The organism is Algoriphagus boseongensis, assembly GCF_004362805.1.
GTDB classification, from domain to species: Bacteria; Bacteroidota; Bacteroidia; order Cytophagales; family Cyclobacteriaceae; genus Algoriphagus; species Algoriphagus boseongensis.
The window spans coordinates 1-57,428 of the sequence record NZ_SNYF01000010.1 but is presented as its reverse complement, the minus strand read 5'-3'; the positions used below and the strand labels follow the sequence as shown (position 1 = coordinate 57,428).

At 41.3% G+C, this 57,428-nt stretch carries 55 protein-coding genes (1 of these 55 running past the window's edge); 39 read left to right on the top strand and 16 right to left on the bottom strand.

Features of this window, described 5'->3' with window-relative positions:
- The 8 genes from DFQ04_RS16995 to porN form a co-directional block, all read left to right on the top strand.
- Positions 1-1,116: the 3' portion of a BamA/TamA family outer membrane protein gene (locus DFQ04_RS16995; protein ID WP_133558085.1), read on the top strand. It extends 573 nt beyond the left edge of the window; the window shows 1,116 of its 1,689 coding nt (coding positions 574-1,689); its start codon lies beyond the left edge, outside the window; the stop codon is at positions 1,114-1,116.
- A gap of 13 nt (positions 1,117-1,129) precedes the next feature.
- Entirely contained in the window at positions 1,130-2,245 is a 1,116-nt protein-coding gene (locus tag DFQ04_RS16990; RefSeq protein ID WP_133558083.1) for a DUF4271 domain-containing protein, read from the top strand.
- Between the two features lie 33 nt (positions 2,246-2,278).
- Positions 2,279-3,052, top strand: coding sequence for a uroporphyrinogen-III synthase (locus tag DFQ04_RS16985; protein ID WP_133558081.1), 774 nt, complete (start codon positions 2,279-2,281; stop codon positions 3,050-3,052).
- Between the two features lie 74 nt (positions 3,053-3,126).
- On the top strand, positions 3,127-4,110 hold the full coding sequence (locus DFQ04_RS16980; protein ID WP_133558079.1) for a PorP/SprF family type IX secretion system membrane protein: 984 nt from the start codon (positions 3,127-3,129) through the stop codon (positions 4,108-4,110).
- 156 nt (positions 4,111-4,266) lie between these two features.
- Complete coding sequence (gene porK / locus DFQ04_RS16975) at positions 4,267-5,361, top strand: T9SS ring complex lipoprotein PorK/GldK (RefSeq protein WP_133558077.1); 1,095 nt, start codon at positions 4,267-4,269, stop codon at positions 5,359-5,361.
- 42 nt (positions 5,362-5,403) lie between these two features.
- A complete protein-coding gene (gene porL, locus DFQ04_RS16970) occupies positions 5,404-6,174 on the top strand; it encodes a type IX secretion system motor protein PorL/GldL (RefSeq protein ID WP_133558075.1) in 771 nt (256 codons plus the stop codon).
- A gap of 37 nt (positions 6,175-6,211) precedes the next feature.
- Positions 6,212-7,810 carry a type IX secretion system motor protein PorM/GldM gene (gene porM, locus DFQ04_RS16965; RefSeq protein ID WP_133558073.1) on the top strand — a complete coding sequence of 533 codons (1,599 nt, stop codon included), beginning with the start codon at positions 6,212-6,214 and terminating at the stop codon, positions 7,808-7,810.
- Positions 7,811-7,834: 24 nt separating this feature from the next.
- Positions 7,835-8,650, top strand: coding sequence for a type IX secretion system ring subunit PorN/GldN (gene porN / locus DFQ04_RS16960; RefSeq protein WP_133558071.1), 816 nt, complete (start codon positions 7,835-7,837; stop codon positions 8,648-8,650).
- 15 nt (positions 8,651-8,665) lie between these two features.
- On the opposite strand, the gene uvrC is transcribed toward porN, so the two are convergent.
- The 3 genes from uvrC to porW all read right to left on the bottom strand — a co-directional run bounded on the left by uvrC (position 8,666) and on the right by porW (position 15,467).
- Complete coding sequence (gene uvrC, locus DFQ04_RS16955; protein ID WP_133558069.1) at positions 8,666-10,471, bottom strand: excinuclease ABC subunit UvrC; 1,806 nt, start codon at positions 10,469-10,471, stop codon at positions 8,666-8,668.
- A gap of 64 nt (positions 10,472-10,535) precedes the next feature.
- Complete coding sequence (locus DFQ04_RS16950; RefSeq protein WP_133558067.1) at positions 10,536-12,842, bottom strand: penicillin-binding protein 1A; 2,307 nt, start codon at positions 12,840-12,842, stop codon at positions 10,536-10,538.
- A 3-nt stretch (positions 12,843-12,845) separates the two neighbouring features.
- Positions 12,846-15,467 carry a type IX secretion system periplasmic lipoprotein PorW/SprE gene (porW, locus tag DFQ04_RS16945; protein ID WP_133558065.1) on the bottom strand — a complete coding sequence of 874 codons (2,622 nt, stop codon included), beginning with the start codon at positions 15,465-15,467 and terminating at the stop codon, positions 12,846-12,848.
- A 132-nt stretch (positions 15,468-15,599) separates the two neighbouring features.
- On the opposite strand from porW, the gene DFQ04_RS16940 reads away from it, so the two are divergent.
- The 8 genes from DFQ04_RS16940 to DFQ04_RS16905 all read left to right on the top strand — a co-directional run bounded on the left by DFQ04_RS16940 (position 15,600) and on the right by DFQ04_RS16905 (position 22,978).
- Positions 15,600-15,836: an AtpZ/AtpI family protein gene (locus tag DFQ04_RS16940; RefSeq protein WP_133558063.1), complete on the top strand. Its 237-nt coding sequence runs from the start codon at positions 15,600-15,602 to the stop codon at positions 15,834-15,836.
- Between the two features lie 452 nt (positions 15,837-16,288).
- Positions 16,289-17,317 carry a F0F1 ATP synthase subunit A gene (gene atpB / locus DFQ04_RS16935; RefSeq protein ID WP_133558061.1) on the top strand — a complete coding sequence of 343 codons (1,029 nt, stop codon included), beginning with the start codon at positions 16,289-16,291 and terminating at the stop codon, positions 17,315-17,317.
- Positions 17,318-17,356: 39 nt separating this feature from the next.
- Complete coding sequence (gene atpE, locus DFQ04_RS16930; RefSeq protein ID WP_026947636.1) at positions 17,357-17,614, top strand: ATP synthase F0 subunit C; 258 nt, start codon at positions 17,357-17,359, stop codon at positions 17,612-17,614.
- Between the two features lie 81 nt (positions 17,615-17,695).
- The gene (atpF, locus tag DFQ04_RS16925) at positions 17,696-18,190 is read left to right on the top strand and encodes a F0F1 ATP synthase subunit B (protein ID WP_133558059.1); all 495 of its coding nucleotides are present in this window, start codon (positions 17,696-17,698) and stop codon (positions 18,188-18,190) included.
- Between the two features lie 6 nt (positions 18,191-18,196).
- Positions 18,197-18,757: an ATP synthase F1 subunit delta gene (atpH, locus tag DFQ04_RS16920; RefSeq protein WP_133558057.1), complete on the top strand. Its 561-nt coding sequence runs from the start codon at positions 18,197-18,199 to the stop codon at positions 18,755-18,757.
- 25 nt (positions 18,758-18,782) lie between these two features.
- Positions 18,783-20,360 carry a F0F1 ATP synthase subunit alpha gene (gene atpA / locus DFQ04_RS16915; protein WP_133558055.1) on the top strand — a complete coding sequence of 526 codons (1,578 nt, stop codon included), beginning with the start codon at positions 18,783-18,785 and terminating at the stop codon, positions 20,358-20,360.
- A 62-nt stretch (positions 20,361-20,422) separates the two neighbouring features.
- Complete coding sequence (atpG, locus tag DFQ04_RS16910; RefSeq protein WP_133558053.1) at positions 20,423-21,295, top strand: ATP synthase F1 subunit gamma; 873 nt, start codon at positions 20,423-20,425, stop codon at positions 21,293-21,295.
- Positions 21,296-21,409: 114 nt separating this feature from the next.
- On the top strand, positions 21,410-22,978 hold the full coding sequence (locus tag DFQ04_RS16905) for a sulfatase family protein (protein ID WP_133558051.1): 1,569 nt from the start codon (positions 21,410-21,412) through the stop codon (positions 22,976-22,978).
- A gap of 55 nt (positions 22,979-23,033) precedes the next feature.
- Here the strand turns inward: DFQ04_RS16905 and DFQ04_RS16900 are convergent, their stop codons facing one another.
- Positions 23,034-23,672 carry a GDSL-type esterase/lipase family protein gene (locus DFQ04_RS16900; protein WP_133558049.1) on the bottom strand — a complete coding sequence of 213 codons (639 nt, stop codon included), beginning with the start codon at positions 23,670-23,672 and terminating at the stop codon, positions 23,034-23,036.
- A gap of 126 nt (positions 23,673-23,798) precedes the next feature.
- On the opposite strand from DFQ04_RS16900, the gene DFQ04_RS16895 reads away from it, so the two are divergent.
- Together DFQ04_RS16895 and DFQ04_RS16890 are read left to right on the top strand one after the other, a co-directional pair.
- Complete coding sequence (locus DFQ04_RS16895; protein WP_133558047.1) at positions 23,799-24,635, top strand: hypothetical protein; 837 nt, start codon at positions 23,799-23,801, stop codon at positions 24,633-24,635.
- Positions 24,632-25,231 (top strand): class I SAM-dependent methyltransferase, encoded by a 600-nt coding sequence (locus tag DFQ04_RS16890; RefSeq protein ID WP_133558045.1) that lies wholly within the window; start codon positions 24,632-24,634, stop codon positions 25,229-25,231. Before DFQ04_RS16895 ends, DFQ04_RS16890 begins: the two co-directional genes overlap by 4 nt.
- Here the strand turns inward: DFQ04_RS16890 and DFQ04_RS16885 are convergent.
- From DFQ04_RS16885 to DFQ04_RS16870, 4 genes are all read right to left on the bottom strand, one after another.
- The gene (locus DFQ04_RS16885; protein ID WP_133558043.1) at positions 25,228-25,500 is read right to left on the bottom strand and encodes a DUF983 domain-containing protein; all 273 of its coding nucleotides are present in this window, start codon (positions 25,498-25,500) and stop codon (positions 25,228-25,230) included. The genes DFQ04_RS16890 and DFQ04_RS16885 overlap by 4 nt on opposite strands.
- 124 nt (positions 25,501-25,624) lie before the next feature.
- Entirely contained in the window at positions 25,625-26,977 is a 1,353-nt protein-coding gene (locus DFQ04_RS16880; protein WP_133558040.1) for a neutral/alkaline non-lysosomal ceramidase N-terminal domain-containing protein, read from the bottom strand.
- 70 nt (positions 26,978-27,047) lie between these two features.
- Positions 27,048-28,214, bottom strand: a complete 1,167-nt coding sequence (locus DFQ04_RS16875) for an AIR synthase related protein (RefSeq protein ID WP_133558038.1) — start codon at positions 28,212-28,214, stop codon at positions 27,048-27,050.
- A 79-nt stretch (positions 28,215-28,293) separates the two neighbouring features.
- Entirely contained in the window at positions 28,294-29,064 is a 771-nt protein-coding gene (locus DFQ04_RS16870) for a type III pantothenate kinase (protein ID WP_133558036.1), read from the bottom strand.
- 70 nt (positions 29,065-29,134) lie between these two features.
- On the opposite strand from DFQ04_RS16870, the gene DFQ04_RS16865 reads away from it, so the two are divergent.
- Genes DFQ04_RS16865 through DFQ04_RS16840 form a run of 6 tightly spaced genes read left to right on the top strand, consistent with a single transcriptional unit; the run spans position 29,135 to position 34,816 of the window.
- Positions 29,135-29,617, top strand: coding sequence for a GNAT family N-acetyltransferase (locus DFQ04_RS16865; RefSeq protein ID WP_133558034.1), 483 nt, complete (start codon positions 29,135-29,137; stop codon positions 29,615-29,617).
- 56 nt (positions 29,618-29,673) lie between these two features.
- Positions 29,674-30,408, top strand: coding sequence for an RluA family pseudouridine synthase (locus DFQ04_RS16860; RefSeq protein ID WP_133558032.1), 735 nt, complete (start codon positions 29,674-29,676; stop codon positions 30,406-30,408).
- Between the two features lie 36 nt (positions 30,409-30,444).
- On the top strand, positions 30,445-30,942 hold the full coding sequence (locus DFQ04_RS16855; protein WP_133558030.1) for a SixA phosphatase family protein: 498 nt from the start codon (positions 30,445-30,447) through the stop codon (positions 30,940-30,942).
- Positions 30,943-31,000: 58 nt separating this feature from the next.
- Complete coding sequence (locus DFQ04_RS16850; protein ID WP_133558028.1) at positions 31,001-32,566, top strand: glycerol-3-phosphate dehydrogenase/oxidase; 1,566 nt, start codon at positions 31,001-31,003, stop codon at positions 32,564-32,566.
- A gap of 16 nt (positions 32,567-32,582) precedes the next feature.
- The gene (gene glpK / locus DFQ04_RS16845) at positions 32,583-34,082 is read left to right on the top strand and encodes a glycerol kinase GlpK (RefSeq protein WP_133558026.1); all 1,500 of its coding nucleotides are present in this window, start codon (positions 32,583-32,585) and stop codon (positions 34,080-34,082) included.
- The gene (locus DFQ04_RS16840) at positions 34,082-34,816 is read left to right on the top strand and encodes an MIP/aquaporin family protein (RefSeq protein ID WP_133558024.1); all 735 of its coding nucleotides are present in this window, start codon (positions 34,082-34,084) and stop codon (positions 34,814-34,816) included. The genes glpK and DFQ04_RS16840 overlap by 1 nt, the downstream gene beginning before the upstream one ends.
- Here DFQ04_RS16840 and DFQ04_RS16835 read toward each other — a convergent pair.
- The 3 genes from DFQ04_RS16835 to rlmN all read right to left on the bottom strand — a co-directional run bounded on the left by DFQ04_RS16835 (position 34,813) and on the right by rlmN (position 39,146).
- On the bottom strand, positions 34,813-35,283 hold the full coding sequence (locus DFQ04_RS16835) for an outer membrane beta-barrel protein (RefSeq protein WP_133558022.1): 471 nt from the start codon (positions 35,281-35,283) through the stop codon (positions 34,813-34,815). The genes DFQ04_RS16840 and DFQ04_RS16835 overlap by 4 nt on opposite strands.
- 50 nt (positions 35,284-35,333) lie before the next feature.
- Positions 35,334-38,009 (bottom strand): TonB-dependent receptor plug domain-containing protein, encoded by a 2,676-nt coding sequence (locus DFQ04_RS16830; protein WP_133558020.1) that lies wholly within the window; start codon positions 38,007-38,009, stop codon positions 35,334-35,336.
- Between the two features lie 69 nt (positions 38,010-38,078).
- A complete protein-coding gene (rlmN, locus tag DFQ04_RS16825; RefSeq protein ID WP_133558234.1) occupies positions 38,079-39,146 on the bottom strand; it encodes a 23S rRNA (adenine(2503)-C(2))-methyltransferase RlmN in 1,068 nt (355 codons plus the stop codon).
- 236 nt (positions 39,147-39,382) lie between these two features.
- On the opposite strand from rlmN, the gene DFQ04_RS16820 reads away from it, so the two are divergent.
- The 6 genes from DFQ04_RS16820 to rnhA all read left to right on the top strand — a co-directional run bounded on the left by DFQ04_RS16820 (position 39,383) and on the right by rnhA (position 44,488).
- The gene (locus DFQ04_RS16820) at positions 39,383-40,084 is read left to right on the top strand and encodes a cytochrome c biogenesis protein (protein WP_262709447.1); all 702 of its coding nucleotides are present in this window, start codon (positions 39,383-39,385) and stop codon (positions 40,082-40,084) included.
- Between the two features lie 3 nt (positions 40,085-40,087).
- Entirely contained in the window at positions 40,088-40,330 is a 243-nt protein-coding gene (locus DFQ04_RS16815; protein WP_208110549.1) for a CcmD family protein, read from the top strand.
- Positions 40,331-40,342: 12 nt separating this feature from the next.
- The gene (locus tag DFQ04_RS16810) at positions 40,343-40,759 is read left to right on the top strand and encodes a cytochrome c maturation protein CcmE domain-containing protein (protein ID WP_133558016.1); all 417 of its coding nucleotides are present in this window, start codon (positions 40,343-40,345) and stop codon (positions 40,757-40,759) included.
- Positions 40,760-40,787: 28 nt separating this feature from the next.
- Positions 40,788-43,307: a cytochrome c biogenesis protein CcsA gene (gene ccsA, locus DFQ04_RS16805; protein ID WP_133558014.1), complete on the top strand. Its 2,520-nt coding sequence runs from the start codon at positions 40,788-40,790 to the stop codon at positions 43,305-43,307.
- Between the two features lie 94 nt (positions 43,308-43,401).
- A complete protein-coding gene (locus DFQ04_RS16800; protein ID WP_133558012.1) occupies positions 43,402-43,983 on the top strand; it encodes a MarC family protein in 582 nt (193 codons plus the stop codon).
- Between the two features lie 43 nt (positions 43,984-44,026).
- Positions 44,027-44,488, top strand: a complete 462-nt coding sequence (gene rnhA, locus DFQ04_RS16795) for a ribonuclease HI (protein ID WP_133558010.1) — start codon at positions 44,027-44,029, stop codon at positions 44,486-44,488.
- A gap of 13 nt (positions 44,489-44,501) precedes the next feature.
- On the opposite strand, the gene DFQ04_RS16790 is transcribed toward rnhA, so the two are convergent.
- The 5 genes from DFQ04_RS16790 to yihA all read right to left on the bottom strand — a co-directional run bounded on the left by DFQ04_RS16790 (position 44,502) and on the right by yihA (position 48,245).
- Positions 44,502-45,503 (bottom strand): glycosyltransferase, encoded by a 1,002-nt coding sequence (locus DFQ04_RS16790; RefSeq protein WP_133558008.1) that lies wholly within the window; start codon positions 45,501-45,503, stop codon positions 44,502-44,504.
- A 121-nt stretch (positions 45,504-45,624) separates the two neighbouring features.
- A complete protein-coding gene (locus DFQ04_RS16785; RefSeq protein WP_133558006.1) occupies positions 45,625-46,749 on the bottom strand; it encodes a sugar phosphate isomerase/epimerase family protein in 1,125 nt (374 codons plus the stop codon).
- A 77-nt stretch (positions 46,750-46,826) separates the two neighbouring features.
- A complete protein-coding gene (locus DFQ04_RS16780) occupies positions 46,827-47,132 on the bottom strand; it encodes a hypothetical protein (RefSeq protein ID WP_133558004.1) in 306 nt (101 codons plus the stop codon).
- Positions 47,133-47,171: 39 nt separating this feature from the next.
- On the bottom strand, positions 47,172-47,594 hold the full coding sequence (locus DFQ04_RS16775; protein ID WP_133558002.1) for a DUF5606 family protein: 423 nt from the start codon (positions 47,592-47,594) through the stop codon (positions 47,172-47,174).
- Positions 47,595-47,633: 39 nt separating this feature from the next.
- On the bottom strand, positions 47,634-48,245 hold the full coding sequence (yihA, locus tag DFQ04_RS16770) for a ribosome biogenesis GTP-binding protein YihA/YsxC (RefSeq protein WP_133558000.1): 612 nt from the start codon (positions 48,243-48,245) through the stop codon (positions 47,634-47,636).
- 119 nt (positions 48,246-48,364) lie between these two features.
- Between yihA and ubiE the strand changes: the two genes are divergently transcribed.
- The 9 genes from ubiE to DFQ04_RS16725 all read left to right on the top strand — a co-directional run bounded on the left by ubiE (position 48,365) and on the right by DFQ04_RS16725 (position 57,313).
- Positions 48,365-49,087, top strand: coding sequence for a bifunctional demethylmenaquinone methyltransferase/2-methoxy-6-polyprenyl-1,4-benzoquinol methylase UbiE (gene ubiE / locus DFQ04_RS16765; RefSeq protein WP_133557998.1), 723 nt, complete (start codon positions 48,365-48,367; stop codon positions 49,085-49,087).
- Positions 49,036-49,839, top strand: a complete 804-nt coding sequence (porT, locus tag DFQ04_RS16760) for a type IX secretion/gliding motility protein PorT/SprT (RefSeq protein ID WP_133557996.1) — start codon at positions 49,036-49,038, stop codon at positions 49,837-49,839. The genes ubiE and porT overlap by 52 nt, the downstream gene beginning before the upstream one ends.
- 154 nt (positions 49,840-49,993) lie before the next feature.
- A complete protein-coding gene (locus DFQ04_RS16755; protein WP_133557994.1) occupies positions 49,994-50,206 on the top strand; it encodes a hypothetical protein in 213 nt (70 codons plus the stop codon).
- On the top strand, positions 50,203-51,615 hold the full coding sequence (locus tag DFQ04_RS16750) for a sodium:solute symporter family protein (protein WP_133557992.1): 1,413 nt from the start codon (positions 50,203-50,205) through the stop codon (positions 51,613-51,615). The genes DFQ04_RS16755 and DFQ04_RS16750 overlap by 4 nt, the downstream gene beginning before the upstream one ends.
- A complete protein-coding gene (locus tag DFQ04_RS16745) occupies positions 51,605-52,984 on the top strand; it encodes a glycoside hydrolase family 88 protein (protein ID WP_133557990.1) in 1,380 nt (459 codons plus the stop codon). Before DFQ04_RS16750 ends, DFQ04_RS16745 begins: the two co-directional genes overlap by 11 nt.
- Positions 52,981-54,423 carry an oxidoreductase gene (locus tag DFQ04_RS16740; RefSeq protein ID WP_133557988.1) on the top strand — a complete coding sequence of 481 codons (1,443 nt, stop codon included), beginning with the start codon at positions 52,981-52,983 and terminating at the stop codon, positions 54,421-54,423. The genes DFQ04_RS16745 and DFQ04_RS16740 overlap by 4 nt, the downstream gene beginning before the upstream one ends.
- Positions 54,420-55,190, top strand: a complete 771-nt coding sequence (locus DFQ04_RS16735; protein ID WP_133557986.1) for a 3-ketoacyl-ACP reductase — start codon at positions 54,420-54,422, stop codon at positions 55,188-55,190. The genes DFQ04_RS16740 and DFQ04_RS16735 overlap by 4 nt, the downstream gene beginning before the upstream one ends.
- 39 nt (positions 55,191-55,229) lie before the next feature.
- On the top strand, positions 55,230-56,525 hold the full coding sequence (locus DFQ04_RS16730; protein ID WP_166637321.1) for an NCS2 family permease: 1,296 nt from the start codon (positions 55,230-55,232) through the stop codon (positions 56,523-56,525).
- On the top strand, positions 56,522-57,313 hold the full coding sequence (locus DFQ04_RS16725) for a 5'-methylthioadenosine/adenosylhomocysteine nucleosidase (RefSeq protein ID WP_133557983.1): 792 nt from the start codon (positions 56,522-56,524) through the stop codon (positions 57,311-57,313). The genes DFQ04_RS16730 and DFQ04_RS16725 overlap by 4 nt, the downstream gene beginning before the upstream one ends.
- Positions 57,314-57,428: the final 115 nt, after the last annotated feature.

Genomic DNA, 57,428 nt, shown 5'->3' with positions numbered 1-57,428 from the left:
AAGTTTGATAAAACCAACAGGAGGCTGAGGCAATCACCATACTTTTCCTTTTCCAACCCGCCTGAACTGAGTTTTCAGTATCAAAAAGCCAGACCTTTTTACTCACTTAGAGAAAGGCAGATCAATATTTTTGATGGGATCATTGGGTTTTTACCCAATGAAAATGAACCAGGCAAGCTTTTGGTTACGGGGCAAATTGATCTTCAATTGTATCACTTGGCGGGTAAGGGGAGGGATTTTTCCCTTCAGTGGCAGCGTCTTAATGTGCAGTCTCAATCCTTGGAGTTGGCTTTCAAGGAGGCCTTTGTGTTTCGATCTTTGTTGGATTTTGGAGCACAGTTTTCTTTGTTAAAACAGGATAGCTCTTTTGTAAATAGAACTTTTGAGCTGGACTTTGGGTACAGGATTTCTGATTCTGGATACCTCAATTTTTTCACGAAAAGGCAGGCGGGAGATTTGATTGATTCAGGAGTTGGTTCAGACTTGCAGGAATTGCCCCAGTCTATTGACTACCGGTGGAATCAATATGGGATCAGAGGGGAGTGGACCAATTTGGATGATCGGATTTTCCCCAGAAGAGGATGGAATTTCTCGGCTAATTTTGCCGTAGGAAACAAAAGAATCCTCGATAATACTGCCATCCCAGAGGAATTGTATGAAGGATTGGAGGAAAATTCATTGCAAATGCAGGGATTTTTTGGGGTTGAAAATCATATTTTCATCAAGCCGCAATGGGGAATGTATTTCCGAGGAGAAGCTGGATTTATCGATAATAATCAGTTGTTTTTGAACGAGTTTTTCAGATTGGGAGGTTTGAAAAGCATAAGAGGCTTTAATGAAAAGTTTTTTTTCGCAAAATCATACGGCTTGCTGAGTATGGAACAGCGACTTTATTTCGGACAAAGCAGCTATTTGCTTGCATTTGCAGATTTTGGGATGCTTTCCAATCCCTATAATTCCCCAAAAAATGACAAACCTTTTTCATTCGGTTCAGGCATCAATTTGGACACTGGCGGAGGATTGTTCAGTTTTGTGTTTGCTTTAGGAAAATCAACTATTCAGCCTCTTTCATTTGAATACGCAAGAATCCATTTTGGATATTTGGCCAGATTTTAGATTTGGGAAAATTATGACAAGAATTCTTTTTCTTCTTTTACCCTTAATCTTCCTTTTTCAAGGGGTGGAAGCTCAAATTCTGGAAAATTTAAATGGCCAAAATGAATTGACCAGAAAAAATTCTTGGATGGGCATGGAAAAACAAATGAATTTCCTGGTTGATCTTTCCACCTATCCTCTTGCTGAATTAGCCCTTTCGGTCCCTCAGGAATGCACCACTTTTATCGATGGTAAGTTATGGTTTGTGGCTGAAAAGGATACTTCAGTCTTAGTTTCGATATCCTCTTTGTCCCAAGAGTTTGGTAAAAAGCCGATTCAGCTCACTTTAATTGGGGGCGGTTTAAATGCCGAAAAGGTGTCGGTCCAGAAAATATTAAATCAAGTAAAAAGTGCTTCTAAGCAAAAGTTTGAAGAGAGTGATTTAGTGCCTATTTCAAGGAAAAAATACATTTCGGAATTTTCTGATTTCTATTTTGTAAGCCTTTTTGTAATCCTTTTTTTAATAGCTCTTTACAAATTGGTATACCCATATCTTTTGGCGGTGATGCTCCAGCCTTTATCGGTTATCAGCGCTGAAGATTTCTCAGATAGCGGAAGCTTACAAAAATTCTTCTCTTTTGACATTCAGTTTTATCTATTTATCGTGAGCATGATGATTTCTCAAGTGGTCCTCACGGTTGCAGTCATTTTTAAATTTGAGCAATTATCCCAATTGGTATCTTTAGATTTTGCAGGGTTTTTAAGGGCCTGGATTATCGTATCTTTTATTGTTTTGGGATTGACAATTTTGAAATTCATAGGGATTAGGGTCATATCCTATTTTTTTGATTTGGGGAAAACGGACTTTGCTCACTTTTTTTATCTGTTAAGAATGTTGGTTTTCTCTGTTTCGCTATTGACCATTTTAACAGCATTTTGGCTAGTCAATGATTTTAGTTTCCTGCAGAATTACTTTTGGGTGATGGTTTCGGGAATGTTCTGGATTTATTTAGTCGCTGTATTTGGTCTTTTCCTAATTATGATGAATCGATTGAGTTTTAAGAAATACCATTTATTTACTTACCTTTGTATCGCAGAATTGGTCCCTTTTTTAATCCTTTCTAAGTGGATTTTGGTATTGGTTCTTTAAAGCTTTTGAATTAAAAATCAGTTATAAATTGGCATGAGTACAGCTTCAAAAGATCGTTTTAAGCCCGTTAAAAGTATTTTAGTATCCCAGCCTAAACCTTCTGACGTCAATTCTCCCTATGTGCAGTTGGCAGAAAAGTATAAATTAAAAATAGACTTTCGCCAGTTTATTAAAGTGGAGCCAGTTCCACCCAAAGAATTTAGAAAGCAGAAAATCGATATACTAAAGCATACTGCAATTATTTTCACCAGCAGAAATGCTATCGATCATTTTTTTGCTATCTGTAAAGATTTTAAAATAGAAATGCCTGCAGAGATGAAATACTTCTGTATTTCTGATCAAACTGCGCATTATCTACAGAAATACATTGTAATTCGAAAAAGAAAGCTTTTTGTCGGTCAAAAGACAGCTCAGGATTTATTTGATTATTTCAAAAAGCATAAAAACGAGAAATACCTGTTTCCATGCTCTGATATCAGAAAAGATGATATCCCCGAGTTCATGGAAAAACAGGGAATTTCCTACACTGAGGCAATTATTTATCACACTGTTGCTGCAGATTTATCTGATTTGGCAGATGTGAAATATGATATTCTTGCCTTTTTTAGTCCTTCAGGAATAAAGTCTCTAAAGCAAAATTTCCCGGATTTTGTTCAAGGAAAAACCAGAATCGCTGCTTTTGGGCCTACTACTTCCCAAGCGGTAAGGGACATGGGTCTTATATTGGACATTGAAGCACCTATGCCAAATGCGCCAAGTATGACAGGAGCTTTGGAGCTTTACATCAAGAAGGCGAATAATTTGTAAAAGAAAGAATCATTTTCTGTGGTTTTTCAGTTTAAATGGTTACACTAGTTATAAATTGAAAAAATCACGCCCAAATGTCTAATTTTCACCGATTGGAAAATTTTTTAAAGGTTAAGGTTTTTATACTAATCCTGTTTTTTGGGATAAATAATGTGCATGCTCAGCAGGATGCACAGTTTACTCAATACATGTTTAACGGGATGTTTTATAATCCCGCTTTTGCTGGAAAAGAAACAGGCTATAGATTTTCTGCACTTCATCGAACTCAATGGGCGGGTTATTCTACTGCATCCGGTCAAGGAGGAGCACCCATTACTCAATTTGTAACAGCTCAGGGTAGGTTAAATCAAAAAAATATTGGGTATGGTTTGGCGATAGTAAATGACCAAATAGGCCCTTCCAAAAATCTGGAAATCAATTTTCAGGGCAGTTATCACAAAAAAATTAAGCGGGCTGTTCTGAGCATTGGTGGATATGCGGGAGTTTTTTCGAGCACCTTAGATTATGGAGAATTGGTAGTTGTTAATCCAGAGCCAAACCTTCCCTCAGCAGGGAAAGAAAACCAATTGGCAGTAGATTTTGGAATTGGAGCTTTATTCGATAAAGGGAATTATTATATTGGGCTCAGCAGTAAGCATTTAAACCAGCCTAATTTTGATTTTGGGGACGCTTCTTACGCTAATCAGCTTAAAAATCATTCCTATTTATTGTTTGGATATAGATTACGACCTATTGGTCAATTGCGAATAGAGCCAAGCTTACTCATTAAAACTGTTTCTTTGAATAATTTTTCATATGATGTGAGCGTTATGGCTACACATCAGAACAAGATTAATGGTGGCATTGCCTTCCGTGGTGAGGAAGCTGTATCCCTTATATTAGGTTATAGCATCCTTAGTGATAATTCTTTAAAGCTTGGTTATGCGTTCGATTTAGTGATCAGCGGAGTAGAAGCTAAGTCCCCAACAAGCCATGAATTTATGCTAAGATATGTCTTGCCTGATGTGACAAGGCAGGTGGAAAGAGTAATTCAAAGAACCCCAAGATTTAGATATTAACAGGTTCATTTGAGTTTAAATGGGCTTTTACGCCCTAAAAATTAAAAGGTTTAAAATTGGCAAATTATTTGCTTAAATGAGATTTATTCCGCTAAATTTCGATATCCAAGTGGTTTTTAGATTAGGAAAAATTTGATGATTTCAAAAACGTCATTTATGTATAAAAAAATGAATCTTCGCATAATGCCTATAGCTTTGGGGTTGGCGATAGTTACACTTTTACCAGGCTGTGGGCTTTTTAATAAGAAAGGTTCAGCCAGCGAAAAAGCGAATAGAAGGGGTGAAGTAACTGGGGTTCCGAAGCGCGCAGGTTGGTCACAAAACTTGCCTATAGATATGGTGCCGGTGAAAGCCGGAACATTCTGGATGGGACAGTCAGATGAGGACATTGCTTACACCCAGTCTTCCATGAATAAGCAGATTACCATATCTGAATTTTTTATGGATAAATACGAAGTATCAAACAATAAATACAGGCAATTTTTGGAAGCAGTAAAAAGCGGAAATCTAGCCACTGGTACTCCCACTACTTTAAAAGATCCTCCAACATTTAATTACGATGAGCTTAGGCCTGATACTACTGTTTGGTCTACTAGCTTCTCTTATCATTATGGAGATCCTTTGATGGAATTTTATTTTGATCATCCAGCATTTGATAATTATCCGGTCGTAGGTGTTACTTGGGATCAAGCAAAACAATATTGCGAGTGGAGAACCTATCATCTTAGAGCAAACGATGAAGTAGATTTTGATATGCCTGGCTTTAGACTTCCTACTGAAGCTGAATGGGAATATGCTGCCAAAGGTGGAAAAGACGTAGCGAAATATCCTTGGGGAGGCCCTTATCTTAAAAATAAGAGAGGTTGCCTAATGGCCAACTTCAAGCCGGGAAGAGGAAATTACATCGACGATGGTTTCGCATATACTGCACCAGTTGATGTTTTTGCACCAAATGGATTCGGACTTCATAACATGTCTGGAAACGTTGCCGAATGGGTAATGGATGCTTACAAAACCACTTCAAGAGTTGATACTTGGGATTTGGATCCGGTTTATGATGATCCAAATGAGCCAAGAAAAATTGTAAGAGGTGGTAGTTGGAAAGATATCGCTCACTACTTGGAAACTTCTACTCGTACTTATGAATATCAGGATGTTGCCCAAGCTCACATTGGATTCAGAACTGCAATGACCTTTATGGGGAGATCAGGATCAATGGACGTGAAATCAACAAAAAGAACCAGACGGTAACCCAAATTAAAAAAAACCTAAACCTTAATATCTTATTTAAAAATGGCTAGTAAAGGCAATTTCTTTTATTCAAGCGTGATGCCGAAAATCTACGGTATCGGCGCTGCAGTTGTTATTCTCGGTGCGATGTTTAAAATCCTGGATTGGACAGGTGCAAATATCATGATCGGCGTTGGTTTGACCACTGAGGCAATTATTTTCTTTCTTTCAGCTTTTGAACCAAGACAAGAGGAAATGGACTGGAGCAAAATTTATCCTGAACTAGCTGATGGTGGTTCAAAAAAATCAAAAGGTGATGATGTTTCAGCCAAACTTGATGATATGCTTACGAAAGCGAAGGTTGGACCTGAATTGATCGAGAGTTTAGGTAAAGGAATGCAAAACCTTGCAACCTCTGCCCAAAAAATGGGTAACCTAGCAGATGCAGCCGTTGCAACAAACGAATATGCAACAAATGTAAAAACAGCTGCTAAAACTTTGTCTGATATGAACACTTCATACAGCAAAACTGCTGCGGCTTTGACTGAAATGTCTTCTGCTTCTCAGGATGCAAAAGCATATCATGCTCAAATTCAAACAGTGACCAAAAATCTTACTGCTCTTAATTCAGTTTACGAAATGGAGCTTCAAGATGCCAATAGCCATGTGAAGACTTTGAACAAATTCTATAGCAATATGACTGCAGCCATGCAGGGATTGACAGAAGCTGGAAAAGAAACTGAAGCCTTCAAAAATGAATTGGCTAAGTTGAATCAAAATGTAAGTTCACTCAATAAAATATATGGTGGAATGCTTTCTGCCATGAAAGGTTAATCTGATCCAATCATCTAAAAAATAGAAATAGAAAAAGATGGCAGGAGCTAAAGAGACACCTAGACAGCGGATGATCGGGATGATGTACCTGGTTTTGACGGCCTTATTGGCCCTCCAGGTAAGTAATCAGATCCTCCAGAAGTTTGTTCTCATCAATGATGGAATGGAACGAACCTCCAGGAATTACATTTCCAAGAATCAATTTACCATTGATAATATTAAAAATACTGTAGAGGAACAAGGAAATAACCCAAAGGATGTTCCTAAAGTATCCGCTTCTCAACAAGTTAGAGAGGCTACCAAAGAAATCTACGATTACCTTGAGACCTTGAAGCAGGAGCTAATAACCACAGCAAATGCGAAGAATGAGGAAGGGAATTTTGTCAATGCAAATTTGAAAAATACTGAAGTGTCAGGCAACATGTTTGCTAATTCAGGTAAAGGGGAGGAGCTAAAGGAAAAATTGAACTCCTATCCTACTCAAGTGACAAAGATTCTGGAAGGAATTGGTATGCAAGGAATGAGTTTCAAACCTATTGCTTTGGATGCAAGCGAGATCGAGATTTTTGCCAACGACCGGGATGTCAGAGGAAAAAGTTTTGTTAATCTTAACTTTGTTAAATCTCCAGTTGGGGCGGTAATGACCTTACTTACCCAATGGCAAAATGAAGTATTGAACATCGAAAGTGAAGCATTGACTGCAATCGCCAATTCAATCGGTTCATTCTATTTCAAAGCAGATATCTTGGAAGGTAAAATTGCTGCTGTATCAAATATTGTTGCCGCGGGTACCAAGTTTGAAGGCGATATGTTTATCGCATCTGCTTCCTCTTCAGCCGCTCCAACCATGACTTTGAATGGTAGAGCTGTTCCTGTAGAGAACGGGTTTGGTAAAGTTGAATTTACTGTTCCTCCTGCATCAAATTATGATGATAAGGGTCTTTCAAGACAATTATTGAAAGGTGAAATCGTAACAAATGTCGGCGGTGAAGATCAAGTGATCCCAGTAGAATACGAATACTTTGTAGCTCAGCCAATCATCAAGGTTTCCTCTGAAGTAGTTCAACAACTCTACGCAGATTGCGCCAACGAATTGTTAATTGAAGTTCCTGCTTTAGGAAATACCTATTCTCCTGATTTTGCAATTGCTAATGGTCAATCAATCAAAGGAAGCAAGCCAGGTCAAGTAACCATTATTCCTGGTGCTTCTGGTAAAGTAACTATCGGTGTAAGCAGTGGTGGAAATAAAATTGGTGATGTAGCGTTTGATATTAAGCCAGTTCCAGCTCCAACTATCAGAGTTGTTGGATCAAATGGTTCTGAACTTGATATGAGTCAAGCTCAAGCAATCAATGTTTTGACAGGCATTAAAGTGGTTGCTGTTCCTGAGCCTACATTCGCAAGAACTATGTCCAAGGATGCAAACTTTGAAGTTACTGGAGGAGAATTAATCCTATTGAGAAGTGAAGTGCCTCGTCAAACAATTCCAATTGGTGGTAGCATGCGTTCTTTATTGGAAAGTGCAAGACCTGGTGATGACATTGTAGTACGTGTTACTCAAGTAACCAGAACCAACTTCAGAGGAAATAAAATCAACTCTGAACTAAGAGAAATCAAGCGAATTGCTGTTAAATAAGCAATTTGTTTAAATACAGAAGTCATGAAACTATTTGTTCAAAAATTCTTCTTAATAGCTTTGGCAATTTTGTCCATGGCTTCATTGAGTGCTACTGCTCAAGTAGCAACCAGTGTTAATCCATCTGGTTATGGAGATAGACAGTTCCAAATGGATACTGTTTACTCTGTTAAGAAAATCCGGGAGGATGACAAGATGTACCAAATTTCGGTTTGGAGAAGAATTGACCTCAGAGAAAAGTACAATCTTTCTCTTTATGGATCAGGTGACAACAAAGCAAATGGAATTGTAAACCATATTTATAAAGCTGTAGTAGATGAAAATGCCTTGGAAGTATTTGCCGATGAGAATTTCACTACGCCACTTTCAATTGCTGAATTCCAGGAGAATTTCTGGTTATCTGCAAATGGTGACTCCATTTTCGTAAAGCAATTGTATTACCTAGATTTCAAAGAAGACTTCGTATTTGAAAAGCATCATTCCAAGACAATCTTTGATATAAAGTATATTGAATTGGTAATGCCTTCTATTACGAATGCTAATGCAGGTCAAAAAACGATCGCTTATATCCGTTACAAAGACTTCGTAAATTATTTTAAAAACCATCCTGAAGCCCGTTGGATTAATTTCCAAAACATTTCAAAAAGCCTTACTTACGATGAGGCTTTTGAATCAAGGTTGTTTAGATCAGTTGTTCGGAGATTTACAAACCCTGATGAAGCTTTGATTGCGGATTTAGTTGATGGAGAACATCCTAACCCAGAAATGCAAGCCTATTTGAATTCACTAGCTTTTGAATACAAACTATTAGAATTTGAAAACGCTCTCTGGGAGTGGTAAAAATATAAAAGGGGCTTAGGCCCCTTTATTTTTTTCTTTCCAGTCTATCAGTGTTTTTGCCTTGCTGGCTCCGATCACCTCAGTTAATTCTTCAAGACTTGCCTCTTTAATTTTTTTCACTGATTTAAAATGCTTGAGCATTTTATCGGCCGTATTCTCTCCAATACCTGGAATAGCTGTCAGTTGAGTTCCAAAAGCATTTCTGCTCCTGACTTTCCTGTGAAATGTAATAGCGAACCTGTGTGCCTCGTCCCTGATCCTTTGCAAGAGTTTTAGGCTTTCCGATTTTTTATCGATATGAATTGGGTATGAATCTCCTGGGAAGTAAATCTCTTCCAATCGCTTAGCAATTCCAATGATTGGCATTTTTCCATAAAGTCCCAATTCCTGTAATGCCTCAACTGCAGAGGATAGCTGCCCTTTTCCTCCGTCAATTACTACCAACTTTGGAAAAGGCTTCCCCTCTTCCTCTAACCTTTTGTATCGGCGAGTTACAATTTCTTTCATACTGGCAAAGTCATTTGGACCTTGAACAGTTTTAATATGGAAGTGTCTATACTCTTTTATCGCAGGTTTTCCATTCAGAAAACACACCATGCTAGCCACTGGGCTTGTCCCTTGAATGTTGGAGTTATCAAAACATTCGATGTGGTCTGGGATTTCTGGAAGGCTTAAATCTTGCTGGAGTTGCTTGATTACCCGGTCTTTTTTGTCTTGGTTTAGGCCTTGGAGTAGAGCCTTTTCTTTTTTATAGTATAAAGCATTCTTCAGGGACAGCTCTATGAGTTTTTTCTTATCCCCAATTTTCGGGACACTTATATTCAAACCTTCAATTGGATTTTCTAAGGTGATATTTATCAATGTTTCCTCAGCATCACTTTGAAATTGGTCCTGAAGCCTTACCAAGGCTGTTAGGAGAAGCTCTTCCTCTGATTCGTCGAGGCGCTTTTTTAACTCAACATTTTTGGAGGTAATCATCGCTCCATTTTTGACCCTCATGTAATTCACGTAAGCAGTCTTTTCATCTGCTACCAAAGTGCAAACATCGAGGTTTGAGATAGAAGGGTTGGTAATAAGAGATTTAGCTTGGTATTTTTCTAAGAGATCCAGCTTGTCCTTCATTCGCTGGGCTTTTTCAAATTGTAAGTTTTCGGCAAAAGCCTGCATCTCTTGCTTAAAGTAGTTCTTTGCTAATCCTAGGTTACCTTTTAGGATATGCTTGGCATGCTCTAAATCTTTCAGGTAGTCCGCTTCCTTTTGAAAACCAACACAAGGGCCTTGGCAATTTCCAATGTGGTATTCCAGACAGACTTTATAATTTGATTCTGCGACTTTATATGGAGATAAATCGAGCTTGCAAGTTCTTATGGTGAATAATTCCCGGATTAAATCGAGAACATTATTCATCGCCTTCACGCTGGCAAATGGACCAAAATATGTGCCTCGCTTAGGAATAAGCTTTCTTGTTTGAAAAATCCTTGGAAAGTTTTCCTTCGTTACCAAAAGGTAAGGATAGGTTTTATCATCCCGGAGTAGGATGTTGTATTTGGGCTGGACTTTTTTGATCAGGTTATTTTCGAGAAGCAAGGCGTCGAGCTCCGAATTGACCAAGGTGATTTCAATTCTGCTGATTTCTTTGACCATCCTTCTGGTTTTCAAATTGCTTCCAGATAGCTTATTGAAATAGCTGCTGACCCTTTTCTTGAGACTCTTTGCCTTGCCTACATAGATCAATTCATTTTCCCCATTAAAATATTTGTAAACCCCGGGATGATCCGGGAGCTTTAAGTGATCTTCTGGCAAAAATGAAGAGGATTGCATGGGCTAAAATTAAAAAAACAGACCGTGTTTCGATCTGTTTTTTAGGATTTGATTAATGTAGATTTTAAAAATCGTTTTTCTTGGAATCGTAATCAAAGTCTGCAAATCTCTGACTTTCCTGTTCGTATTTATCACAATCAATTTCAATACTCAAGGGTCTTTCAGGTCTAGGAAAAGGACCTTTGGTATAACCAAGAGATGGATCTGCATACACTTTACTCATATATTTCACCCAAATAGGTCTTGCGGTTCTGGATCCCTGACCCGCCGTCCAGCTTCTAAAGTGAATGGCCCGATCATCACCACCAACCCAGGTGCCTGAAACCAAGTCTTTACTTACCCCCATATACCAGCCGTCAGAGGCATTTTGGGTTGTACCTGTCTTTCCTCCTAATTCATTTCCCTCTCTCAAAGTCCATGGTACACCTTGAGATGTACCTGATTCTTCCTCAAATCCACCCCTAAGCATATAAAGCATCAAATAGGCATGCTCTTCGGTCATTGCCGGGCGTTTTTTAGGAGTAAATTGTTGGATTACGTTTCCGTTCTTGTCCTCAATGCGGTCAATATAAAACGGTGTGGTATGCTCTCCTTTGTTCACAAAAGTTCCAAAGGCGCCGACCATTTCAAAAACCGAAACATCGTTGACCCCTAAAGCCAATGAGGGAACTTCTTCCAAATCACTGGTAACCCCAATTCTTTTGGCAGTTTCTACCACGATTTTTGGGCTGAGTTTTTTCATCATATAAGCCGTCACCGAGTTGACAGATTGGGCCATTGCCTTTCGGATGGTCATTTTTTCATAGGAGAATTTTCCATCAGCATTGGAAGGACTCCAAGCAGGCTGGCCTGGAATGTAAACTTCCACTGGCTGATCAACCACAGAGTAGCAAGGGCTGTATCCGTTTTCAATGGCTGCTGCATATACGAAAGGCTTGAAAGTAGAGCCTGGTTGACGCTTTCCTTGTCTTACGTGGTCAAATTTGAAGTATTTGTGGTCAATCCCACCAACCCAAGCTTTGATATGTCCGGTGTGGGGATCCATACTTACAAAGCCGGTTTGAAGAAATTTCTTGTAATACCTCAAGGAATCCATGGTACTCATCAACGTGTCGATTTCACCTTTTTCCCATGAAAAGACACGCATTTTTTTCTTTTCATTCAGTTTAAGATTGATCGAATCAGTATCGTTACCATAGCGGGTTTTCAGCAATCTATAGGCTTCAGTTCGTCTTACCGCATCCTCAATGAAATTTGGGATCACTTGCCAGTTTTCATCTATCCAAGGCTCTCGAGTACCCATTTCTTTATAAAATGCTTTCTGGAGATCGGACATATGCTCAGAGACAGCTTCCTCAGCATAGCGCTGCATCCTACTGTCAATTGTCACATAGATTTTGAGCCCATCACCAAACAGGTCATAGGACGAGCCATCAGATTTTAGGTTCTCTTTAGCCCATTTTAACAAATCCGCCTTTACCACTTCTCTGAAATAAGTAGCCAAACCTTGATTATGGTTTTGAACCTTATAGTCCAATTCTATAGGCATCTTTGAAATGGAATCATATTCAGCCTCTGTAAGGAAATCATTTCTTACCATCTGGTACAAAACCGTATTCCTTCTTCTTAAGGAATTCTCCGGATTGAAGACTGGGCTGTAATACGTTGGTGCCTTAAATAACCCTACCAAAACTGCTGATTCCTGGATTTCTAATTGATCTGGATTTTTATTGAAAAAAGTTCTTGCTGCAGTCTTGATTCCATAAGCGTTGGAGCCAAACTCGGATGTGTTTAAATAGAGCGTTAGAATTTCATTTTTGGTATAGGCTTTTTCCAACTGAGTAGCCACGATCCATTCTTTGGTTTTGATAATCAGCATTCGGAGTCCCGGGATGTTGCTTAGCATTCCCTGACTAGCCTCTGTTCTGGTTTTAAAAAGGTTTTTTGCAGTTTGTTGGCTAAGTGTTGATCCACCACCTGCATCCTCACCCAAAATGATGGACTTGAAAAATACCCTAAGCATGGCCTGAAGGTCGATGCCTGAGTGATCCTCAAAGCGCTCGTCTTCTGTTGCAATCAATGCTCTTACCAAATTCGGAGAGAGTTCCTCATACTTTACCGGACTTCTATTTTCTCTTGCGTAAGTTCCTAAAAGCACCCCGTCGGCTGAATAGAGTTCTGAAGCCAATTCGCTGTCGGGATTTTCCAAAGCTTTGAAATCAGGCAAGGAGCCAAATAGGCCTAGAAAATTCACGCTCACCATCCAAACAAAAAGGATAAAGAGAATCAGGCCGCCGACAAAGGCAAGCCAAAGGTATTTGATGGTTTTACCGGCCCAAAGTGGAGTAGTTGGTTTGGCAGATTTGGACATAAATTAGAGATACAAGCTGCGGAAGAATGTCAAATACTCTTCCACATTTTTGGTTTTGTTCAGGATTTGGAAATTTTCAATAGAAATAAAGAAGGATTTCTTTTTTACCTCATCTTGCATTCCTTCAGATTTGAAATCCGAGATGAATTTTTTGTAGTAGTCTAGTGCTGATTCAGAATTGGTAAACGGACTGATGATGAAGATGGGTTGCTGAGCTCCCATGTTCATATTACCTGTTCTCAATCGTGAATTCTTGAAATTAGCTGAGTGGAAGTTTTCTAAATCACCCAACAAATTTTTAGCCTTTTCAAGTTCATCAGGAGTCAATCCGATCACAAAGATATGGGTTTGGGCTTCATTTACTTTGTATGGAGTGTTTTCTGGAATTTGTCTTCCTGTTGACTCCTTGACATTTTCTGCCTGCATTGCTGAAGAATCCACTTTTGCCAATTTATCAGCATTAAGGGCTGCTAATTCCTCTTCGGAGAGCAAAGGTTGGAGCATATTTCTTGCCAAAGTGACCAGCTGTTCGTCCTTGGTATTTTCGATATAAGCTTCCAATCGTCCTCGATATCTTTCTCTGGATTCAGTTTTCCCACTAACCATAATATCCAGAAGCAATAGTTTCTCGGTATTTCTGGTAAGTGGATATTGTTCCAAAGTAGATCTGATCAGCTGACTTGCCAAGGAATAATTTCCAGAATAATAGGCGTTGTAAGCTTGCTCATAGCCTTTGGAGGATTCTACAGCAGCCAAATTTCCAGAAGCCGCATCAGGGTTGTTCACCGAATATGTGTATTGGGATTCGGGAAATTCGCGATTGAGTCTGGATACATATTGCTGAAAATTTCCCCCGGTATCTTTTTGACCCAGATAAAGTAAATAGTAGGCCTCTGGCTTTTTGGAGGAATTGGGATAAGTTCGAATGAGAGTCTCCAGGTTATCAATACTCATTAAAGGCTCATTCAATTCGAAATACAATAATTTCCCCAATTCAAAATAAGATTCTTCTAATTCCTGGTTCAGTTGATTTAGAGATTCCGGTGAATTCGGGATTTTTGTTAAAATATTTTCCAGAGTAGGTAAGGATGCCAGGATTGAATTCTCCTGTTGAGAAGTGGAATCTATAGAAGCAACCGGAGCACCAGTCTGACCCGAAGTTTGGAAAATGGCAGATCTTCTTCTCCAGTTATCCTGAAGTGGTCTGTTACCCCAATTCCGGTTAAATTCAATAGCACCCTGTTGCATTGCAGCTCCATTGTCAAAATAAAAACTTGATCCTGTTTCTCTTCCGCTAAAGGCCAGTAGGTTGTTGAAAATATTGCTATTCTTTGGCTGTTCCTGATTGGAAGCCTCACGAATCAGTCTTTCTTCCTCACTTTTTATAAATGCCAAAGCAAAAGCCTCTTGCTCTTCAGGAGACTTAGAGGCCAAAAAGATTAAACTATCATTGAGTTCGATCCGCTCTTGGTGAAAGACAAATTGATCCAGAGTTACTTTTCGGCTTTGAATCTCTAGGGCTATTGGATCGTCTTTTTTGATAAAAGTTAAGGCGCTGTCCAGATAATATTTGGTGGCCCTATAATCTTTGAATTCTTCCAGATTAATTTCTGCCAGCTTTTGATAAATGTATCCTTTGATTCTTGGATTGCTTCCCGGCTCTTTAGCTGCCTGATGAAGAAGGTCCAAAGTCAATGGGATGTCTCCTTGTTTTTCTTCAAAAAGTGCTCGCTCATAAACCACGACATCTTTAAGATCCTTGTTTTTGCTGTCGGTGTACAGGTTATCGTAGTAATTTCGGACCCGTCTTAAATCTTTGGAAGCATTAAGTTCTGCTACCTGTTGCGCATAAAGTGTTGCAAAAAAACTTCTTTCATAGGGAGGGTTCCCGTCCAAGGAACGATTGTAGTAGTCATACGCCAAGGCATCCAGTCCTTCTCTTTGGTATCGTTGAGCAAGGATAAAATTAATCCTGGACTTTTCTTTTGGATTATCCACATACTCTAGCGCTAGGTCTAAAGCTCCGATCACTCCATTAGGATCCATCCTTACCTCGTAATAATAGGCTAGAGTTCGGTAAAGCTCGTATCTGTTTTCGTCATTGATCCCTGATTCTTTGGATAAGTAATCAATAGTGAAGTTGGCATTTTCATTTTCTCCTCTATCGATATATAGGCGTAAAAGACTGATTAGAGCTTGGTGCCGAAGATCTTTGTCCTTGCTGGTGCTGTTTACATACTTGAATGCGTTTTGGGCATCGTCCTGATGGGCTTGGATGTAATCGATTTTTCCCAAAAGAAAATAACTGTCATCTACCCATTTGGAGATTCTATGCCATTCGATAGCCTTTGAAGACAGGTCTCTTGCTGAATCCAGCTTTTCTTTGTTTTGCTGAATGGTGGCTGAGTCGATTGGAATAAAAACTGGAAGAACTTGCGTATAGTCTTCTTTATAATTAACCCTAACTTCATTCTCCACTTCCTTAATCTTCACATCAGCCAGATAATAAGCATTGAAATGGGAAGTTAAATTGTGAAAGGCTCTATTGGTAAACGTGTTCTTTTCTGAAGAACAGGCTGCTACAAAAATTAAAAGGGCCGCTAACAGGCCAGAGATTTTCCTCATTTTAAAATAAACCCAAATAGAGTACCAAAATAGCCTTTTTGACTTACTTATTGAACGTTCTAATCGATCTAAAATTGAATTAGGCTTAGGTAAATGGGTATCAGGTGGCTTAAAATTCCTTAATTTGAATAGATGGAACCCGAAAAGACCGATAAAAAAAATAATTCTGAAACTGGCCCTCCGGTTTATGTTAAATACATAGGCCTGTCTTTTCAGCTTTTTGGGATCATTGGTGGCGGAACTTGGCTGGGTTGGTGGATACAGCAAAAAAGTGACCTCAAGTTCCCGGTTTGGCTTTTGCTTTTCAGTTTTTTATCGGTTGGGATTGCATTTTACCAGCTTTGGCTATCCATGAAAAGAGATGGATAGGCAAATGTCCTTCTAAATAAAGGAGTACTTTTGTGAAAAGTTTTCCAAAATGGCATTTACCAAAAATCTTCATTTCAGGTTTTTTCTCCTATCCCTCGGCTTGGCAGGTTTGATCTGGATTTTGCAGCAAATTTTGCCAGGGATTATTCACGAGCGCATTTGGCACATCCTTATTTTCCTCTTTTCTTTCTTTTTCATGATCAATTTGTTGAATACTTTTTTGATCAAGCTACTTCCTGAAAATTTCTTTCATATCTCTGTTTTGGCAATGATATTAAGACTAATAGGTTCTTTAATCTTCATTGGAGTAGAAGTTTGGCCTCAAATGGAAAATATTATTTTGTTTATAGCCGATTTCTTTGTCATTTTTTTGTTCTACTTAGTTTTTGATATATACGCCTTTCTGTCTAACTTGCGGCCGATTTCGAAGTAGCCCCCAAAAAGAAGAGTTGATGACGCGTAAATTATTGGCCTTAAGTCTTTTATTTTCAGCTATTTTGCTGACGCTCTCCAATCCGACATTTGCATCCGGATCAGAAGAAGACAAGACAAGCTTTATCATGCACCACGTGAAAGACTCACATGAGTGGCATTTTGCGACCTTGGGGCATACTCATATTACCCTCCCTTTACCAGTAATTGTTTACTCTTCTGATAGAGGTTTGGAGTTTTTCTCTTCTACCAATTTTCAAAATCATGAGACTCATGCATTTGGTGAGGAATATGCTTATGAAGGGTATTTTATAGATGAGCATGATCATTTGGGAAGAGTAGATGGAGCAAGTTTCATCGAGTTTTCCATCACAAAAAATGTGGTCATGATGTTCATCGTCATGATTCTTTTGGCTTGGGTTGCTCTTTCAGCGGCTAGTCATTACAAGAAAAATGGTTCTGCAGCTCCAAAAGGTGCAGCTTCCTTGATCGAGCCAATTGTGATTTTCGTAAGAGATGAGATTGCTCACAAGTCTATTGGTCCAAAGTACAAGAAGTTTGTGCCTTACCTGTTGACTTTATTCTTGTTCATTTGGTTTGGTAACCTCTTAGGCTTGATGCCTGGTGCAGCCAACATGACAGGTAATATCGGTATCACCTTCACTCTTGCCATCCTCACTTTCATCTTGACCAATATCAATGGAAATAAGGATTACTGGAAGCACGTATTCATGACTCCTGGAGTTCCGATTCCAATGTTGTTGATCATTGTGCCGGTAGAAATCATTGGTTTGTTTACCAAGCCATTTGCCTTGATGGTCCGACTTTTCGTGGCGATCACCGCAGGTCACATTGTAATCTTGGGCTTTATTGCTTTGGTTTTCATCTTTGAATCTTACGCTATCGGCGTAGTGAGTACTTTGATGGTGACCTTTATTAATATCATCGAATTGCTTGTAGCTACGATTCAGGCTTATGTATTTACGCTTTTCACAGCGATGTACATCGGTTCGGCTGTTGCAGAACATGCACATGATGATCATCATTAATTAGAAATTTCTTTGTTCAATTATATAAATACAACTCCTATGTTAATGTCTATCTTGTTGACTGCTGGTTATGCTCTAATGGGAGCAGGTATCGGTGCTGGTATTGTTGCGATTGGCGCAGGCCTTGGCATCGGTAGAATCGGTGGTCAAGCAATGGAATCTATTGCTCGTCAGCCTGAAGCTGCTGGTAAGATCCAAGGTGCAATGTTGATCATCGCAGCTTTGATCGAAGTAGTTTCCCTGTTCGCAGCGGTAATCTGTTTGCTGATCGCCTTGAATATCGCAGGTATCAGCTAATCAAAAATGGAAAGGGATTGGCGCTAGGCCTTTCCCTTTTCTTTCTGTTTTTATTGAACAATCTGAAATAAATCTTATATCATGGATTTGATTACTCCGAGTTCCGGTCTCATTTTCTGGCAGCTATTTGGCTTCCTCGGTTTGCTATTTATCCTGATCAAATTTGCTTGGAAGCCTATGCTTGCAGCACTGGAAGAGCGGGAGACTAGCATCGAAAATTCTCTTAAAGCAGCAGAACAGGCCAGAAATGAAATGGCTAGCTTGAAAGCTGAGAATGAAAAGCTTTTGCAAGAAGCAAGATTAGAAAGAGACATCATTTTGAAGAAAGCACAAGATGCTTCTGTCAAGATGATTGAGGATGCTAAAAACGAAGCTTCTAAAGTTGCTGCTCAGCAAATCGAAAACGCTAAAGCCGTAATCGAGACTGAGAAAAAAGCTGCTTTGGCTGAAGTGAAAAATCAAGTGGCTATTTTGACTCTTGAGGTAACAGAGAAATTATTGAGAAAGAATTTGTCTTCTGACAAGGCTCAGAAAGAGTTGATCGACGAATTCGTGAAAGACGTAAAGCTTAACTAATCCTCCATGTCCAATCATAGAGTAGCCTCCCGCTATGCCAAATCAATTTTGGAATTGGCCATCGAACAAGGTCAATTGGAGGAGGTATTTGCAGATTTCAAAGCCTTGGAAGAAATGGCTAAATCCAGCAGAGAATTAGTTCTCCTGATGGGCAACCCAGTGGTATCCTCTGAAAAAAAGCTTAAAGTTTTGAAAGCTTTATTCGCAAATGGTTCCTCCAAGCTTACTTCAACTTTCTTCGAGATCGTATCCAGAAAAAACAGGGAAGGCGTTTTGATGGACATCGCAAGCGAATTTGTATTTCAATACAACAAATTCAAATCAATCCAGGTAGCTGAATTGACTACTACAATCGCAATTGATGCTGAGCAGAAAAAGCAATTTGTAGCCTTGGTGAAAGAAATTACCGGAATGAAGGAAGTTCAATTAGTAGAGAAGGTCAATCCGTCAATCATTGGTGGATTCGTTCTCAAAGTTAACGATCGTCAATTAGACGAATCTTTGAGCAGTAAGTTGAAAGCACTCCGCGTTCAGTTTACTCAAAATCATTACGAAAAACAGTTTTAACGAATATATCTAATCGTATCATATCATGGCAGAAGTAAGACCTGATGAAGTTTCGGCCATCTTGAGAGAACAACTCTCCGGTGCCAGAACCGAAGCCGAACTAGAAGAAGTGGGAACAGTCCTCCAAGTAGGGGATGGTGTTGCGCGTATCTATGGACTTTCCAAGGCTCAGGCTGGTGAATTGCTAGAGTTTGACAATGGTCTTAAAGCAATGGTGCTTAACCTCGAAGAGGATAACGTAGGTGCCGTTCTTTTTGGAGACTCTAAAGAAATCAAAGAAGGCGACACCGTAAAAAGAACCAAGAAAATTGCTTCTATCCAAGTAGGTGAAGGTATGCTTGGCCGTGTTGTCGATACTTTGGGTAACCCAATCGACGGTAAAGGCCCTATTGCTGGTGACCTTTACGAGATGCCTTTGGAAAGAAAAGCTCCTGGGGTAATCTATCGTCAGCCAGTAACAGAACCTCTTCAAACTGGTATCAAGTCAATTGACGCGATGATTCCGATCGGAAGAGGACAAAGAGAATTGGTAATCGGTGACCGTCAGACAGGTAAGACCGCAGTAGTTATCGATACTATCATCAACCAAAAAGAATTTTACGATAGAGGCGAGCCTGTATTCTGTATTTATGTTGCGATAGGTCAAAAGGCTTCTACCGTTGCTGGAGTTGTTGCTGCTTTGGAAAAAGGTGGTGCACTTCCTTATACTGTAATTGTTGCAGCTTCTGCTGCTGATCCTGCTCCAATGCAGTTCTTCGCTCCATTTACTGGTGCTGCTATTGGAGAATTCTTCAGAGATACCGGACGTCCTGCACTGGTAGTCTATGATGACCTTTCTAAGCAAGCTGTTGCATACCGTGAAGTTTCTCTTCTACTGAGAAGACCTCCGGGACGTGAAGCTTACCCAGGTGACGTATTCTATCTTCACTCAAGATTACTGGAAAGAGCCGCGAAAATCAACAAGTCTGATGTCATCGCGCAGCAGATGAATGATCTTCCTGAGTCTATTAAGCCTTTGGTAAAAGGTGGAGGTTCATTGACCGCTCTTCCGATCATCGAAACTCAAGCTGGTGACGTTTCTGCTTACATCCCAACCAACGTAATTTCCATTACTGACGGTCAGATCTTCTTGGAAACTAACTTGTTCAACTCAGGTATCCGTCCTGCGATCAACGTAGGTATCTCTGTATCTCGAGTAGGGGGTAACGCACAGATCAAGTCCATGAAGAAAGTAGCTGGTACCTTGAAGTTGGATCAGGCTCAGTTCCGTGAATTGGAAGCTTTCGCTAAGTTCGGTTCTGATCTTGATGCATCTACCAAGCGTACTATCGAAAGAGGTCGTCGTAACCAGGAAATTTTGAAGCAGCCTCAATACGCTCCAGTTTCCGTGGCACATCAGGTAGCTATCATTTATGCTTCTACGAGAGGTTTGATGGATAGCGTTCCTGTAGAAAAGGCTAGAGCTTTCGAAAAAGAATTCTACACTCTTTTGGATGCTTCATATCCAGAAGCACTTCAATTGATCCTCAAAGGTGATATTGATGGAGCTGGAAAAATCTTGGCTACTGTAGCTGCAGAACTTTCCCCTAAATACGCAAAGTAATTGATTTTATTCCCGGCAGGATTTGACCTGCCGGAATCATATAAAGTACAAAGCAATCTCTGATGGCTAACCTAAAGGAAGTAAAGCAAAGGATCAACTCGGTCATGTCTACCCAGCAGATCACGAAAGCCATGAAAATGGTTTCTGCTGCTAAATTGAGAAGAGCGCAGGACAAAATCGTCCAAATGCGTCCTTATTCCCAAAAGTTGACTACCATCCTAAACAACGTCTCCGCTTCTGCTGAAGGAGCTGCTGACATTGTTTATGCTACTAAAAGAGAAACCAAAAAAGTTCTCCTTGTTCCGATTACTTCTGACAAGGGACTATGCGGAGCTTTCAACACAAACATTATCAAAGCTACCAATGCTGCGATAAAAGGTCAGTTTGCTGAAGCTGAGGTAAGTATCCTTCCTTTGGGCAAAAAGTCTTTTGAATACTACAAAAAGTCATCCTTTACCTTGGTGAATTCTTACTATGGTGTTTTCCAAAATTTGACTTTTGATACCGTTCGTGAGGCTGCAGAATACGTGATGAACAGTTTCGTGGCTGGAGAATATGATCAGGTATTCTTGGTTTTCAACGAATTCAAAAACGTTGCTACCCAAATCGTACGAACTGAGCAGTTTCTTCCAATGGCTCCAAGCGAATCTTCTGAAGTTAAAACTGCAGAAACTGATTATATCTTGGAACCATCCAGAGCTTATATCATCGAGGAACTAGTTCCTACTTCCCTGAAAATTCAGTTTTATAAAGCGGTTTTGGAAAGTAATGCCTCTGAGCATGGTGCTCGAATGACTGCCATGGATAAGGCTACTGAAAATGCCGGTGAATTGTTGAAGGAATTGAAATTGATGTACAATAGAACCCGTCAGGCGGCGATTACCAACGAAATCCTTGAGATCGTTGCTGGTGCAAATGCCTTGGGAGGTAAGTAATCACAATAGATCCAAATTCAGAACCACAGCTCTAAAGGCTGTGGTTTTTTATTTTACCTGATTTATTATTTCCGTTTTAATGGCTAGTTTAATTGGATACAAAAGACCCTGGCCATGAAGAATTTATCCTTACTGATTTTCCTGTTTGGAATTGGATTACTTTTTCCCTCCTGTTCCTCAAAGCCAAAGGAGGAAAAGAAACCCAATATCATCTTTATTCTTGCCGATGATATGGGCTATGGAGACTTGAAAGCCTTTAATCCCGGAAGTAAAATTCGAACCCCACACCTGGACCAATTGGTAAAGGAAGGGATGATATTTACTGATGCCCACACCACTTCCGCAGTTTGTACTCCTTCTAGATATGCCCTGCTGACTGGAAGATACAATTGGAGGAGTAGCTTGAAAAAAGGTGTTTTAACAGGAGAATCCATGGCCTTGATTCCAAAAGAAAGAACTACAGTTGCCTCTCTCCTGAAGTCAAAAGGGTACCAAACCGCTTTTGTCGGAAAATGGCATTTAGGCTTGGATTGGGCCTTAAAGGTGGATTCCATAAGTCAAATCGGAGCTGGGGAATCTGTTAATTATGATTTGGTAGATTTCTCCAAACCTGTCCAAAATGGCCCCAATACCTTGGGATTTGAGTACAGCTATGCGCTTCCTGCTTCCCTGGACATGGCGCCATATGTCTATGTAGAAAATGGGAAAGTAACCCAAGAACCTGACAGAGTTACAATTGATGAAGGAGAATATTCCTGGTGGAGAAAAGGGCCAACTTCCCCTGATTTTATCCACGAGGAGGTTACCCCAAACTTTTTTACGAGAGCTATTCAATACATAGAAAATCAATCAAAAGAGGAAGAACCATTTTTCCTTTACTTGGCATTACCCTCTCCTCACACTCCTATTCTTCCTAGTGAAGCCTGGCAAGGAAAAAGTGGGCTACTTCCTTATGCCGATTTTGTCCTCATGATTGATGATTACATAGGTCAAGTCAATCAGGCCTTGAAGGCAGCTGGTATAGAAGAAAACACCTTGGTTATTTTTTCAAGCGACAATGGGTGTGCTCCTGCAGCAGGTTTTAACAAGTTGGTTGAAATGGGACATTATCCCAGTGCTCATTTCAGAGGGCATAAAGCTGATATCTACGAGGGTGGGCATCGGGTTCCTTTCATAGCCAAATGGCCTTCAAAAATTAAAGCGGGCTCTTCAAGAAATGAAACCATCTCATTGATTGACTTTTTTGCTACAGTTGCAGAGATAGTTGATTATTCAATTTCGGATCATGAAGGAGAGGATAGCTATTCTTTGCTTCCTCTTTTTAATTCAGAAAATCAACCTAATGGGTTTCGGGAAGCCACAGTTTTCCACTCGGTGGATGGAAGCTTTGCAATTCGAAAAGGAGATTGGAAACTGATTCTTGCCAAAGGTTCTGGAGGCTGGAGTTTTCCAAGGCCTGGTGATCCTGCCGAAGCTGATCTCCCAGAAGTCCAACTTTATAATTTGGCCATTGATCCAGGAGAGGCAAAAAATCTGGAAGCGGAAGAAAAGGAAAAGGTTCTGGAATTGAAGCAAACTTTGATCCGTTATATTCAGGAAGGGAGAAGCACTCCCGGGATTCCACAGTCCAATGATTCTTTCGAAGGAGAATGGAAACAAGTTTGGTTTATGAATGAGGAATAGAAGTTTTCCGGATTAGGCGATAAAATTTTTTCCTTCTCCTAATCCGGATTTCTTTTTACATCATGATTCTTCTGGCAATAACCTGAGCCATAATGGTCAATCCTTCCTTGTTAGGATGTACCCCGTCAGGAAGTAATTCTGGTTTATCCATCAAAGGCGTATATAAATCAATCACCTCAGCACCTGACTTTTGGATAATGTCAAATAGCATCAGCCGCTGCTCATTGTGCATGACCTCTGGGTTGATTCCAAAATTTACGCGAGTCACAGGTACCGGAATGATGATATAGATCTTTCCATCTTTGGGCATGTTCTCCCGGAATTCGGCGATCATATCCAAATAGTCTTTGACAAAATCCTCCTTATGAGCCCAGTTTTGAGGCTTTGAATCATTGGTCCCGAGTTTGATCAACAGCACATCAGGATGAAAATCTTTTGCTTCTTGAAACTGGGGTTCATTCCAATAAGGGAAATCCCCTTTACGAAGCATCGTCCTTCCGCTAACTCCAAAATTTTTCACTTCGTAAGCATCTCCAAGCAAAGCTCCGACTTGAAGCGGGTAGCTATCTGGATTATCCCGACCAGGACCTTGGGTAATGCTGTTCCCGACGAAGGCGATTTTTATCGGGGCTTGGCCAAAGCAAATTGCACTAAATAAAAGTGCAATCAGAAATAGTGTAGGTTTTTTAAACATGTTGAGCAAAACGGTTAATGGGTTTGATAGAATTGATTTGAGTTTATTTTTCTCAAATTAAAAAAAGATGTTCAGAAATTGACTTTCGGTGATTATCGATCAACTGATCGGTTTTATTTTTAGGCAATGAAGCAATTAAAATCCCTTTGGATTCATCTCACCTGGCTTTCTATAGATGTGGTTTTGGGGGCAATTGCAGGGCTATTGTTCTTTTTTAAACTGTTTAGGGTAAACTTGGACCCCAATATTTTTCTTTTATTGGGACTTGCTGTTTGGGCTATTTACACAGCAGACCATTTGCTGGATGCCAGAAATGCGAAAGAACTTATCACTTCCCGACATAAATTTCATCAGAAATTTCAAAGTGTACTTCTAATAGCTTTAGGGCTAGTGGTGGCCTTTGGTTTAGTCTATGCTTATCTGGTATTGGGATGGAGCAGAGAGTTTTATCTGAGTTTGATTTTTGGAGCTACCATTTTTCTAACCATGGTTTCGTTGAGAAAGGCGGGGAGATTGGCGGGAATTTTAAAAGAGATCAGCACCTCCATTTTTTACGTCTTGGGTGTGGCCTGGATTCCCTTACTGAGGGCCGACTCTTTGGACATTACCTGGCAAAGTCTAACTCTCCTCTTGTTTTACATCCTTTTGGCATTTTTGAATCTTTTGATGCTTTCTTTTCTAGATCGAAAAGAAGATCAAGTTCAGGGGTTTGTTTCTGCCGCAAGCATTGTTGAGCCGGATAAGTTGATTTTGGGAATCAGGCGGTTAAGTTTTCTGATCATTTTTGGAAGTTTTGCTTCATTTATATTATTCTCCTCCTTTTACAGACCTTATGCATGCTTGATTCTTATGATGACATTTATGCATTTTTTCAGTTTTTTTAATCCCAAACTTTCCGCTCATACCAAAAGGATCCGAACGGAAGCTTCCTTTTTTCTTCCTTTCCTTTTACTCGCTTTATGAAAGATTCTTATCGGGTTTTGGCTCCGGTTTATTCCAAATTATCAGCCCTAGCTTTTGGAAAGACCAGGGAAACAGCCTCGATTTCATTTCTCGAAAATTTGGAAGGAAAAAGAATCTTGATCATCGGTGGGGGAGACGGAAATGCCTTCAAGCCACTGGCAAAAAGCCTGAATGGATACTATTGGGAGCTTTCTCCCAGCATGCTCCATTTGGCAAAATGGAATTTGAAAAACTCTGGTCTGAGCTTTCATTTGGGGGAATTTCAAGGGGGTGAAAAGTTTGATTTCATTTGCCTTCCCTTTGTATTGGATACTTTTCTTGATGAGGAGTTTCCGGAATTTTTGCAAAAAATTCGGGAATCCTTAACTCCCTCGGGAAGGGTAATTCTCAGTGATTTTTTCCCACCACAGCATCTTTCCCAAAAGCTTTTTCATAAAGGAATGATTTGGTTTCACCGAATAATGACTAATCACCGAAGAAATGATCTTCCTGATTATCCAAGTTTTTTTGATCAAGCAGGGTTTTCTCTTTTAGAAGAAAAAAACTGGAAATCGGGATGGATAAGAGCTCGGTTGTATAAGCTAAGGGAAGACTAATCTGCTTTGGCTTTGGAATCAAATCGGATAAAAATATAGATCCAAATAGTTCGGCTTAATCGGAAAAAAATGGGCAGCAATAAAATGGAGGCTATTCCCATCAGAATTAAAAGTGTAACAATAGAGAAGTTTGAGGTTAAATAGGAATAAATCACCCAGACTAAAATAAATAGGGCTGTATTCATTGCATAACTGATAAACATCGCCCCAAAATAAAATCCGGGTTCTGGTTCGAAGGTTTGTCCGCAAGCTTGGCAAACAGGATTCATGGTGAAAAGGCTACCGAGTCTTTTAAAATTGAATGGGACAAATAGACTTCCTTTTCTGCATTTGGGACAGCGGCAAGAGAAAAGACTCGGGACTAAGGACGGAGAATTTTTCAATTTCAAAAAATTAGTAATTGGCTTTTTGGATGGTCTTTTGGATCAACTGATCAAAATAGGATCCATTTCCCGGACCATACCAATTCATTTCCCGTACTTCATGGAAATGCTCATCGTAAAGTTGATCCGGTGTGATGTACCCAATATATCCTCCATTGAATACCGTCACTACTAATTTTAATCCTTCACGTTGGGCCAATTCATCCCATTGCTTGTAAAAAACACCAGAAAGCTCTCCGCTTGAAGCAATAAAAAGAATATTTCCCACCTGGGTAATATCTAAGTGGGGATTGGTATCTCCCACCAAATAGTTGAAAAGCCAGGGACGGATTCTCAAATTATCAGAAATCCTGAGGTGTGGTTCCCGAAGAGAAATATCCAATCTGGAAAATCGAAGCGATTGCCTTTTGTTGGAGGCGAAGGAGGTCATTCGCAGCCAAATGGTGGAATCTAGCCCGCCTACATATTCCTGTAGATTATCTAAACTTTTTCCTTTTACTGTTGGTCGATGACTCCCAACTGTCCCAGCAGCATACAGGGCAAACTCGTAATCCCTCGCCTCCATTTTTTGAGTGAGGTATTTGGGATAATCTCCTGAAAGACCCATGAACTTCGGTTCCAAGCAGGTGGCATGAGCTGAGAAGGTGAAGAATACAGCTTTGGTCTGATCTTTTTTGGTGAAAATCACCTGCCTTACAAAAGGATCAAAGGGATCATCCTTGACAAATCGATTGGAGACGAATTTTTCAGCATTCGTTTTTCTAAAAGAAATGGAAACCGTGTCTTGGGATTCCTTTGCTGACTTAAGAGCCTGGATACTTTTTTCAACCATCAAGTCCACCACTTTTTGATCGTAGCCACCAAAGGCCATTTCTCCTACAGGACCGGGCATGTATCCTCCCATGCCTGAATGGGTATGAGTGGCAGTAAAAATCAATTGATCCAAGTCTATTCCAGACTTTTTCACTCCTGACTCTACGGCTTTGGCAAGTTCTAGATGAACAATCAAAAGTTCGAAGTTTAGCCAGGCGATTTGAGTTTTTCCATTACTCAGAGTAAGAGCTTTAACAAAACTACTATCCTGAACAAACTCATAAGGACCCCTCGGGGCATAACCAACCAAGTCTACTGGTTTATCAGGGGTCATGTTTGCCTTGGCCCAGCCAGCCAGCCAAACATCTCCATTAGAGCCGGACCAAGCAGAATTTTCCAGTCTGGAGAAAGTTTCCTTATAAAAATCCTTTTCAGCTATCGAGCTCCTATCGACTGTGGTAATGGTGGAAACTCCTACAACCAGAATTAATAGAAAAGCCCAAAGAAGGATCTTTAGGGCTTTTTTACTTGCTGAGGAAGAATTTTTCATGAATTAGAATTTGTAAAAAATCATTTCGGGGAAATTCAATCACCAATATATATTTCTAAATATTGAATACTTAATATTCAAAGGTTCCGTATTGGCTCTGGATGGTTACCTTTTTCCCAGATTCCATAGGCTCTACCCGTCCTATGATTTGTGCTTCTACTCCGTAGGATTCGGCTATGTCAATGATTTCTTCTGCATAGCGTTCGTCTAGATATACTTCCATTCTATGACCCATATTGAAAACCTTGTACATCTCTTTCCAATCCGTTCCACTTTCCTCTTGGATGATTCTGAACAAAGGTGGGGTTTCGAAAAGATTGTCCTTGATCACATGGACATTGTCTACAAAATGGAGGACCTTAGTCTGGGCCCCACCGCTACAATGAACCAATCCATGCACATGTGGACGCATGTAATTCAGAACATCCACCATGATCGGTGCATAGGTTCGGGTTGGGGAAAGAACCAGTTTACCCATATCCACAGGAGCACCCGGAGCAGGATCGGTTAGGTTGTACTTTCCGGTATAAACCAATGATTCTGGCACAGCAGGATCAAAGCTTTCAGGGTATTTACTTTTTAAGATTTTATTGAAAACATCATGTCGGGCAGAAGTAAGGCCATTGCTACCCATTCCTCCATTGTATTCTGACTCGTATTTTGCCTGACCAAATGAAGCCAATCCTACTATTACATCGCCCGCCTGAATCGTATCATTGCTGATGACTTCATCCCTTCTCATTCGGCAAGTCACTGTGCTATCCACAATAATGGTTCTCACCAAATCACCCACATCAGCGGTTTCCCCTCCAGTCAAAACCACATTTACTCCATTGTCTCGGAGCATTTGTAGCACTTCCTCAGTTCCTTGGATAATGGCTGAAATCACTTCACCTGGAACAAGGTTTTTATTTCTCCCGATCGTTGAAGAGACTAAAATATTATTGATTGCTCCTACGCAAAGTAGGTCATCCGTATTCATGATGATAGCGTCCTGAGCGATACCTTTCCAAACACTCAAGTCACCTGTTTCTTTCCAATAGAGGTAGGCCAAAGAGGATTTGGTTCCTGCTCCATCTGCATGCATGATGTTGCAGAATTCAGGGTCATTACCAAGAGTGTCCTCAACGATTTTGCAAAAAGCCTTGGGGAAAAGTCCTTTGTCCAACTTGGAGATTGCATTATGGACGTCTTCTTTGGATGCGGAAACACCGCGCTGCATATAGCGCTCGTTCATAGCGAAGGAAAGATTTGGTTAGGACAAAGGTAAACCATTTAAAAATTGAAAGATTGAAAAATTGAAAAATTGACTCGAATTAGCCATTGGCCTCTGTAATTAGCCGGAGACCTTCTAGAGTCAAGTTTTTGTCTACTTCGTCAAAGACATCTTTCAGGTTGGTCAAAATCGAGGACAATCCACCGGTAGCGATAATGGTGAAATCCAGTTGAGTTTCTTTCTTAATTGCTTCAATCATTCCTTTTACCAATCCGGTATAGCCATATAAAACCCCAGATTGAATGGCTTGAATAGTGTTTTTGCCTAGGGCCGACTCGGGTAATTTAAGCTCTACTTCAGGAAGCTTGGAGGTGTTCATGAAAAGGGCTTTAATGGCAGTTTGAAGGCCTGGAACGATATTTACCCCCATAATATTCCCATCTCCATTCACTGCCGTAAAGGTTAAAGCAGTCCCAAAATCCACCACGATTACCGGTTTTTTGAAACGGATATGGGATGCCATCACATTACACATCAAATCTGAGCCAATTTCATTTGGTCGGATGGCCTTAACCGGGATTTTGGCAAAGCTAGATGGCTGGATTAGGTAGGGCTTTATTCCGAAATAACTTTCGCAGAATTGCCCCAGAATTGAATTGATCTCAGGAACTACCGAGCTGAATCCGATTTTTTCGATCTGAGAAGGCGCAATTCCATGCTCCAAAAAATATAGAGGTACTTTTTTGCTCAGTTGTGAAATAAGTCTTGGGGTTTTGGTTTCCAATCTGAATTGATTGGTCCAGGTGCCGCTTTTTTCATCAAAAAGTGCAAAAACTACATTGGAATTGCCGGCATCAATGGCTAAAAACATTCGTTTCTCAGGTTTTGACTAATTTAGCCTAATCGAAAAGAAATAACCAAATCCTATTCTACAAACGCTTATGTATACCCTTCGAGAAGGAAAAGTTGAAGACCTCCCTCAAGTATTGGACTTGATCAAAGAATTGGCACTTTATGAGAAGGCTCCGGAGCAAGTGACCAATACTTTAGAAATGATGGAAGCGGATGGTTTTGGTCCAAATCCGGTTTATGGTTTATTCGTTTGTGAAAAGGAAAGCACCAGTAAAATCATTGGGATAGCCATTTATTATTACCGCTATTCCACTTGGAAAGGCAAGCGACTTTACCTGGAGGATTTGGTAGTGACAGAATCTGAGCGGGGAAATGGAGCAGGGAAACTCCTTTTCGATAGAATTTTGGCAAAAACCCTTGAGGATGGCTGTACCGGGATGATGTGGCAAGTCTTGGATTGGAATGAGCCTGCAATCAATTTTTACAAAAAATATGGAGCCTATCTCGAAGCAGGTTGGCTGAATGCCCATTTGCAGGATTATGAAATAAGAAAAATGTTGGATGCTGGATAAGGGATGTCTGATGAATCAGACATCGGTCATCCAACTTAATCCTCTACCTTTGTGAAATGAAACAGAAACCATTTAGCGTTGTCTATGAGGACAATCATTTGTTGATTGTCAACAAAGCCGCTGGGATTTTAGTCCAAGGGGACAAAACTGGGGATAAAACCCTAATCGATTATTGCAAAGAATATATTGCTGATAAATATCAAAAGCCGGGGGCAGTTTTTCTTCATCCAGTTCATCGCTTGGATCGACCAGTGAGTGGCTTGGTTGCTTTTGCAAGGACTTCAAAAGGTCTTGAAAGAATGATGGAGCTTTTCCGAAAGCGAGATATTCACAAAGTTTATTGGGCAATTGTCAAAAGACGTCCCAAAGAGGAAATGGGGAAATTGACGCACTGGTTGACCAAGGATGAAGCCAAAAATGTAGTCACAGCGCATGAAAGAGAAGTGTCGGGTTCTCAAAAGGCAGAATTGAATTACAAAGTTTTAGGAACGCTGAATGACCATTGGCTTTTGGAGGTCAGACCGATTTCCGGGAGACCTCACCAAATTCGTGTGCAGTTGGCTTCCATGGGTTGTCCGATCCGTGGTGATGTGAAATATGGATTTCCAAAACCAAATCCGGATGCCAGCATCAATCTGCATGCCTTCCATTTAGTCTTTGTTCATCCGATCAAAAAGGAGAAATTATTCATGCGGGCAGCTTTGCCTGAAAATGAATTCTGGGAGCAGTTTTTGGAATTTGAGGAAATCAAAGCCAAGGATCAGCACTTGGACAATACCTTTTCTGGGTAAATTATTTTGAACAAATATTCCATCAAGCCAGGAGATATGAGAAACTTTCTTTTTCTGATTTTTGCTACTCTGATTTTATTTTCCTGCGGGACAAAAAATCAAACCAAAACCATCTATATCGTCCGACATGCTGAAAAGCAGTTGGAAGGAAGTGATCCGGATCTTTTGCAGGTGGGCCAAATTCGGGCAACCAAACTTGCCCAAATCCTTGAGGACAAAGAAATCAAGCATGTTTATTCCACTGATTATTTGAGGACTAAGAATACTGCCCGTCCAACGGCTGAAGCTGCAGGTGTGAAGGTGGAGATTTATGATCCTCGAAATCAGGATGAATTGGTTGAAAAACTTAAGGCTCTGGAAGGAAATGCTCTGGTCGTTGGCCATAGTAATACCGTTAACAAATTGGCCAATTACTTTGTCGGTGAGGGAGAGCAATACCCAGATTTAAATGACATTGAGTACGATTATATTTTTGTGGTAACCCTGGAAGCATCCGGGGAAAAGGTGGAGAGAAAACTCTACAAGGATTTTTAGGATAAAAATTTCCTAGCACATTCAATTCCTTTATCTTAAATGTCAAGAAAAGGAATTTATGAATAGGGAAGAAAACCTCAGCCAGCTTGAAGACACTTCCAAGGTTTGGGATATTGTTGTAATCGGTGGAGGTTCATCAGGATTGGGTGTGACCTTGGATGCAGTTTCCCGAGGTCTTTCTGTGGCACTTTTTGAAAAGGCTGATTTTGCTAAAGGCACTTCCAGCAGAAGCACCAAACTTCTTCATGGAGGAGTAAGATACCTTGCTCAAGGTGATGTGTTGTTGGTTTTAGAGGCTCTTCGAGAAAGAGGCAGAGTGATCAAAAACGCACCGCATCTCACTCATAAGCAAGCATTCATCATTCCCGTTTATTCAAGACTAGAGAGAATCAAGTACAGTGCTGGGCTGAAGGTTTATGATTACATGTCTGCCAATCTCAGCCTAGGGCCATCCCGCTATATTTCCAAAGAAGAAACTTTGAAAAGGATGCCTGGATTAAAGCCCAAGGGGCTATTTGGAGGCATCGTGTACTACGATGGGCAATTTGATGATGCGCGATTGGCTTTGGCCATTGCCCAAACTTCTGACCATGCGGGCGCCTGTATTTTGAATTATACCAAGGTAACCTCCTTGCTCAAAGACTCTGAAGGCAAGATCAACGGAGTGAAAATTCAGGATGTGATTTCCAAAAAATCCTATCCAGTCAAGGCAAAAATGGTGGTAAATGCCACAGGCGTATTTGCAGATAAAATCCTTCAGATGGATCAGCCGGATGCTACAAAAACTATCCAGCCCAGTCAGGGAATCCATTTGGTGTTGGATTTAGATTTTCTGGGAGGTCAGGATGCCCTGATGATCCCCAAAACCAGAGATGGGCGAGTGCTTTTTGCAGTTCCATGGCATGACAAATTAGTAGTTGGGACTACGGATACTCTTCGGGAAAAACCAAAATTGGAACCTGAAGCCTTGCAAAAGGAAATAGATTTTGTGCTTCAAACTGCTGCCGGATATTTAAGTAGAAAACCTACCCGGGAGGATGTGAAAGCTGTTTTTGCAGGCCTGAGACCTTTGGCCAGACCTAAGGAAGGAAGTACCAAGACCAAGGAAATTTCAAGGTCTCATAAGATCATTGTTTCTAAAAGCGGTCTGGTTTCTTTGACTGGAGGGAAGTGGACTACTTTCCGGAAAATGGGGGAGGACACGGTTGAATATTTTCCAAAAGTCACCGGGGAAGAATTGGCCCCTTCCCGGTCCAAGGATATTTTACTCAATGGATTTACCAAAGATATTCCCAAAGGGCACTGGTCAGTTTATGGATCTAATGCGCAATCCATTCAAAAATTAGCGGAGGAAAACCCCGAGCTTGCTGAAAAAATCCACCCAGATTTCCCCTACATTCTTGCAGAGGTGGTTTGGGCAGTCAGACATGAGATGGCCATAAAAGTTGAAGATGTACTTTCCCGAAGAATTCGACTTCTGATATTGGATGCCCAAGCGGCATTGAATTCAGCCGAAAAAGTGGCGAAAATCATGGCTTCTGAAATGGGAAAAGATGAGCCTTGGATTTCCCAAGAATTGGAAGATTTCAGAAGTGTTGCCGAAAAATATTTACTTAAAAAATAACCCGAAACAACCCAAAATGACCCAAAATAAACCTTACATCTTGGCTCTGGACCAAGGGACAACCAGTTCCAGAGCTATCATTTTTGATCATCAAGGACAGATTATTTCCGTTGCCCAAAAGGAATTTAAGCAATTCTTCCCTAAGCAGGGCTGGGTGGAGCATGATCCCAATGAAATCTGGTCAAGTCAATCCGCGGTGATGATTGAGGCCTTGGTAAATAAAGATATCCGGGCTGATGAAATCGCTGCTATCGGAATCACCAATCAACGGGAGACCACCATTGTTTGGAATCGAAAAACCGGAAAACCTATTCACAAAGCCATTGTTTGGCAGGATAGAAGGACTGCGGCTTTTTGTAATGAGCTGAAGGAAAAAGGATATGCTGAAAGAATAGCAGAAAAAACGGGGCTAATTATCGACGCTTATTTTTCTGCTACCAAGGTGAGGTGGATTTTAGACGAAGTAAAAGGCGCAAGGGAAATGGCAGAGGCGGGCGAACTTGCTTTTGGAACGGTGGATTCTTGGTTGATTTGGAAATTGACCGCCGGGAAACACCACCTGACTGACATCACCAATGCCAGTAGGACCATGCTTTTCAATATTCATACCCAAGAATGGGATCAGGAATTGCTGGACTTATTTGGAGTCCCAAAATCCATGCTTCCAGAAGTTAGGACCTGCTCGGAGGTTTTTTGTGAAACTGCTGGTGATGTCCTGAGCGTGAAAATCCCAATCGCAGGAGTGGCAGGTGATCAGCAAGCTGCCCTTTTTGGACAATTGTGCACTGAGCCAGGAATGGCAAAAACGACCTATGGAACGGGTTGCTTTTTGGTCATGAATACCGGAAGTGATGCCGTTCGCTCTAAAAACCAATTGCTGACTACCGTAGCGTGGAAGATCGGAAATGAAATCAACTACGCATTGGAAGGCTCAGTTTTCATAGGTGGAGCGGCTGTTCAATGGCTAAGAGATGGTTTGGAGCTATTCAAAAATGCCAAAGAAACCGAGAAATTGGCTACAAGCTTGGAGGATAATGAAGGAGTCTATTTTGTTCCTGCTCTTGCCGGCCTTGGAGCTCCATATTGGGATCAGGATGCAAGGGGAGCCTTTTTTGGGATTACTCGAGGAACTACCATTTCCCATATGGCAAGAGCAGCATTGGAAGCTATTGCCTATCAGGTGAATGATGTGATCAAAGCAATGGAAAAGGATTCTGGGAAACCCACCCAGGAACTTCGGGTGGATGGGGGAGCTACTGCCAATAATTTCCTGATGCAGTTTCAGGCAGATATTTTGGATTGCGAAATCAAAAGGCCGCAGATTATTGAAACCACAGCTATTGGTGCAGCTTTCTTGGCAGGGTTAGCTGTTGGTTTTTGGAAAAATCAGGAAGAACTTCAATCTCTATGGAAAGCGGATAAAAGTTTCACTCCAAAAATGGACGATGCAAAACGTGATAACCTTTTGCATTTTTGGCACAAAGCAGTAACTAGATCAAAAAACTGGGTAGAATAATGAATCCATACATAGCAGAATTTATAGGAACAGGCATCCTTTTACTGTTGGGATCGGGAGTAGTCGCCAATGTGATTTTACCCGGGACTAAGGGAAATGGCGGAGGCCTGATGGCAATCACCACTGCCTGGGCTTTGGCAGTATTTTGTGGTGTCGTTATAGCGGGGCCATCGAGTGGAGCTCATTTGAATCCAGCTGTTACGATTGGATTGGGAATAGCTGGAAAGTTCGATTGGGCGATGGCTCCGGGTTATATTTTCGCACAAATCGGTGGAGCAATGCTTGGATCAGGATTGGCCTGGTTGATGTACCGTCACCATTTTGATTTGGCTGAAGATCCAGGGCTAAAGCGCGCCCCTTTTTGCACAGATCCTGCTATCCGAAATTTCCCAACCAGTGTAATTTCTGAGGCCATTGGTACTTTCGTTTTGATCTTCGTGATCCTATATATCACAGGTGCCAAACTGGAAGATGCAAATTCAACTCCAATAGGCTTGGGCTCAGTTGGAGCCTTGCCAGTTGCATTTTTGGTTTGGGTAATTGGATTGGCATTGGGAGGCACTACAGGTTATGCAATCAATCCTGCGAGGGATTTGGGACCAAGGATCATGCACCAGCTTTTACCCATCAAAGGAAAAGGTAGTTCAGATTGGGAATATTCTTGGGTACCTGTTTTGGGGCCGATTATTGGAGCTGCTTTAGCAGCCGTTCTCTATCTCAGCGTTGGACTTTAAAGAGGGAATGCCAAGCCCAATTTGAAAGAACCCTCCTGATAAAATTGACTTTGGAATTTGAATTCTGAAATGAGTCCTACCCAGTCGGTCAGGCGGATATAAGCTCCTACGCCCATATTTGCGCCAACATAATTTCTCTTGGTGCCTACTGTTCCTGGTTGGGTATTTTGAAAGCTTTGGCTGTATCCGGCCATTACATAAACTTGGGAAGGGCCTTCTGTCAGGTAGTAGCGGAGATCCATGCTGAAATTGTTAAAATTTCCCACCTCAGGATTGAAGCGGGTATAGCTGGGCATCAAGGCGAATTTGTCCACGAAGAAATATTCAATGCCTACCCCAACACCCCAATACCGGGATTTTAACCCATAGGTACCAAAACCATGAACTCGGGAATCCCCTTGCTCCTGAGCGAAGGAAAATGAACTGGTAAGAAGTGCAAAAGAAAAAATCAGCAAAGCCTTTTTCATATGATCAATTTTGAAAAAAGGTAAAAGGCTTTGCTGAGCTTTGCAAAGATTTATTCCAGGATTTTCACCAATCTTCCCAATCGGCCTTGAGAATCCATGCCCTCAATAATTAGTAATAGTTTTTGGGCAATGTCTGAATTGAAAAACTCAAAGCTGGCTTTTCCACTCTCCGAAGTCTCAATTTTAGGATTCCAGTAGATAGTGGCCCGCTCGTCTGTGGTACTTGGACTTTGGGTATCGTATTTCGGAGAATAAAACTCCCTTACCAAATCGTATCCTCCATACTTAAGGACCAAATTCCCTCCCACACTTTCATAGCTAAGTCCAGCTCCAGTTTTAGTGTAAACGGCAATCACCCCATTTGCTCCTTGGGTACCAAAAATTGCAGTTTTTGCAGGGTCCTTAAATACTTCTATACTTTGTACATCTCGAGGATTGACTTGAAAAAGTAAACCAGCATCCACCGGAACATTATCCAGAAGATACAATGGGGCTGTTCCTGCTTGAATTGATCCCACTCCTCGAATTTGAACAGAGACATCAAATCCATTAATGTTCACCCTCACTCCTGCTACTCTTCCCTGAATCATTTGGAAAATATTGGTATATCCAACGCTTCCGGGAATTTCATCGGGATTAATCGATGCGTCTCCTTCCCCGTATAATTTTCTTCCCGAAGTCTGCTCTTCCTGAAGGGTTTTGGCCTCTACCGTAATTCCTTCCAGATCGGTGATTTTATCCTTGCTATTGAGTTCCTGCATGAGCATTCGAGCCTGATAGCTTTCGGCAAGTTCTTTTGGCCAAGAAATTTCGGAAGGATAGGTCCCTTTTAGTCTTTTAAATGGAGGTTCAGGTCGGTCTATGAAAAGGTCGATAAAGTTTTTGACTCTGGAGTCTTCCGCTGTAAGTGTGACTGTTGCAGAGTCGGTATAGTTCAGTCCAGAAAAAATGAACTTCCCATCAGGTCCAAATTCTGACCCAATTAATTCAATCCCTTCCCCGACTAAGGCACTGATTTTTCCACCTCCAAGGCCTTTTTTGGTTTGGTTTTGCTCCTTAACCTGTCCGGTTAAAGTGATTCCCTCCTCAATGAAAAAACCATTGTCCGGAAATTTTTCGGACTTAATATCTTCCCAGTTAAATCTCCTCCAGCCATGGGTCAGCATTAGCAAATCCAACTCGGCCAGCGTCTCTTGCTCTTGATCCTTGAAATAGTACCCTGGTCGATAAATTTTTCCCTGAAGATCCGAGCTGAGTAAAAGGTGGGAGAAAATACTTCCATGCTCCAAGGTCTCATCAGTCACTTGGGAGGCATCTGCTACCGCTACAGAGAAACTTCCAGTTGCAGGGCTTTCTCCCCATTTGCTGGAAAGGTCTAGTTTAAGTTTTCCTCGTTTACTTAGAGATCCAACTTTTTCTACCTCCAAATCAAGACGATCTGGATTTTGGATAAATACCAAACGCTCTAAAAGTGGTCTGCCTTCATTATCCAAAACCGTAATCGTATTTATCCCTGATGGAAGATTTTGTTTTGGTATTCGCACGCCCCAAACACCATTTGTCAACTGGCCTTGAATCATGTAATTGATCAGTCCTCGGGTATGAGAGACTAAAAGAAGGCTTCCTGATTCAAGGTTTCCCTGAACTATCGCTGAAATGTAGGATGCCCCGGAGTTATTTTGAACCTGTATAGCCAACCCTTTTTCCTCGACTTTTGGTAGGGGAATTCGGATCTCTTCTCCCGAGTTTTTTTCTCTGATTACTGCAAAAAGTTCTTTTTGAGTTGGGGTTAATTCTATTTTTCCTAGACCTCCAAATTGGCTTTCAAAATTTGAGTCTTCGATTCCCTCAATAAAGCCTGTGATGTTGGCAGGGCTTCCATCAGGATAAACAGCCCTGAAAGCCAGAATTGACTTTTTCCCCAAAACCCAATTTCCCCCTTCAGGAAGAAATTGAATGTCGGCTTGGTGAAGCGAGTAGGGTAGTTTGATTTTCTGGGAAACTGCATAATCAGGATTTTCCTGAAAAGTAAGTTCCAGATGCTGGTCAGGAAAAGAACCTGTCGGGATTGAAAAGCTAAATGAAGCCTGACCTTGATTATTTAGCTGGATTTTTTGGGAATAAACCTCTTCACCATTGGACCAGGAAGTCAAGGCAATTTCTTGATTACTTAGTGGATTTCCTGAGCTAGTAATGGCTTTGAGCTCGGCTTGGTATCGGGTTTTGCCGTTTTCAGCTTGAATGGAAGTGAAATCTAGTTGGGGTAAAAAAGACCCTCCCTGCCCGTCAATTACCGTGATTGTTTGTTGGAAAAAATATTCCTCCCCAAAATTTCTCATCCAAGTGGTATAAGCTCGAATCTGATAGATTCCAGTCTTTCCAAATCGAGGAATCAGGTAAGATCCAGCTCCTCGTCCATTTTCGATCTGGATTGTTTTTTGGGTAAGTAATAGACCATCCCCATCAAAAATATCCACATAGAGAGTTTTGCTGAGTGGCGATGGAACCTGAACTCCTCCTGCAACTAAATAGGCACTAAACCAAGCCTCTTCTCCCAAAGTGTAGGTGTACTTATCGAGTTGGAGGTAAGCCTTTTCTACAGGAAACTCTTCCTGATAAGAGTTAAAATAGTTTTGAATTTTTGTTGGCAGCTCTTCCTGAGCTAATGTGGGTACACTGACTAGTGAAAAAGCAGAGAGAAATACTCCCCATAATCGTTTACTCATAAGAAATAATTAATTATAGGGATAGTACTCGATAAGAAAACTAAGGTTTCAATTTTTCTAAAAAATTATTTAGTCGGTTGCAAGCTGAGCAACCTCATTTTTGTTGGCGAGCTGCCCGCATGCGGCATCAATATCCTGACCTCTTGATTTTCTGACTTTAGCAATAATTCCCTGAGATTCCAGAATCCTTACATACATATCCACAGCTTCTTGTTTTGCCTGGCGAAATTCCCCTTCGTCGATGGGATTGTATTGGATGATATTGACTTTGGAAGGAATGATTTTACAGAACTTGGCTAGTGCTCTGGCATGTTTTTCATCATCATTCACACCATCCCAAATCACATATTCATAGGTGACTTTTCTTTTGGTCTTTTGGTACCAGTATTTCAAAGCTTCAGCCAGATCTTCCAATGGATTGGAATCATTGATAGGCATTAATCTGGATCGGGTTTCATTGATCGCAGAGTGGAGGGAAATGGCAAGGTTGAATTTGACCTCGTCATCTGCCATTTTTTTGATCATTTTTGGAATGCCCACGGTAGAAAGTGTAATCCTACGAGGTGCCATTCCAAGTCCTTCCGGAGAGGTGATTTTATCAATAGCCTCGATCACATTTGCATAATTCAGCAGGGGTTCACCCATTCCCATAAAGACAATATTGGTCAAGGGACGCTGGAAATAGGTTTCTGCTTCATCTTTTATGGCAACTACCTGATCATAGATTTCATCTGGATTGAGATTTCTCATCCTCTTGAGTCTGGCAGTTGCACAAAAATTACAGTCCAGGCTGCATCCCACTTGTGAGGAAACACAGGCTGTAATCCGTTTGGAAGTAGGGATTAGGACAGATTCGACGATTTTATCATCGTAAAGCTTCACCGCATTTTTGATAGTTCCGTCGGAACTGTGTTGCATCAAATCCACCTGAATGTGATTGATGGCAAAGTGGCTTTTTAGCAATTCCCGGGTGGAAAGAGAGATATTACTCATGTCGTCGAAATTCTTCAAAGACTTATTCCAAAGCCATTCATAGACTTGCTTTGCCCGGAATTTCTTTTCTCCATGAGAAAGGAAAAATTCTTCGAGTTCTTCGAGATTGAGTTTTCGGATATCTTTTTTCTGGGTTTCCACGATGCAAAGGTAAGGATTGAAAAATTGAAATATTGTAAGATTCAAAAATTGCAAAAACTAAGAGGAGGTGTCAGGGAGTTTTCTCTGGTAGAATTTTTCCCGATAGATGCTGTTTAAGATGGCTTTTATTCCAATTCGAAAACACTTAATCCAAAACGTAGCCTTTCATAAATCGTTTTTGTAAATCCAGTATCCTTTTATCAGAAAAAGAGGAGGATTCAGGAACTTATGCCTTATTTTTGTCCCAGAAAAATCAAACTCCTGCTATGCGCCAATCTTGGTGGAAAATCCTGGCAATTGCTCTTTTGCTTTACACCCTAATTGCCGGACTTTTGATGGATGTTCCCAGGCTTCCTATCCTAAATGAAACCATTCGGGCTTTACATTTTCATGTGACTATGTGGTTTGGAATGATTCTCATGTTGGTGGTTTCGGTGTATTACAGCATCAAGTATTTACGAACCAATAAGCTGGAATATGACGATATGGCTTTGGAATTTACCAATGCTGCGATTCTATTCGGGGTTTTAGGAATTGTGACCGGGATGCTTTGGGCAAAGTTTACCTGGGGAGATTATTGGAGCGGAGATCCCAAGCAAAATGCTGCAGCCATAGGTCTGCTTATGTATTTTGCCTATCTCATTCTTCGTGGAAGCTTAGCCGACCCGCAGCAAAGAGGTAGGATTGGAGCGGTTTACAACATCTTTGCTTTTGCTGCTTTTATCCCTTTGATTTTCGTATTGCCAAGACTTACCGATAGCCTTCACCCCGGAAATGGGGGTAATCCTGGCTTTAATGCTTATGATCTAGATTCCAAGCTTCGTATGGTATTTTACCCAGCCATTATCGGATGGACTCTTATGGGAGCCTGGATTGCAACAGTACGAGTAAGAATCCGTAGGGTAGAACGGGTATTGGAGGACAGAATGCTTAATTCCTAACAAATGAAAAAATTATTGACCATAGCCCTTTTGTTTTTCTCTTTGAACCTTTTGGCTCAGGAAAAAATTGAGGTTACAGATGCTGATTATTCCAACAATTCGGTGGAAATGGCCGATCAAATGAGAGCCGATGGAAAAATCTACGTTTTGGTAGGAATCATCGTGATCATTTTCGTGGGAATTACAGTTTATGTGGTAAATACCGACCGAAGAATATCAAAACTTGAAAAGAATCTTCCTTCTTAATTGCTATAAAAAATGAAAAAGGGACACATCATTGGACTCGGAATTATTGCTATCGCTATTGTCATTATCATGACTTCAATTGGAGATGCAAGTTCCTATGAAAGCTTCAGTACTGCTTGGGAGATGAAGCAGGATGGAGAGGATAAGGCAATCCACGTGGTTGGTCAGTTGAAAAAAGATACTTCAGGCGAGGTCACAGGACTTGAGATTAACGATGACAAAACCTCTTTCACTTTCATGCTTGTTGACAATGAAGGAACTGAGCAGAAGGTTTATTACAATGAGCCTGTTCCGGCGGATTTTCAGAGATCAGAGCAAGTGGTAGTTATAGGTTCTTATCGAGATAAAGAAATCTTCGTGGCAGATAAAATCCTGATGAAATGTCCCTCCAAATATCAGGAGACCGACGTGCAGGCGGCAGGAATGTGAAGCAGATTTAACTACTCCCAGAATAATTATGATCAATACCTTGGTGGGTAACTTCGGTCATTTGATGACCATCTTGGCCTTTGTCAGTGCCTTAGTCACTGCTTATGCCTATTTCCAGTATTTCCAGGCGAATGAAATCGAGAAAGCCAGCTGGAGACGATTTTCAAGAATTTCGTTTTATATCCATGCGGTTTCGACAGCCTTAATCGCGGCTTCACTTTTTGAAATCATTTACAATCATCGCTACGAATATTTCTACGCATATTCCCATAGTTCCAAAGCACTTCCGGTTCATTACATGATCTCCAGTTTTTGGGAAGGTCAGGAGGGGGCTTTTATTCTTTGGGCTTTCTGGAATGTGGTATTAGGGGTGATTTTGATTCATTCCAATAAATTCTGGGAAGGTCCTGTGATGATCGTGTTCTCACTCGTTCAGGCTTTCTTGGTATCCATGATCTTGGGAGTGGTAATTGGGGATTTGAAAATCGGTAGTTCTCCTTTTATACTTTTGAGAGATGCTACTCAGGCTCCGATTTTTCAAATGAACCCAGATTTTATTCCTGAAGATGGAACAGGGCTCAACCCTCTTTTGCAAAACATCTGGATGGTAATCCATCCTCCAACTCTTTTCTTAGGCTACGCATCCACCTTGATTCCATTTGCCTTCCTAATCGGAGGCTTGGTGACTAAAAGATATTCTGAGTGGATAAGGCCTGCATTGCCTTGGGCGATTTTCTCTGCCATGATTTTGGGTATGGGAATCATCATGGGTGCCTACTGGGCTTATGTGACGTTGAACTTTGGTGGGTATTGGAACTGGGACCCTGTTGAAAATGCGGTCTATGTTCCTTGGTTAATCATGGTGGCTGCGATTCATACCATGATCACATTCAAGAAAAGTGCGACTGCTTTGAAGACCTCCATAGTCCTGGTAATCCTGAGCTTTATCCTGGTTTTGTATGCCACATTCCTGGTAAGATCAGGCGTACTTGGAGATGCTTCAGTACATTCCTTTACGGATTTGGGACTTTCGGGGCAGTTGTTGATTTACATGCTATTCTTCTTGGTGATTGCTGTTTTCCTAGCAGCAAGAGCTTGGAAACATATTCCCACTTCCGAAAAAGAAGCTTCGGTTTATTCCCGTGAGTTTTGGATTTTCTTAGGCGCAGTGACTTTGGGCTTGATGTCCTTTCAGGTCATTTTGCCTACTTCAATTCCAGCCTGGAATGCTCTGGTAGAAAGTTTTGGTGGTATTTCAAATATGGCTCCTCCTGCAGATCAGATTGAGTTTTACACCAAATTCCAATTGTGGTTTGCTGTAACAATCGCTTTGCTTACGGCCGTAGGTCAGTTTTTCTGGTGGCAAAAAATGGATAAAAAGGCTCTCAAAGAGGCTTTGGTTACGCCATACATTGTTTCCGTTTTGCTTTCAGCTGGAGTAATTGTACTGGCAAAGGTTTACGATTGGAAATACATCATCATCGTTCTAGCCGGGATGTTTACCATTGTAGCAAACTCGGTAATTCTAGCTCGCATTCTTAAAAAATCAACTTTCAAACTCGCTGGTGGATCCTTGGCTCATATTGGATTGGGCATGATCCTCATCGGGATTATGTTCAGTTCGGGCTATTCAGATGTGATTTCCATCAATATGTCTGGCTTGACTTATAGCAATAGCTGGGAAGATGAAATGAACAAGGAGCACGTGCTGCTTTGGATCAATAAGCCTACCCAAATGAAGGATTACACGGTAGTTTACCGCGGTCGTCAGAAAAAAGTAGTGGGTGTTCCGGAATATGTTCCTGCCAAAATTTTGGAATCCACCGGTAATGTGAATGAGGCATTGGCACTGGAGGATTTCAAGGATTATTTCAAAAAAGGTGATAAGGTCAATTTGGTCCTAGAGGAAAATGACTATTTCAAGATAGACTATTTCCAAAATGAAGCCTTGAAATTTTCTTTGGCGCCAATGTCCCAATTCAATGAAAGTATGGGAGGATTGATATCTTCTCCTGATTCGAAAATCTACCTTAATAAGGACTTGTACACCTACGTTGCGGCGATGAATGATTATTCTGATCCGGACTGGAAAGAAGATGAGGTTTATGAAGTAAGTCCAGGGGAGCAATTCCATATCGCTGACTTTGTCACCTACTTCGATGGGGCTGAAGTACTAAAGGAAATAGATGGATACCAGCTTCAGGAAGGTGATGTAGCCGTAAAAGCCAAATTGAGAGTTTTGGACTACGATGTGGAAAAGCCGCTTGAGCCGACCTTCATTATCCGAAATAATCAAATTGGAAAGCTTCCTATAATCGATACCGAATTAGGTCTAAAAGTAAGTTTGGAGAACATACTTCCGGAGCAAAACAAATTTGTCTTCAAGGTCAATCAATACCAAAAGGATTATGTAGTGATGAAGGCAATCGTTAAGCCTTATATCAATGTCCTTTGGATAGGTACGATCATCATGCTGATGGGATTCACGGTGGCCATTTTCCGCCGCTTCGATGAATTCGTCAAGATGCGTGACAAAGGGATGGAATAAATCGATTTGGGATTTCGGACATAGGATTTCGGATTTTTTCTATCCTATTTCCGAAATCGCAAATCCCAAAACCTAAATCCCCTAACTTTGCGGTATGTTGGATTTTAAGCAGATTCTCTCCGTTTCCCTGATTCTATTTTCAGTGATTGATATTTTGGGATCAATTCCCATCGTAATCAATCTCCGAAAAAAAGTAGGCCATATCAAATCCGAGCGAGCAACCTTGGCGGCAGGGGCATTGATGATTGCTTTTTTGCTTGTCGGGGAGTCCATTTTGAGACTTTTTGGGATTGGGGTAAGTGATTTCGCCATCGCTGGGGCCTTGATCATTTTTGCTCTGGGAGCTGAGATGATTCTTGGAATTGAATTATTCAAACCTGACCCAGAAGCCACTTCCAGTGCTTCGATTGTTCCGATTGCATTTCCTTTGATTGCAGGAGCCGGAACTTTGACCACCATTCTGACTTTAAAGGCAGAATTCGAACAAATCAATATTGCTATCGGGATTTTGCTGAATCTGGTCTTTGTCTATTTGGTGTTGAAAAGTACCAGCTGGCTGGAAAGTAAGCTGGGCAGGACAGGGCTAGATGTTTTACGCAGGATTTTTGGGATAATTCTGTTGTCTATAGCCGTGAAAATTTTCAAAACGAATGTGTTTCCTCTCGATTTGACCTGAAAAATAAAGCCGGACTCCCCGGCTTTTTTTATTTCTTTGCGACATGGTACGAATTTTTACCGATGGGGCAGCCAAAGGCAATCCGGGCCCGGGAGGTTATGGAGTGGTTTTAAAATTTGGGAAGCATCAGAAGGAACTTTCTGAGGGTTTCCGTCTGACCACCAATAACCGAATGGAATTAATGGCTGTAATTAAAGGGCTTCAGGCCTTAAACACCACGGAATATCCAGTCCAGATTTTTTCAGACAGTAAATATGTTGTGGATGCCATCGAAAAAGGCTGGCTTTGGGGATGGCAAAAGAAAGGCTTCAAAGACAAGAAAAATCCTGACTTATGGCTTCGCTATATTCCCCTCCATCTGAAATTCAAACCGAAATTTTTCTGGGTAAAAGGTCATGCCGGACATCCTGAAAATGAACGCTGCGACCAATTAGCAGTGGCCGCAGCAGAGGGGATAGATTTGAAAGTGGATGTGGGATATGAAAACTCGGTTTCTTCATCTTAAGCCGAAAAGAAGGTTAAACTCTTCCTAATCTAAGCTCAAGCAACATTTTTTGAAGAACATTAAATTGTTGCTTGGATTTTTTTCGGGAATTAAAAAAGGAATAAAATCTTACTGAATTAACCTTCAAAGAATTTTCCAAAGTAGAATCGATTTTCGTCATTATGGCATATTTGGCCATCAACAAAAGCGAAATACCCATAACCCTAAACTGAGAAATTTCAAAACCAAAAGCAGAAGGGTTAGGGTGCTTCAAGAGATAGTGATAAGGATGCAACAATCCTTCTGTGGCATTGTATGCTAATTTTAAGTTATTTAAATAGGTCTCATTGAGTCGATGTGCTTCGATTCGGTGATAAAATTTCAGTTCTTGATTATAGTATAGTTTTCCATCTAAAAGACTGATCCAATAACAAATTTCCAAATCCTCTCCTTGAGTTAGGGCTTCACTTTTTCTTCCTTCGGTTAAAAAATAAATCTGTTGCTGAACCAGCGAATCCAGATAAGATTTTTTTACAATAAGCCCAGCACCATATAAATAACGTCCTCTTGCCAACTCCCCATTTGATCCAGCCTGTGGACCTACTGCAAAGCTAGACTGGTGCTTGTTAAACCAACTCGGAATTGGGCCTTCAATTTGAGCAATTCCTTGTCCCCCTAGTGCGCCTATTTCGGGGAATTGTTCGATCAAATTCTTAGCTCGAACCAAATAATCCGGAAAGAGCGTATTGTCGTCGTCACAAAACACGATCCAAGGAAATTCCGCCTGTTTGATACCTGCTATCCGGGCATTCAAAAGTCCGGGACGCGGTTCCAAGATCAATCGGTAGTTAAAAGGAAGAGGATTTGTTTTCCAATATTCCAGACAAAATTGACCAGTTTGATCTGAGGATGCATTATCTATTAATAGCAGCTCTAATTTGGAGGATTCTGGAACGATCAGGTTAGAGATTCCTTCCAAAGTTTGGTTTAGACGATTCTGGCCATTGTAGGTACAGATGATGATCGAAAAATTCATTAAAAATTTTAGATAAGATTCTGGAAAGGTTGGAAAATTATGGTCGAAAAGATTGTAATAACCAGATGAGAATTCCAGAAATCTAAATCTATAATTTATTCTTTTCTTGATTTCCCATGCTTTATATTAAATCAGACATTGTCTTAATTGGCAAATCAGATCGATGGACTTCCTGAAGGGCATGGTATTCTGATTCAGGATAGGTCCAACCTTCATCAGTCAGGTTCCAAAGCAAAGGAGCTAGATTTTGCACAGCAGCTTTACATCCCTGGACAATTGCTCCCATTTTGCCTGTTTGCTTAGAAAGCACTGCTTCATTTTCAATCTCGAAAGGACCTGAAAACCCTTTTTGCTTTAGGGTGTTAATAAAAGCTCTCCAGTCCATCGAATCACCCAAACCAAAGCCAGGGAGCGTAGCTTCATAATGATGTCTATCCCAGGAATTGGTGCTGGAAGGAATTCCAAGTTTCTTTGCCCATTCTGGATTAATTTGCTGCATGGGGTACATATTTCCCCAAAATGGATCAGAGCTATTTCGGGTAGATTTGACGTGGATTCGCTTCAATCTATCCATATCCGTATGCTTGATCACTTCCACCGGGTCGGTATGTTGCCATACATCGTGGGAGGGGTCATAGATCTCTCCGTGATTTTTTTCAGGGACCAACTCATACATGATCTTTCTTGCAGCTAAAACGCCAGTTAGGTTGTTGTAGGTGCCGGTGAAGCCTGAACTTCTCCAGCCTTCCATGGGGCAGTTTTCATACAAAACCGTCACTCCTAAGTCAGCTGCATATCTGATGATGGGCCCAAAAATCTTTTGGTATTCCAAGAGGTTTTTTTCAAAACCACCCTCTTCATTACCCAGCTCATGGTTGTAGCCCACAAAAGTGCCAACCTTCACATCATTTTCGTCTCCACCAAGTAGATAGGCCATGCGGATGAGTCTGAGCAGGTGGTTTTGGTTTTTTACCCGGTGCTCGGGGTCTCCCCCGATTAGGTTTTCAAAGGCCCCAATTGAAAGTCTCAACTTTGCCTGATTAAACTTATCGATAAGTCCCTTGGCTTGCTCAGGGCCAAAATTTTCATAGTCTAGATGGGTAGCCACAAAGTCATCCCGTGTTCCGTCTTTTCTGAAAACACAGAGGTCCAGTCCTTGAACACCGATTTCGGTGGCTTTTTCTATAGTTTGATCCAGATTGAGCTGGTCAAACGCAGAAGTCATGATCCAAATTGGGTTTGCCATGGTTTTTGGGTTTGCTTAAAAATAGGTTTTCCTTGGAAGAATCGGGAACTAAAAATTAGGAATGGATAAAAAGTTTTTCAAATCCCTGAATACTTTCTTCGGATTTCCACTTTCTGTTTTTGTCTTTCCCAAAGAGCCTGTGCAAGATCAGAGGCCACTTTTTCGGGTTCCGATTCGTGGAGAATTTGCTTCAATTTATTTTCTGAAAGGTCCACACGATAGCAAATTTGAAGTAGGCGCTCAAAATTCCTATCCATTAGTTGGCTGATTGCCTTGGTAAGGATTTGAAGAGCTTTTTCCTCTGAAAATCCTTCCAACTGCTCTGGGAGCAGAAAATCTTTGGTTACTAACTGGTAGGTTTCTTCAGGAATACTTGTCTTCATGGCAAATGAAAAGCCCCGACTTGAATCGGGGCTAGTAAATTAAGCTTCTTTTTTTTCTTCAGTGCTTTCCTCGAATACTTCCGGAGCAAATTTTCGGATAATTTGGTACCAGGCATTAAGTTTTTTGATGTCTGAGGTGTAGACTCTTTCCTCGTCAAAATCAGGAAGAACTGACTTCAAAAACGCTCTCAATTCTGAATCAGAAGAGCTGGCCTCTACTCCGGTATCGCCTTTGTATTCGCTTTCGATTTTTTTCATCACCGATTCCAAAGGCTCAGCTCCTTCTTCAGTCATGGTGTAAATAGAAATGTCGCTAAGGATAGAAACTCTCATGGACATACCTGCCACCAATTTGGCTTTCTTTTCGTCAAGTGACTCCAAAATCACTCCTGAACGTGTTGGCTTAAGTACTTTATATAATCCCGGCTTGCCGGATACGGATGCAATGTCTTTAAAATTCATGGATAATGTTGATTTAGGCTGCAAATATAAGCGTATCGATTAATTCGACTGCTCTGCTTTGAATTCTTCTACCAATTGTTCGATAAATCCGATTACTTCTTCCTTTCCCTGACCTTTTTCGGCAGAGGTGACAAAGTAGTCCGGAGCTTCCTCGAATATTTCTTCAGTCTTTTTTAAGAAAGCCTTGACATTTTTATCAGTTTGGGTTTTAGATTGCTTATCGGCTTTGGTAAAAATTAAAGCAGCCGGTACTCCTTCGGTTCCACACCAAAGCAAAAACTCCAAATCGATCTTTTGGGGTTCTAGGCGGCTGTCAATAAGAATAAAGACCCCACAAAGGTTGGTTCTTTTGGTCAGATAGGTGGAGATCATTTTCTCCCAATTTTCTCTGGTATCCTTGCTGACTTTGGCAAATCCATAACCCGGCAAATCCACCATATACCATTGGTCATTGATCATAAAATGATTGATCAACTGGGTTTTTCCGGGTTTTTGGGAGGTTTTGGCAAGTTCTTTTACCCCGGTAATCATATTGATCAGGGAGCTTTTTCCCACATTAGACCTTCCGATAAATGCAATTTCTGCCCGATCGGGCTTAGGGCACTTTTCGGGATTGGTATTACTTACTACAAATTCAGCTTTCTTGATCATGACATTTATTTGAACCCAAAATTACGCTTTTATTTTATAAGGCTAGTTTGGGTAAAAACTCAACAATTTTCGATTCCTCGGGTTTCTGTAGTAATATTGCGCACCAAAGAAGACTCGTGATGGCTGTAGTACCCTATAAAGACAAACAAGACCCGAAGAAGGCACAGGTAGCTGAAATGTTTAACAACATCAGCCCAAAGTATGATTTGCTCAACCATGTGCTCAGTTTGGGGATTGATATTGTCTGGAGAAAAAAGGCGATAAAGATGCTCAAAAAGGACCAGCCTAAGCTGATTTTGGACATTGCAACTGGTACTGGCGACTTTGCTATCGAAGCTTTGGCTCTGAATCCTGACAAAATTATCGGAGTGGATATTTCTGAAGGAATGCTTTCAGAAGGGCGAAAGAAAATGATCAAACGTGGTCTGCAGGACAAAATCGAAATGCAGCTGGGAGATTCTGAAGGATTATTGTTTGAGGATAATAAGTTTGATGCGGTGATCGTTTCTTTTGGAGTCAGGAACTTTGAAAATCTGGAAAAGGGATTGGCGGACATGTACAGGGTACTTAAGCCAGGAGGGAAAACAGTCATTTTGGAGTTTAGTAAGCCAAAAGCATTTCCAATGAAGCAGGCTTATGCGTTTTACTCCAATGCGATTCTTCCTCAGGTTGGTAAAATTGTATCCAAAGACAATTCTGCTTATACTTATCTTCCGGAGTCAGTTCAGGCCTTCCCGGATGGGGAGGATTTTCTGGCAGTCTTGAAAAAAGTCGGATTTCACAGCACCGTATGCAAACCACTCACTTTTGGTATAAGCTCAATCTACGTAGGACAAAAGTAATTGTCGCCTTCCTTTTATTTTTTGGAGGGATAAGTCATGGTTTTGCTCAGGGCTTGTTCGGATTGACCAGCACTTCCGGATCGGATGATAAACCACTTTCCTATGGGTTTTTCCTTGCCGGACATACTGCCACTTACCAGGTAAGGTATTCAGATGCATTCGTGAAGGCTACTGATCCAGTTACTGGTCAGGTTCATTCTATTTTTCCAAAATATACCCCTGGGTTTTCCTTGGGATTTATTGGGATTTTACGATTTCACGATCAATTCAATCTGCTTTTTACTCCTAAAATCGGCTTTTATGAGTATCGAGTTGACGTTAATTATTTTACCACTGGAGCAGGAAATACCTTTCCTGGAAATACTACCGATCCAAATACAGTAGAACCCTTAAGAACAGAAGAATTGGTCAATGAGGCCACAATCGTAGAACTTCCTCTTCTTTTTAAATATCGATCCCAGCGATTCAATAATACCCGAATGTATTTTATCGGTGGAGCTAGCTATCAATTCCGAACTAAGTCCCAGGATGAAGCAAACCTGGATCCCATCGTAACCACAGGGCAGGATTTTACTTTGGAAGCCGGCATGGGTTTCGAGGTTTATTTTAGATTTTTCAAGTTTGCCCCGGAAATCCGTTTTTCTCATGGCCTAAATAATGTCTATATGGCTGAAAAAACGAACCCAGCCTTCTCTAGTGCATTAGAATCTCTTAGGAGAAAATCCATTACCATTTACTTGAACTTCCAGTAAAGAGGAATTCTCCGAAATTGTTTCCGTAGATTCTTCCTTCATTTTGGCTATTCCTGACTTTTCAAATCAGAGGAATTAAAAGGAAATCACTACTTTAAACTTGCCTGTTTTTACGAGACAGCGTGAGTTTAACCCAGATAACCTCCTTTTGCCTATGAAGTCCCGATCTTGGACATTACTAATTACCACGGTCATCGCCCTAACCTTGATTTCCTTTGTTTTGCTTTTCAAGCAAGGAAAAACTGAGCCTATGCTTGGGGATGTTTCCTACATCTTTTGGATCAGCTTTTCAGTCACCTGCATTTTGGTGTTTCTGACATTTTTAGGGTCTAGAGTATTTCCCTACAAAGAATCTGAGGGCAAATGACTGGTTGGCTGATTTTCTTCTTCCTGCTGTTTTTGGCTTCTTTAGCCTATGCTTCATACAAGTCCTACCAGAAAAACAGAAGCTCGGACGAGTTTATGTTGGCAGGTTCAAATATTGGGGCGATACTGGGTTTTCTAACCTTTTCTGCAGCTCTCTTTAGTGCGTTCACCTTTATGGGAATGCCAGATTTCTTTCGGGTGCACGGAGTTGGAGCCTGGATCTTTCTAGGGTTTTCAGATGCCTTGATGGTGTTTTTCCTGTTGTGGTTTGGCTATGCGCTTCGAAAAAGAGCCGCAATCGTTGGATATAAGGGTGTAGCAGGATTTGTCCAAAACTGCTTCCAGAATAAGTGGGCAGGATATCTGGTTTTTATTAGTTCCTTCTTGTTCTTGATTCCTTATGTTGCGATTCAGATCCGGGGGATTTCCATCTTCCTCAATGCAGCCTTTCCTGATTTGATGCCTTATTGGGGTTGGTCTGCATTTTTGGTGGCGATTATGCTGGTATATTCAGAAATAGGGGGGCTTAAGGCGATCATGTATAGTGATGCAATTCAGGGTGTGATTCTTTTGGTGGTGATTTGGATAATTGGATGGACTTGTCTCGAAATGGCAGGAGGACTCAAAGCCGGGACTCAAGCTGTGATGGAAAGTAATGCCGCTTTACTTTCTCTTCCCGGGCCAAAAGGTCTTTTTAGCTCGGCTTTTCTGATAGCTTCTGCAATTGCGATTGTAATGATTCCAGTTTCTCAACCTCAGTTTACCACCCGATTAGTAATAATGAAGAATCTTAAGGCAGTTCATAAAATGGCCTATGCGGTCGGGATTTTTGCCATTTTGGTAATTCTGCCAACTGCCTTTATCGGTTTGTATGGGGCAGTAGCTTACTCTGAAAGTACTACGGCTGATTTTCTGTCTTCCGCACTTCTTTTTGACCAAGCTAATCCAGTAGCAGCCTTGGCTGTAGTGGGACTTTTCGCAGCATGTTTATCTACGACTAATGCGCAAATTTTCGCTTTGGGAACAGAATTGAGATCTCTTCTTAAAGGTGAAGACAAGCAAAATATGCGAATTACAAAAGTTGGGATTTTGCTGTTTTCCCTGATTGTTTTAGTCTTTTCGGCCATGATCAGTGACGAATTGGTTTTACTAGCCCGGGTGAGTTTTGCAGGCACCTCTATGATTGCTCCGGTTGTTTTGGGAGCTGTTATTTTCAAAAATCCTCCAAAGTCCCTTTTGATTTTATCTGCCTTGGCCTTGTCCTATTTTGTCTTGAGCTTGTTGAATTGGGTTCCAGTAGGTTTTACTGGCCTGCCTACGGATGCAGCCATGTATTTGATTTTAATACCTACTACAGCAGTCCTTATGCTGTTTCACCATTTTACTTCCAAAACACCTCATGAAGCTTAATTTTCAACTTTCTCTTCAAGATGTTTTGCGTCAGCTACCCAGATTTTGGGAGTTTTCAGGGGAGAAAATTTTATCCATAGAAAAAACTTTTGACACCTCTAAAGGAGCACCTGTTTTCACTGAAGCAGGAAAATACGTCACCAGAGGTTGGACAGAATGGACTCAAGGCTTCCAATTTGGTTCTGCGATTTTGCAGTTTGATGCGACAGGTGACCAAGAGTTTCTAGAAATCGGAAGGAAAAATACGGTACAAAAAATGGCTCCTCACCTCACTCACGTCGGGGTTCATGATCACGGATTCAATAATGTCAGTACTTATGGAAACCTGCTTCGATTGATCCACGAAGGCAAAATCGATGGTTCTGATTGGGAAAAGGAATTCTATAAACTCGCACTGAAAGTCACCGGAGCTGTACAGGCTACCCGCTGGACCAAGACTCCATCCGGAGGTTTTATTTATTCCTTCAATGGCCCCCATTCCTTGTTTGTGGATACGATCCGAAGCTGTCGTGCTTTGGTGGTATCGCATCAATTAGGCCATGTTCTTCAGGGAGAAAATGATGTAAAGATTTCCCTGATTCAGAGAGCGATTCAGCATTTATTGAGCACTGTGAGATATTCCATCTATTATGGAAAGGGGAGAGATAGCTACGATATTTCTGGAAGGACGGCTCACGAAATTATATTCAATACTAACGATGGGAATTATCGCTGTCCCAACTCCCAACAAGGATATACAGGCTTTAGTACCTGGACCCGGGGATTGGCTTGGGCCATTTGCGGACTGGGTGAGACACTGGAAATTTTGGATCAAATTCCTGAGTCAGATTATGCCAGTTTGATTTCTAAACAGGATCTGTTATCCGAACTCACCGAAGCGGCTAAAGCCACCGCGGCGTTTTATTTGGCAAATACACCGACAGATGGGATTCCGTATTGGGATACTGGAGCACCGAATCTTTACCGATTAGGCGATTACCTTAATCGACCAGCCGATCCATTTAATGAATTCGAACCTGTGGATAGCTCCGCAGCTTGTATTGCGGCTCAGGGATTTATCCGAATAGGAAATTGGCTAAATCAAGGTAAACCTGGATCAGGTGATACTTATGTCCAAGCTGGAATTCAGTTAGCCAATGTACTTTTTTCCGAACCCTATCTTTCAATAAAAGAGACTCATCAAGGTCTGATTTTACATTCCATTTACCATCAGCCGAATGGTTGGGATTATGTGCCTGAAAAAGGAAAAGTAGCCCATGGGGAATCCAGCATGTGGGGGGATTACCACGCCCGAGAGTTGGCTATTTTACTTCAAAAGATGGGAAATCAGGAGCCGTACTACACTTACCTTAACTGTGTGAAAAAATGAGTGGAAAGTACAAGCCAGTTTATCCTAGGGTAGCCCAATTGAAAACTACAGAGCTTTTCCAAGCTCACTTGGAAAAGGAAGGGATAGATATGCCCTTTGTCAATGAAGTTTCCTCAGGTTTAGCATCAGTCTTTGGGCAATCTCATGTACTTCGCTCAGGAAGAAAAATTGGAAATGCCTTCTGCATCTTGCCCATGGAAGGCTGGGACGGAACTACCGACGGGAGACCCAGTGAGCTTACCAAAAGAAGGTGGAAAAATTTTGCACTCAGTGGAGCAAAATTGCTTTGGGGATGTGAGGCAGTAGCAGTAAGACCTGAAGGCAGGGCCAATCCCAACCAGTTGATGCTTAATCCAGAAACGTTCCCAGATTTTGTCTCCCTAGTTGAAATGCTGCAGCAGACGCATTTAGAGCGATTCGGAGATAGTTCTGATTTGGTCATTGGACTCCAGCTGACCCATTCGGGTAGATTTTGCAAGCCCAACGACAAGAAAAAAATGGAACCCAGGATTCTTTATCCCCACCCTGTTTTGAATCAAAAATTTGGATTGGGAGAAGACTATCCCTTAATGAGTGATCAGGAAATTGAGGGAATCATCGAAGACTACATCAAGGCAGCTGTTTTAGCCCAAAAAGCAGGATTTCACTTTGTGGACATCAAACATTGCCATGGGTATTTGGGGCATGAGTTTTTGAGCGCCTATGATCGGGAGGGGAAATATGGGGGGAGTTTTGAAAACCGGACTCGCTTCTTAAAAGAAATTGTCGAAGGAATTCGAAAAGCCGCACCCGGCCTTGAAATCGGCGTGCGAATGAGCGTTTTTGATTGGGTTCCTTTTCAAAAAGGTCCTGAGGAAACAGGCGTTCCCGCAATAAGTTCTGGGTATCGCTATGCTTTTGGAGGAGGAGAAAGTGGTCAAGATTTTGAATTGACGGAGTCTTTTGCCTTTCTCCAAGTGCTGAAGGATTTAGATATTGAGCTTTTCTGCACTACCGCAGGAAGCCCCTATTACAATCCACATATCCAGCGTCCTGCCTTATTTCCACCTTCGGATGGGTATTTACCACCCGAGGATCCTTTGCATGGGGTGGCTAGGCAGATTCAGGCTACCGCAGCTATCAAAAAGGAATTTCCTGAATTTTATATGGTAGGCTCGGCCTATTCCTACTTGCAAGAATGGCTTCCAAATGTAGGAGAGTCTGTTCTAACTCAAAAAATGGCCGATTCCATTGGCTTCGGGCGAATGGTCTTGAGCTATCCGGATATGCCTGCAGATATTTTGGCTGGACCAGAGCTCAAGCGTGGAAAGATTTGCCGAACCTTCTCCGATTGTACCACTGCTCCCCGAAACGGAATGATCTCAGGTTGTTTTCCTCTGGATCCATTTTATAAAAACATGCCTGAATACGATCAACTCAAAGAATTGAAAAGCGAATGAGACCAGTAGCCTTGATTACCGGAGGAACCCGAGGAATCGGGTTGGGGATTGCAAAGAAATTGGCAGCTGAAGGGGTAGATTTGGCGCTCAATGGAGTCCGACCCGAATCAGAAGTTCAGGATGTTCTTCAGGAACTCCGAAAATCAGGTGTCGAAGTGGTATATTTTCCGGGAAATATCGCTAGCAAAGAAGACCGTGAGTCCATCCTTCAAGGGGTTAAGGAAAAGTTTGGGCGCTTGAATTTTCTGGTGAATAATGCCGGTGTGGCTCCCAGAGTCCGAGCGGATTTGTTGGAAGTGGAAGAGGAGGACTTTGATCACCTGATGGATATCAATCTGAAAGGAACCTTCTTTTTGACCCAGAAAGCGGCGACTTGGATGAAAGAACAAAAAGAATCGCATGCTCAAGAAAACCTAGCCATCCTCACCATCACTTCAGTATCCGCTAAACTAGCCTCAACCAATCGAGCGGCCTATTGCATTGCAAAGTCCGGACTCTCCATGATGTCTCAGGTGTTTGCGGTGAAAATGGCTGGATTGGGCATTCCCGTTTATGAGATTCAGCCCGGAGTCATTGAAACAGACATGACTGAAAAAGTGAAGGGAGCCTATCAGGAAAGAATTCAGAACGGATTGACTCTGGAGCAAAGAATGGGAACTCCAGAAGATATCGGAAAAGCGGTTGCGGCAATTCTTCGGGGAGATTTTCCCTATGCCACCGGCCAGATTTTCACCATTGATGGTGGAATGATGGTTGGGCGACTGTAATCTTTTCAAAATGGGTTTCTATTCCCTATTTTGGATGCCATGAAACCCCAACTCAAAACTGAAATTCTAGCCGGTATTTCCACTTTTCTGGCTTGTTTCTATATCATCATCGTCAATCCGGCCATTCTTGCAGAAGCCGGAATGCCTTTCTCAGCAGTACTTACAGCTACCGTATTGGTTTCTGCTTTTGGGAGTTTGATGATGGGGCTTTATGCCAAAAATCCCATCGTGGTAGCTCCTGGGATGGGAATCAACGCCTTCTTCACCTATACTGCCGTAATGGGTTTTGGGTTGACTTTTGAAGAAGCTCTGGGAGCAGTATTTTGGTCTGGAGTGATCTTTTTGATTCTTTCTGTTTTTAAGACTCGGGAGAAAATCATTCAGGCGATTCCAGCGGCTATCCGCCATGCAGTTTCGGCAGGGATCGGGCTTTTCATCTGCTTTATTGGCTTTCAGAATGCGCATTTCATTGTGGACAATCCCGCAACTTTGGTTGGGATGGCTTTTTTCAAGGATCCTCTTACCTTGACTTTTTTGGCAGGATTGCTTTTCACAGGAGGCTTGCTGATTCGTAAAGTTTCTGGAGCCATCATCTATGGAATTTTATTTACCACCCTATTGGCCTGGCCGATTGGCCGATGGTGGGGTGATGCTTCTGCCGTCAATTTTGGAGTAGCCACGGTGGTCAATTTTACTGGGATATTTTCCATGCCTGATTTCAGTTTGGTGGGAAAGGCAGACATTTTGGGTTCCCTGAAGTATAGCTATATCCCAGTGATCTTTGTATTTACCTTCACCATCCTCTTTGACGGGATTTCCACTTTCGTTGGTTTATCCGAAGCCTCAGGACTCAAGGATCCCGATGGAAGTCCACAAAACATGCGGAAGTCGCTCTTGACGGATTCCGTTGCGACCCTTTTTGCGGGTTTGGTGGGGAGTAGTTCCGGGACGGCCTACATCGAGTCTGCAGTAGGAATTGAAGAAGGGGGACGAACGGGTGTAACGGCTATCACGGCAGGCTTGCTTTTTCTTCCTTTTATGTTTTTCTCTCCACTCTTGTCCATCATTCCTTCGGTGGCCAGTTCGATAGCTTTGGTGTTGGTGGGATCATTTATGGTCATTCCGCTGACGAAAATTAATTGGCACAATCCCCAAGAAGCCCTTCCTTCCTTTTTGACAATCGTATTGATTCCATTTACCTATAGTCTTTCGGTAGGGATTTCTTTTGGATTTATCAGCTGGACGGTTTTGAAAATACTTACCGGCAAAACTTCAGAACTCAACCCGATTTTGGCGGTGATTAGCGTACTTTCGCTTTTCTTTTTGTGGATATGAAAAAATCAATTTTGATCCTGCTGACCTTGCTAATCATGCATGGGTCAATAGCCCAGAGAATAGCGGTGATGGGTGCTTTGGATGAGGAGATAGCCATTTTGAAAGAAGAAATGGGAAAGTATAAAACCCAAGAGCGAGGTGGAATTGACTTTTACTTGGGAAAGCTTAAGGGAAAAAAAATTGTCCTGCTCAAGGCTGGAGTTGGCAAAGTAAATTCCAGTTACAGCACAGCTGTTTTAATGGAAAACTATCATCCAGAGGCCCTGATTTTTACCGGAGTGGCTGGGGGATTGGCACCAGATGCCTTACCTGGAGATTTGGTGATTGGGGAAAAGTTGGTTCAATACGACTATGGACAAGTCGATAGTTTAGGTTTTCATGTTTCCCCATTTAGGCATCCATTTGATGCCCAAGGTGAGGAATTATTTATTTCCGGAGATTCCGCACTGATTTCAACCAGCTTGGAAGTAGCCAAAGCCCAAACCTTTCTTCCCATATCTGGACGTGAACCCCGAGTTTTTTCAGGCGTAATTGCCACCGGAGATTTGTTTGTCAGCAGCGATGAAAAAGCGAAATGGTTGTATGAGGAATTTGGCGCTTTAGCCACCGAAATGGAAGGGGCTGCCATTGGACATATCTGCCGGACTTTGGGTGTTCCTTTTGTGATCATTCGCTCCTGCAGCGATAATGCTAACAACCATGCAAGGGTGAATTTCAACCAATTCGTAGGACCTGCTTCAGTTAATTCAGCAAAGATTGTATTGGGAATATTAGAAAGTATGCAGTAAAAAGTATGCAGTCAGCTTCTTGTATCGTCCTAAATAGAGTTGACCGTTTTGAAGTTGGTTTTGGTTAGAATTTGATTTTGTTCAAAGTGATCTGGTGTTAAACCTCCCAGACTTT

Excerpts from the sequence above, each read along its gene's own strand:
- porT (WP_133557996.1), top strand. The coding sequence starts at position 49,036 with ATGCAAACCACTCACTTTTGGTATAAGCTCAATCTACGTAGGACAAAA.
- DFQ04_RS16900 (WP_133558049.1), bottom strand. The coding sequence starts at position 23,672 with ATGTTTAAAAAACCTACACTATTTCTGATTGCACTTTTATTTAGTGCA.
- porM (WP_133558073.1), top strand. The coding sequence starts at position 6,212 with ATGGCAGGAGCTAAAGAGACACCTAGACAGCGGATGATCGGGATGATG.
- DFQ04_RS16750 (WP_133557992.1), top strand. The coding sequence starts at position 50,203 with ATGACTGGTTGGCTGATTTTCTTCTTCCTGCTGTTTTTGGCTTCTTTA.
- DFQ04_RS16890 (WP_133558045.1), top strand. The coding sequence starts at position 24,632 with ATGAAAGATTCTTATCGGGTTTTGGCTCCGGTTTATTCCAAATTATCA.
- DFQ04_RS16990 (WP_133558083.1), top strand. The coding sequence starts at position 1,130 with ATGACAAGAATTCTTTTTCTTCTTTTACCCTTAATCTTCCTTTTTCAA.
- DFQ04_RS16790 (WP_133558008.1), bottom strand. The coding sequence starts at position 45,503 with ATGAATTTTTCGATCATCATCTGTACCTACAATGGCCAGAATCGTCTA.
- DFQ04_RS16745 (WP_133557990.1), top strand. The coding sequence starts at position 51,605 with ATGAAGCTTAATTTTCAACTTTCTCTTCAAGATGTTTTGCGTCAGCTA.
- DFQ04_RS16740 (WP_133557988.1), top strand. The coding sequence starts at position 52,981 with ATGAGTGGAAAGTACAAGCCAGTTTATCCTAGGGTAGCCCAATTGAAA.
- DFQ04_RS16855 (WP_133558030.1), top strand. The coding sequence starts at position 30,445 with ATGAGAAACTTTCTTTTTCTGATTTTTGCTACTCTGATTTTATTTTCC.
- DFQ04_RS16905 (WP_133558051.1), top strand. The coding sequence starts at position 21,410 with ATGAAGAATTTATCCTTACTGATTTTCCTGTTTGGAATTGGATTACTT.
- porW (WP_133558065.1), bottom strand. The coding sequence starts at position 15,467 with ATGAGGAAAATCTCTGGCCTGTTAGCGGCCCTTTTAATTTTTGTAGCA.
- DFQ04_RS16940 (WP_133558063.1), top strand. The coding sequence starts at position 15,600 with ATGGAACCCGAAAAGACCGATAAAAAAAATAATTCTGAAACTGGCCCT.
- DFQ04_RS16730 (WP_166637321.1), top strand. The coding sequence starts at position 55,230 with ATGAAACCCCAACTCAAAACTGAAATTCTAGCCGGTATTTCCACTTTT.
- DFQ04_RS16880 (WP_133558040.1), bottom strand. The coding sequence starts at position 26,977 with ATGAAAAATTCTTCCTCAGCAAGTAAAAAAGCCCTAAAGATCCTTCTT.
- DFQ04_RS16775 (WP_133558002.1), bottom strand. The coding sequence starts at position 47,594 with ATGAATTTTAAAGACATTGCATCCGTATCCGGCAAGCCGGGATTATAT.
- DFQ04_RS16840 (WP_133558024.1), top strand. The coding sequence starts at position 34,082 with ATGAATCCATACATAGCAGAATTTATAGGAACAGGCATCCTTTTACTG.
- DFQ04_RS16875 (WP_133558038.1), bottom strand. The coding sequence starts at position 28,214 with ATGAACGAGCGCTATATGCAGCGCGGTGTTTCCGCATCCAAAGAAGAC.
- DFQ04_RS16800 (WP_133558012.1), top strand. The coding sequence starts at position 43,402 with ATGTTGGATTTTAAGCAGATTCTCTCCGTTTCCCTGATTCTATTTTCA.
- DFQ04_RS16810 (WP_133558016.1), top strand. The coding sequence starts at position 40,343 with ATGAAAAAGGGACACATCATTGGACTCGGAATTATTGCTATCGCTATT.
- porK (WP_133558077.1), top strand. The coding sequence starts at position 4,267 with ATGTATAAAAAAATGAATCTTCGCATAATGCCTATAGCTTTGGGGTTG.
- atpB (WP_133558061.1), top strand. The coding sequence starts at position 16,289 with ATGACGCGTAAATTATTGGCCTTAAGTCTTTTATTTTCAGCTATTTTG.
- DFQ04_RS16725 (WP_133557983.1), top strand. The coding sequence starts at position 56,522 with ATGAAAAAATCAATTTTGATCCTGCTGACCTTGCTAATCATGCATGGG.
- DFQ04_RS16785 (WP_133558006.1), bottom strand. The coding sequence starts at position 46,749 with ATGGCAAACCCAATTTGGATCATGACTTCTGCGTTTGACCAGCTCAAT.
- DFQ04_RS16755 (WP_133557994.1), top strand. The coding sequence starts at position 49,994 with ATGAAGTCCCGATCTTGGACATTACTAATTACCACGGTCATCGCCCTA.
- porL (WP_133558075.1), top strand. The coding sequence starts at position 5,404 with ATGGCTAGTAAAGGCAATTTCTTTTATTCAAGCGTGATGCCGAAAATC.
- DFQ04_RS16830 (WP_133558020.1), bottom strand. The coding sequence starts at position 38,009 with ATGAGTAAACGATTATGGGGAGTATTTCTCTCTGCTTTTTCACTAGTC.
- atpE (WP_026947636.1), top strand. The coding sequence starts at position 17,357 with ATGTTAATGTCTATCTTGTTGACTGCTGGTTATGCTCTAATGGGAGCA.
- atpG (WP_133558053.1), top strand. The coding sequence starts at position 20,423 with ATGGCTAACCTAAAGGAAGTAAAGCAAAGGATCAACTCGGTCATGTCT.
- DFQ04_RS16885 (WP_133558043.1), bottom strand. The coding sequence starts at position 25,500 with ATGAATCCTGTTTGCCAAGCTTGCGGACAAACCTTCGAACCAGAACCC.
- DFQ04_RS16850 (WP_133558028.1), top strand. The coding sequence starts at position 31,001 with ATGAATAGGGAAGAAAACCTCAGCCAGCTTGAAGACACTTCCAAGGTT.
- DFQ04_RS16835 (WP_133558022.1), bottom strand. The coding sequence starts at position 35,283 with ATGAAAAAGGCTTTGCTGATTTTTTCTTTTGCACTTCTTACCAGTTCA.
- ccsA (WP_133558014.1), top strand. The coding sequence starts at position 40,788 with ATGATCAATACCTTGGTGGGTAACTTCGGTCATTTGATGACCATCTTG.
- DFQ04_RS16870 (WP_133558036.1), bottom strand. The coding sequence starts at position 29,064 with ATGTTTTTAGCCATTGATGCCGGCAATTCCAATGTAGTTTTTGCACTT.
- ubiE (WP_133557998.1), top strand. The coding sequence starts at position 48,365 with ATGGCTGTAGTACCCTATAAAGACAAACAAGACCCGAAGAAGGCACAG.
- atpA (WP_133558055.1), top strand. The coding sequence starts at position 18,783 with ATGGCAGAAGTAAGACCTGATGAAGTTTCGGCCATCTTGAGAGAACAA.
- atpF (WP_133558059.1), top strand. The coding sequence starts at position 17,696 with ATGGATTTGATTACTCCGAGTTCCGGTCTCATTTTCTGGCAGCTATTT.
- rnhA (WP_133558010.1), top strand. The coding sequence starts at position 44,027 with ATGGTACGAATTTTTACCGATGGGGCAGCCAAAGGCAATCCGGGCCCG.
- DFQ04_RS16980 (WP_133558079.1), top strand. The coding sequence starts at position 3,127 with ATGTCTAATTTTCACCGATTGGAAAATTTTTTAAAGGTTAAGGTTTTT.
- DFQ04_RS16735 (WP_133557986.1), top strand. The coding sequence starts at position 54,420 with ATGAGACCAGTAGCCTTGATTACCGGAGGAACCCGAGGAATCGGGTTG.
- DFQ04_RS16860 (WP_133558032.1), top strand. The coding sequence starts at position 29,674 with ATGAAACAGAAACCATTTAGCGTTGTCTATGAGGACAATCATTTGTTG.
- DFQ04_RS16950 (WP_133558067.1), bottom strand. The coding sequence starts at position 12,842 with ATGTCCAAATCTGCCAAACCAACTACTCCACTTTGGGCCGGTAAAACC.
- yihA (WP_133558000.1), bottom strand. The coding sequence starts at position 48,245 with ATGATCAAGAAAGCTGAATTTGTAGTAAGTAATACCAATCCCGAAAAG.
- glpK (WP_133558026.1), top strand. The coding sequence starts at position 32,583 with ATGACCCAAAATAAACCTTACATCTTGGCTCTGGACCAAGGGACAACC.
- DFQ04_RS16865 (WP_133558034.1), top strand. The coding sequence starts at position 29,135 with ATGTATACCCTTCGAGAAGGAAAAGTTGAAGACCTCCCTCAAGTATTG.
- atpH (WP_133558057.1), top strand. The coding sequence starts at position 18,197 with ATGTCCAATCATAGAGTAGCCTCCCGCTATGCCAAATCAATTTTGGAA.
- DFQ04_RS16895 (WP_133558047.1), top strand. The coding sequence starts at position 23,799 with ATGAAGCAATTAAAATCCCTTTGGATTCATCTCACCTGGCTTTCTATA.
- porN (WP_133558071.1), top strand. The coding sequence starts at position 7,835 with ATGAAACTATTTGTTCAAAAATTCTTCTTAATAGCTTTGGCAATTTTG.
- DFQ04_RS16985 (WP_133558081.1), top strand. The coding sequence starts at position 2,279 with ATGAGTACAGCTTCAAAAGATCGTTTTAAGCCCGTTAAAAGTATTTTA.
- uvrC (WP_133558069.1), bottom strand. The coding sequence starts at position 10,471 with ATGCAATCCTCTTCATTTTTGCCAGAAGATCACTTAAAGCTCCCGGAT.
- DFQ04_RS16815 (WP_208110549.1), top strand. The coding sequence starts at position 40,088 with ATGAAAAAATTATTGACCATAGCCCTTTTGTTTTTCTCTTTGAACCTT.
- DFQ04_RS16780 (WP_133558004.1), bottom strand. The coding sequence starts at position 47,132 with ATGAAGACAAGTATTCCTGAAGAAACCTACCAGTTAGTAACCAAAGAT.